Below are 57,671 nucleotides of genomic sequence, written 5' to 3' on the forward strand. Positions count from 1 at the left end.
GCGTTGGTGGCGTCGAGTGAGCCCACGGGTCGGGTTTTCCGCGGCTCGGCCGCCCTGGCCGCACACTCGACGCCGCAGCCGCACACTCGACGCCGCAGCCGCACACTCGACGCCACCAACGCACACTCGACGCCGCAACCACCCACTCGAAACCACCAGCGCAACGCTTAGCGCAGCTTCGACGCCGCTCGGGCAGACCGCGGCCGGTCACCGCGGAAACCCCGTACCACATGCGCACGCACGAGATCGGCAACGGCTTCCAGGGCATCGGCGTCGTCCAGATCGCGGACCGGCGACGGCGTGGTGAACAACGAGAACAGGATGCGGGCGAACCACTCGCCGGCCGCCTCGACGTCGAGGTCTTTGCGGACTTCGCCCGTCAGCTTGGCCGCAGCGAGGTAGGGCGCGAAGAAGTCGACGCTTTCGCGCAGCAGTACCGCGGCGTCCTTGGTCAACAACAAGGTGATCGCGTCCGCGTCCACATACGTCGCCGACACGATCTCCCGCCGCGCCCGGGTCACGAATACCGCTGCACAGCAGAGCTTTTCCTCCAACGAGCTCACCCGGCTCATGGCGCGGGCCATCTGGCGGTAGAACTGCTCGGACGCATGTTCGGCGCAGGCTTCGACGATCGCGGCCTTGTCCGGGAAGTACTCGTAGACAGTGCTGCGCGATACATTGGCCAACCTGGCGATATCGACGATGGTCGCCTTCTGCAGGCCGTGCTTGCGGAAACAGGCGTAGGCGGACTCGATGATGAGGTCGCGGGTGTCGGTCGTGGCCGGTTGGGTTGTCACCCGCTCACCCTGCCCGGCGCGAGAATCAGGCCGCTGGTCGGCACCCCGGTTCCCGACGTGACCAGGACATGTTCGACGCCGTCGACCTGATTGCAGGAGGTGCCGCGCACCTGACGAACCGCCTCGGTGATGCCGTTCATGCCGTGGATGTAGGCCTCTCCCAGCAGACCGCCGTTGGTGTTGATCGGCAGCGCCCCGCCCAGCGACAGGTTCTCCACGGTGGCGAAGTCCTTGGCCTCACCGCGCCCGCAGAAGCCGAGCTCCTCGAGCTGAACGAACACAAAAGGCGTGAAATGGTCGTAAAGGAAAGCGGTTTGGATGTCGGCGGGCTTGAGACCCGAATCCCGCCACAGCCGCCGGGCCACCACGCCCATCTCCGGCAGGCCGGTGATGTCGTCGCGGTAGTAGCTGGTCATCATTTCGCCCTCGGCGGCGGCGCCCTGGGCGGCCGCGGTGATCACCGCCGGCGCTTGCCGAAGGTCCCGCGCTCGCTGCGTGCTGGTCACCACCAGCGCCACGCCGCCGTCGCTTTCCTGGCAGCAGTCCAGCAGTCGCAGCACGGGTTCGACGATCCAGCGCGAATTCTGGTGGTCTGCCAACGTGATCGGACGCTGATAGAACCACGCGTCGGGGTTGCGCGCCGCATGGGCACGGTCGACGACGGCGATCGCGCCGAAGTGTTCGTTGGTGACGCCGTAGGCCGACATGTAGCGCTGGGCGTGCAGCGCGACCCATGCTGCCGGGGTGAGCAATCCGAACGGTGCGTAATGCGCCATGAACAGCGGAGTTTCGCTGCTGGTGCGCCCGCTGCCGCCGAACCGCAGGCCGGAACGCTCGTTGAACGCGCGGTAGCACACCACTACGTCGGCCACACCCGTGGCTATCGCCATTGCCGCGTGCGCCACCGTCCCGGCTGCCGCGCCGCCGCCGTGCGGCACCCGGCTGAAGAAGTTGAGGTCGCCGATTCCGACGTTGCGCGCGACGGCGATCTCGTCGCTGGCGTCCATGGTGAAGGTGACCATGCCGTCGACATCGCCGGGCGCCACACCGGCGTCGTCGAGTGCGGCGCTGACCGCCTCGCACGCCAATTGCAGCTCGCTGCGCCCGGACTCCTTGGAGAACTCGGTCTGGCCGATACCGGCGATGGCCGCGGCACCGGCCAGCGAGCCGGTCATGCACCTGCCTTGTCGAGCAGGCTGAGGATGGCGGTGCCGGACACGTGCTTGCCCAGGCTATTGGCGGCCTGGAAGGTCACTTCGACGAAGTTCTCGCCACCTGAGCCGGCCGACTTGCCCGTCACGCTGCCGGTGAAGCGCAGCGGGTCGTCCGGAAAGCACGGTACGCCAAGGCGAATCGAGAGCTTCGTGACCATCGCCTCGGGCCCGGCCCAGTCGGTGAGGAAACGGACGCACAACCCGTTGGTGGTCAGGATGTTCATGAACAGGTTGGGCGAACCCTGCTTGTTGGCGTAGTCACGGTCGTGGTGCACCGGCATGAAGTCCCGCGACGCGATCGCGCCGGCGACGATAACCGTTGCGGTGACCGGGATCTCGAGCGGAGTCAGCTCGTCGCCCAGGGCCACGTCGGCCCATCTCAGAGTAGTGATAGCGGTCACCGAGGTCCTCCCGTGGCTCGCGGGCCGGGCCGGAATTGGTGCAGCACCAGGTCGTTCTCGAAGCTCTGGTAGTACACCTCGACCGGCATCCCGATCGCGACATCGGCCGGATCGATCTGACACAGATTGGACACCAGCCGAACGCCTTCGGCCAGATCCACCAGCACGACGATGTAGGGGTAATCGAAGAACGGAAACCGCGGCTGGTGCGGCATCACGTAGCTGTAGACGGTGCCGCGGCCCGACGACTCGACAGCCGTCCAGTCCAGGGAGCGGCATCCGGGACACATGGGGCGCGGCGGGTGACGCAGCGCTGTGCATCCGTTGCAGCGCTGGATCAGTAGTTTGTGCTCACGCAGGCCGCGCCAAAAGAATTCGGTGTCCGGGCTGATTGCCGGTGCCGGCCGGGTCGCCATCAGCGCTTCGGCCGAAATCGCAGGACCCGGAATCGTTGGCGGCCCAATACCTCTGAATGCTGGTCGGCATAGGTCGTCACCCAGGTGAGGAAGAAGCCGGTGCCCAGCGCGGTCTCCTTTTCGTCGGAGACGTCCTCGTACACCGTCATCGCACTGATCACGTCGCCCAGGCGCGGATAGCGTTCGATCTCGAATTCCGAATTCACCGCCACCGTGCTGGTGTAGCCGGCCTCGTCGAGGAATGCCGTTGGATTGGAAGTGATTTCGGTCGGGGCTCCGCCCCGCTCCCGGATCCCTTCGAGCTTCGGCGCCGGCATTGTCCACGTCTGCAGCATGACCGGCGGTGACACGATGCCGCCGAACCTCGACGTGGCCGCGAACTCCGGATCCAGATACACCGGGTTCATGTCGTCGAGCGCATGCGCCCAGTGCCGAATCATCGGTTGATTGACCGGATCCGGCGCCACCAACGGCTTTCCGGTACCACCGGTGTGCTGCCCGACGAGAGCCCGCAACTTGGCTCGGAACTCGGCTGACGCCACGGCGCCCTCCCGTCGCAGATCGATCAGAGCGAATCCGACACATCCACACAAGATGTTCGCCAATTGTGTTTACTCGTGTACGACATTGCTTGTCAATATGCTTGAAATTGCCGGTAATTCGGGCTGGCACTCGTTGACTCCGAACTGCGACCGGTGTACACCAGGTGTTGATATGACCGATATGCGGTTTGGGGATGCGGATGGCTGAATCACCTCTTGTCGACACCTACCAGCTCTATATTGGCGGACGCTGGGTGGAACCGCACAACGGCCGCTACGACGACATCTCGCCGTCGACTGGCGCGCCGATCGCCACCGCGCCCGACGCCAGCGTCGGCCAGGTCGCCGAGGCGATCGAGGCCGCCCGTCGCGCGTTCGACGAAGGCCCCTGGCCGGCGATGAGCCACCAGCAACGCGCCGCCTGCCTGACTCAGCTCGGCGAGGCGCTGAAACAGCACGCCGACGAGTTCTTCGCGCTCTCCCAGGCCGAATGGGGTTGCACGGCCAACGAGCGCATGATGCAGATCGACAGCGCGTCGTTCATCGCGCAGCGCGCCGGCCAACTCGCTACCACGCTGCGCGAGGAGCCGATCGGATCGGTGGGCGCCGGTGCCACCGTGCTGTGTCACGAGCCGCTGGGTGTCGTCTCGATCCTGACGCCGTGGAACTTCCCGCACAGTCTCAACGTCATGAAGCTCAGCCGGGCCCTGGCGGCCGGCAACACCGTCGTGCTCAAACCGTCGCCGCTGACCCCGCTGGCCGGGTTGGCGCTGGCCAAGATGATCGACGAGCACACCGACATCCCGCCCGGGGTGGTCAACGTCGTCACGCCCGGCAGCATCGAGGCCAGCAAGCTGCTGGCCGTCGACCCGCGAATCGACATGGTCAGCTTCACCGGCAGTTCGGCGGTCGGGCGCGAGGTGATGGCCGCCGCGGCCGGCACCATGAAGCGGGTCCTGCTGGAGTGCGGTGGCAAGTCGGCAAGCATCGTGCTCGACGACGCCGCGCTGACCGACGAGCTGCTGCAGCGGATGCTGTTCGAGTCCTGCCTGTTGCATGCCGGCCAGGCGTGCATCCTGCAGAGCCGGCTGCTGCTGCCCGACGCGATGCACGACGACGTCGTCGACCGGCTGGTGGCGCTGGCGCGCCAGGTGAATGTCGGCGATCCCACCGATCCGGAGGTCCAGATGGGTCCGCTGATCAGCGAGCAACAACGCCAGCGAGTCGAGGGTCTGGTCTCCCTGGCGCTCGCCGACGGCGCCACCCTGGCCACCGGCGGCCGGCGCCCGCCGGCGCTAGCAGCGGGCTTCTATTACGAGCCGACGATCCTGACCGGCTCGACCCCGGACGCCACCATTGCGCAGGAGGAAGTCTTCGGGCCGGTGTTGACCGTCATGCGTTACCGCGACGACGATGAGGCGGTCGCGATCGCCAACAACTCCCAGTACGGCCTGTCCGGCGCGGTGTGGGGCACCGACGCCGAACGTGCCATCGGTGTCGCTCGCCGCATCCGCACCGGCCAGATCGCGGTGAACGGTTTCGGTCCCGGCGACGCGCCGTTCGGCGGTTTCAAGCAGAGCGGCCTGGGTCGCGAGGGCGGGGGAGTCGCCGGCCTGCACCAGTACATGGAGCCCAAGGCGATCGGGATGCCCGTCTGAGGGTGCGCAGCAAAACGCCCGCGCCGGACCCATTCCGGATTGTCACGAGCAAAGTCGCATGCGAAGCTCTCGGGATGGTCGTCGCAATTGCCCGTCCCAAGATCGAAGGAAACATCGCGGTCGGCGAAGATCGCCAGATCGGTTTCGCCGAGTTCGGCGCCCCGCAGGGACGTGCGGTTTTCTGGCTGCACGGCACCCCCGGTGCCCGCCGGCAGATCCCGACCGAGGCCCGGGTCTATGCCGAACACCACAACGTCCGGCTGATCGGCGTCGACCGACCCGGCATCGGCTCGTCGACCCCGCATCAGTACGAGACCATCTCCGCGTTCGCCGACGACATGCGGACCATCGCTGACACCCTCGGAATCGAGAAGATGGCCGTCGTCGGCCTGTCCGGCGGGGGTCCCTACACGCTGGCCTGCGCCGCCGGGCTGCCCGACAAGGTGGTGGCCGCCGGGGTGCTCGGTGGTGTGGCGCCGACGCACGGTCCCGACGCGATCACCGGCGGCGTGATGAACTTCGGCGTGCGGGTGGCGCCGTTGCTCAAGCTGGGCGGTAGCCCGCTGCGGCTTTCCGCCAGCCTGCTGATCCGGGCGGCCCGGCCGGTCGCGTCCCCGGCACTGGACGTGTACGCGCTGCTCTCGCCCCAGGCCGACCGGCATCTGCTGGCCCGTCCCGAGTTCAAGGCGATGTTTCTCGACGACCTGCTCAACGGCAGCCGCAAGCAACTGGCCGCGCCGTTCGCCGACGTCATCGTGTTCGCCCGGGACTGGGGATTCCGGCTCGAGGAGGTGACGGTCCCGGTCCGCTGGTGGCACGGCGACCACGACCACATCATCCCGTTCTCCCATGGGGAGCACGTCGTTTCGCGCCTGCCGAACGCCGAGCTGTTCCACCTTCCAGGGGAAAGCCACCTCGCCGGGCTCGGCCGCGGCGAGGAGATCTTGGCGACCATGATGAAGGTCTGGGACGAGGAGGGCTGACCCATGGCCACGACCAAACCCGTCAGCGCCCCGCCACTGGCGCTCTACCTCACCGATATCCCGCGTGCGGTGGCCGAGTACGGGCAATTGGTCAGTGTGCTCCCGCTGCGCCGGATGCTGCCGGCCGGCGACGGGCACCCGGTGCTGGTGCTGCCCGGCCTGTTGGCCGGGGACGGTTCCACCTGGACGCTGCGGCGGCTGCTGCGCCGCCTCGGGTATCGGGCCCACGGCTGGGGCCTCGGCCGCAACATCGGTCCCACGCCCGAAGCGGTACGCGGCATGGAACTGCGCCTCGAGGAGCTGCACGCCCGTTACGACGTTCCGCTCAGCCTGATCGGCTGGAGTCTGGGCGGCATCTTCGCGCGTGCGCTGGCCCGGCGTCATCCGGCGGCGGTGCGTCAAGTGATCACCCTCGGCAGCCCGTTTCGCATGGAGGATGAGGGCCAGACGCGCGCGACCCCTAGCTTCAAGCGCTACGCCCACCTGCACTCCGAACAGCACGCGCTGCCGTTGAAATCCGAAGCCGAACCCATGCCGGTCCCCACGACAGCGATCTACTCGCGCTTCGACGGCATGGTCGCCTGGCAGACCTGCATCAATCCGCCCGGGCCGCGCAGCGAGAACATCGCGGTACTGGCCAGCCACATCGGTTACGGCCACCATCCGGCGACGGTGTGGGCCATCGCCGACCGGCTGGCGCAACCGCGGGGCAGCTGGACCCCGTTCCGCGCGCCGGTGGTGCTGCGGCCGCTGTTTCCCGGATCGTCGAAGACCGCCGCCGCGGCCGTCGACGACGCTGGGTAGCCTGCTCAGGTGCTGCTGGCCTCACTGAACCCCGATGACCTGACCGCCACCGACATCGCCGACGCGGTCAGCATCGACGGCGTCACGCTCAGTCGCAGTGACCTGCTTGGCGCCGCAACGTCAGTGGCCGAGCGGGTCGCGGGCGCGGACCGGGTCGCGGTGCTAGCCACGCCGACCGCCGCCACGGTGCTGGCCGTCACCGGCTGTCTGCTCGCCGGTGTGCAAGTCGTTCCGGTACCGGCCGACGTCGGCGTGGCCGAACGTCGGCATATGCTGGCCGACTCCGGTGCGCAGGCCTGGCTGGGATCGGTACCCGACGAAACCGAAGGGCTACCGCACATTCCGGTTCGGTTACGCGCCCGGTCCTGGCACCGCTATCCCGAACCGTCACCCGACGACGTCGCGATGGTGATCTACACCTCGGGCACCACCGGCCTGCCCAAGGGCGTGCAGTTGAGCCGGCGCGCGATCGCCGCCGACCTCGACGCGCTGGCCGACGCCTGGCAGTGGACCGCCGATGACGTCCTGGTGCACGGGTTGCCGATGTATCACGTCCACGGCCTGGTCCTCGGTCTGCTCGGCTCGCTGCGCGTCGGAAATCGGTTCGTGCACACCGGAAAACCGACGCCGGCGGGGTACGCCGCGGCAGGCGGCACACTGTATTTCGGGGTGCCGACGGTGTGGTCGCGGGTGGCGGCCGACCAGGCCGCCGCCGAGGCGCTGAAGCCGGCGCGGCTGTTGGTGTCCGGCAGCGCGGCGCTGCCGGTGCCGGTTTTCGACAAGCTGGTCGCGGTCAGCGGGCACCGGCCCATCGAACGCTACGGCGCCTCGGAATCATTGATCACCGTGTCGACCCGGGCCGACGGCGAACGTCGTCCGGGTTGGGTGGGCCTGCCGCTGGCAGGCGTGCGGACCCGGTTGGTCGACGACAACGGTGACCCGGTACCACATGACGGCGAAACCGTTGGCAGGCTTCAGATTCAGGGCCCGACGATGTTCGAGGGCTACCTGAATCGGCCGGATGCCACTGCGGAAGCCTTCGACCCCGACGGGTGGTATCGCACCGGTGACGTCGCGGTCGTCGATGCCGGTGGCATGCACCGCATCGTGGGACGCGAGTCGGTCGACTTGATCAAGTCGGGCGGATTCCGCATCGGCGCAGGCGAAATCGAGACGGTGCTGCTGGGGCATCCGGATGTGGCGGAGGTCGCGGTCGTCGGGTTCCCCGACGCGGACCTGGGCCAGCGCATCGTTGCCTACATCGTCGGCTCGGCCAACCCGGATGACTTGATTCAGTTTGTCGCTCAGCAGCTTTCGGTCCACAAGCGCCCACGTGAGGTGCGAATCGTGGAGTCGCTGCCGCGCAATGCGCTCGGCAAGGTGCTCAAGAAGCAATTGCTGTCGGAAGGCTGAATCGGCTTCGAATTGGCCGCGAATTGGCCGCGAATTGGCTAAGCCGGCACGCCGTCGCTGTGACCTGCGGGCGAGGGGAGTTTGCCGATTTTGGTGCCCCGCCACCTCAAGGCTTCGAGTGCGACGGCGACCTCGACGGAGGTGTGGCTGAGCGGCCGCGGCAGCAGTCGTTGGGCGGACTCGATTCTGCGCAGCAGCGTGTTGCGGTGGGTGTAGAGGCGCTTTGCGGCGCGCGAGGCGTTGCACTGCTCCTTGATGAAGGTCAGCAGCGTCGTCTGCAGCTCCGTGCTTGCCGCTTCCAGGTCTCCCAGCGTGCTGGTGATGAATTCCCCCGCGGCTTGGGGGTTTTGGGTTACCAGGGCGACCATTTGCACGTCGGAGAAGAATGCCACTCGCTGACCTGACTGCAGTCGCGCCAGGGTGCGCTGCGCAGTCAACGCCTCGAGGTGGCTGCGCCGAAAGCCTTCGGTCCCGGTTGCGGTGGTCCCGATGGCGATACGCGCGCCCGGATTGTTGTCGACTGCCTGGTCGATTGCCTGTTCAATCGTGTCGACGTCGAGGTTGGTGGCATCGGCCAGCCACACCCAGCGACTGGCGGCACTGGCGACCACGGTTAGCTGCTGCGCCGATCCCACCGCATGACTGAACGCGTCCGCGGCTCGATCGAGATTTCCGTGGTCGCCGTCGAGTTCGTCGCTCCAGACGATAGCGGCAGTATGGGCCCGATTTAGCGGATAGCCCAATCGACCTTCGGCGCGATCCCGGCTCATCGGGGCGCCCTCGAGAATGAGTCCGATTACTTCGAGTCGCTCCGCATGGCTGCTACGGTTCAGTTCGTCGTGTTCTAGCTGGACCTGCGCGGCGATGCCGACAAGCGTTGCTTCGATGAAGTCGTTGACCGACTTAGCCGACACGTCGAGCAGCTCACGTAGCTCCTCGGGGTCGGAGGTGAGATCGAACGCGATGTGCATCCACAGCCGCCAGGCGATGTACTCCCCAATGCGGTAAACGTCTAGTGCCAATGCATCTAGCCCGCGTCGCACCAGATCTCGGGCCATGCGCAGCGGCTCTGCGCCCAGGTTTGCCGGCACCGGAGCGCCGGGGTCACGAATGTTGGCGGCTGCCCAATGCACCAGGTTGGCGCGGTTGGCTTTTTTGACCACCTTGGCCAGGACTGGATCATTGGCGATGGCAGGATTGGCCGCCACTGTGGCGCGGTCCAATTCTTCGATCCACTGCGGGCCGGGGTTGAGGGCGATCCGGGCTCCTTCGCGGATCAGCTCACGTATTCGCGGCGAGGGTTGTTGCCATGCCACGCGTCGATTCTAGGGGTGGCAGGTGCGCAGTGCACGTCATGTTTCCGGCTGTTGGGGTGGATTTAACCTCTTGTGCCCGTTGGAAGCTGGGATCATAGGTTGTGGGTTTCATCGCCTCTGACATCTCGTTGTGGTGTAGCGCACTGTTGGAGCGGTGGATTCGCGAAACAGAAGCAAGTCGCGCCCGGGCGTAACGCGCCTGCGGCCGTTGAGCACTGAATAACTTGCGTAGCCGTTGGCCGGCTGACCCGCAGATCATGAACGACAATTGAACTCAAGGTAACAAGATATTAAACAAGCTTTTCGCGGCTCCATCAGGGTTCAAACCAGGATGAACAAAATCTCCTGGCGCCGATTCACAGTCGGTACCGGCCCGGCGAAAATCCGAGCGGGTCGCAGGCATCTCGACAAGGCCCCAAATTCACTGCGGCGCAGTGCAATACGTGGATTCTTTGCCGGCTCCGTAGTGGCTTGACCAGAGGCGTCGATGTATCGGATTGGTGCGGCCCGGCTACCGGCTACCCGGTAGCCGGTAGCCACATCTATGCGGCCGACGCCCTGCGATAAATGTCGAGTGTGCATTTTGCACCGTCCGTACCGGCCAATTGAGACGATTTCACCTCCGGACGAGTGGGCGGGTGCGTTTTGCACCTTCGGCCGGGGTTTATTGGGGGAATGAACCTGTTGCTGCCCTTGCGTGTTCGTAACCATTGACGTCAGTTCGTCACCGCCAACGCCAACCCGTGGCGGAGGGCACGAGCCAATGGCGGCTCAAAAGACAAACCTGCATTGCTGGGCGAACGCTCGGTTCCTTTAGGAGGTAAGCGCATGTCTTTTCTGACAGCACAACCAGACGCGTTGGCGGCGGCAGCTGACAACCTCGGGTCCATTGGTGCGGCATTGAGCGCCGGCAATGCCGCTGCAGCCGCCCCGACGACGGGCGTGTTGCCCCCGGCTGCTGACGAGGTATCCGCGCTCGTCGCTGCTCAATTCGCTACGCATGCGGCGATGTTTCAATCGGTGAGCGCCAAGGCCGCCGCCATCCATGAGCAGTTTGTGGCCACTCTTGCGACCAGTGCCGGTTCCTATGCCGCCACGGAGGCCGCCAACGTCGTCGCGGCCCAGTAACGCTGGCCGACGGTATTCGAGCAGAAGGACAAAAAAATGGATTTCGGGGCTTTACCGCCGGAGGTCAACTCCGCCAAGATGTACACCGGCCCAGGTTCGGGCTCGATTCTGGCCGCCGCAGAGGTTTGGGACGGCGTGGCTGTTGACCTGTACAACGCCGCCTCCTCGTTTCAGTCGGTAATCTGGGGACTGCTGGTGGGCCAGTGGCAGGGTCAGTCGGCAATTTTGATGGCTGCGGCGGCCTCGCCGTATGTGGCGTGGATCGGTAGCACCGCAGCGCAGGCCGAGCTGACTGCCAACCAGGCCAGGGCGGCGGCGGCCGCCTACGAGACGGCATTCGCCATGACGGTGCCGCCGCCGGTGATCACTGAAAACCGCATCCAGCTGATGACCCTGATCGCCACCAACCTCTTCGGCCAGAACACCCCGGCAATCGCGGTCACCGAAGCTGAGTACGGCGAGATGTGGGCCCAAGATGCCGCCGCCATGTATGGCTACGCTAGTTCGGCCGCAGTGGCCGCCGAGACGTTGACGCCGTTCGAGGAGGCCCCGGAAATCACGGACGCAGGTGGGCTCGTCGAGCAGGCCGCCGCGGTCGAGGAGGCGACCGACACTGCCGCGGCAAACGAGCTCATGTCCAATGTTCCTCAGGCGCTGCAACAGCTCGCCGAGCCCACCCAGAGCGCTTCGCCTTTGGCAAAGGTGGGAGAACTCTGGAAGACTGTCTCGCCGCACCTGTCGCCGATCAGCAACATCATCTCGATGGTCAACAACCATGTGTCGATGACCAACTCGGGTGTTTCGATGACCAACACCATGAACTCATTGATGAAGGGGCTGATTCCGGAGGCGAAAAAGGCTGTCGAAGGCGCGGTTATGGCTGCCGGAGGCACGCTTCAGGGGCTCGGTCCGTTCGGGGGCGGGTTGGGCAGCGGGCCGGGTTCGTCTGGCCTGGGCGGTGCCGGGGTCACGGCGGGCCTTGGCCGGGCACTTTCAGTCGGCGGACTCTCCGTGCCGAAGGTCTGGGCCGACGCGAACCAAGCGGTCACTCCGGCGGCCCGAGCGCTGCCGCTGACCGCCGTCTCCAGCGCCGCCGAAAGTGGGCCCGGACAGATGCTGGGCGGGCTGCCGCTCGGGCAACTGGCCAACGCCGGTGGTGGCAATGGGGTCAGCAGCGTATTACGGGTAACCCCGAGGCCCTATGTCATGCCACGCACCCCAGCCGCCGGGTAGTGCTTAACGGCGTCACGCACACCCTACTCATCCCCAACGAAAGGCATCTCACGAAGTTAAAAGTCAAGCCGCGAGCTGGAGAGGAGGTGGGAACGCAACGTGTTAGTCGTAGAGCAGGCCGGTGTGCAGGCAGTGGTGAAGTTGACCGAGGAACTTGTTGAACAGGTGTCGTTGGGCTTGTTGGTTCCAGTCTCCGGCGGCTCGGCGGGCGTCGTAGTGGCGGCGTGCTCCTGGGGAGGCGCGCAGCGATCCCAGGGCCCAGATCGGGCCGACAGCGGCCAGGCGCCGGTTCTTGATATGTCTATGCAGTACAACGGCTTTCTTCCCGCTGGCGCGGGTGATGGGGGCGGATCCGGCGAAGGCCTGCAAACCGCGGGCCTCGGCGAAGCGGGAACGGTCATCGCCGATCTCGGCCAACACCCGGGCGCCGGCCAACATCCCCAGACCGGGAAAGCTGGTGATGATCTCGGCGTCCGGGTGTTGCTCAAAATGGCTGATCGCCGCCTCGGCGAGTTCGTCGGCAGCGGTGCAAGCCGCCTCGAACTGGCCCAGCAGCGCGGCGAGGTGGATGCCCATCGCGTTCTCCACGACCGGTGGTTGGTGCAGGTAGGTGTCGGCGAAAACCTGGCGCAGACGTGCGACGTCGCGGTCGAGGTAGCGCTTGCGGCCGGCCTTGATCAGCAGCCGGCGCAGCCGGGCAGGGGTCAGTGTGGCGGCCTGGGCGGGGGTTGGAGCGGCGGTCAGAATGGTGCGGGCGTCGCGGCGGGCCAGCCCGCCGTCGGCCAAGTCGGCGAACGCGACGAGAGCGGCCGGGTAGAAGTCTTTGAGCAGGTCGCGGATCTGATTGCCGATCTGCTGACGCGCCCATACTGCATCTTGTTGGGCCCGAGCGAGGACTCGGATGGCCTGGGCGGCCTCGGTATCGGCGGGCAGCGGTCGGTGCGCTCCGGGGTCGGTCCGCACGATATTGGCCAGCAGAACCGCGTCGGGAGCATCGGATTTGGCCCCCGACAGCGCATACCTGGCCCGGTAGCGAGAGGCCGCCAGCGGGTTGATCGAATAAATCGTCCGGCCGGTCTCGCGCAAGGCCGCCCCCCACAGACCGCGATCGGTCTCGATGCCGACCGGGATCGGTTCAGCGGCGCTGTCGCCGGCTTCGGCCAGCAATGTCAGCAACGCCGCGAACCCCGGCGCGTCGTTGCTGACGCGCCCGCGGGCCACGACATGTACCTCGTCGTCGATAACGGCGACATCGTGATGTTCAGTGGCCCACTCGATTCCACAAAACAGCGACAAGGTGTCATCACTCCTTCAATCAGTAGTCATGCCGTTACCGGTGGACTCACGCGGCGCCCTAATCGCAGGAATCGAAGGTCCGTCATCTCAGTAGCCGTCCGTGACTCCAGCACGCCGCAGGACTTCAGTCCGTCGAAGAGCTCAAGGCTTGGGAACAACCACGGGGAACTCACCCCTGCGGCGGGCTCAGGCAACGGCATCCCACCACCACCGGACAGGATCTGCCGCCAGGCGCGCCGTTCTTTCGTAAGACGTCGAACGCCGGGAAACACCAGGCATCGCCTGACGGCAGACCCCGCAGGAACAGACCCCGGTCAACGACCAGCAACCCATCCCTACGAAACGATTAGGAAACAGTCAAATGACCAGCCGTTTTATGACCGACCCGCACGCGATGCGCGCGATGGCGGGCCGCTTCGAGGTGCACGCTCAGACGGTTGAGGACGAGGCCCGGCGGATGTGGGCGTCCTCGCAGAACATCTCCGGCGCGGGCTGGAGCGGTCTGGCCGAGGCCACCTCGCTGGACACCATGGGCCAGATGAACCAGGCCTTCCGCAACATTGTGAACATGCTGCACGGAGTGCGTGACGGGCTGATCCGCGACGCCAACAACTACGAGCAGCAAGAGCAGGCCTCCCAGCAGATCCTCAGCAGCTAGCCCCGGCCCAATAGCTTCGATTCAGGAGGACAAGACCAATGACCATCAATTACCAGTTCGGCGATGTCGACGCCCACGGCGCTACCATTCGTGCCCAGGCGGCGTCGCTCGAGGCCGAGCACCAGGCCATCGTTCGCGATGTGCTGGCTGCCGGCGACTTCTGGGGCGGCGCCGGTTCGGTGGCCTGCCAGGAGTTCATCACCCAGTTGGGTCGCAACTTCCAGGTGATCTACGAGCAGGCCAACGCCCACGGTCAGAAGGTCCAGGCCGCCGGCAGCAACATGGCGCAGACCGACAGCGCCGTCGGCTCCAGCTGGGCCTAAAAACGAACTTCAGGCGCGGCAGCACACCAACTACCGGGTGTGCTGCCGTGTCCTGCAGTTGACCTGCAGTCGAACAACTGAAAACCCCTGAGGTTAGGCATGGATCAACAGAGCACGCGCACCGATATCACCGTCAACGTCGACGGCTTCTGGATGCTCCAGGCGCTACTGGATATCCGGCACGTTGCGCCCGAACTGCGGTGCCGGCCGTACGTATCCACCGACAACAACGACTGGCTGAATGAGCATCCCGGAATGGCGGTCATGCGCGAGCAGGGCATTGTCGTCGGAGACACGGTCAACGAACAGGTAGCAGCCCGAATGAGGGTGCTCGCCGCGCCCGACCTCGAGGTCGTCGCCCTGCTTTCCCGAGGCAAGTTGCTGTACGGGGTAGTCGATGACGAGAACCAGCCGCCCGGTTCGCGCGACATTCCGGACAACGAATTCCGGGTAGTGCTGGCCCGCCGAGGCCAACACTGGGTGTCCGCGGTGCGGGTGGGCAACGACATCACCGTCGACGACGTCTCGGTAACCGACAGCGCATCGATCGCCGCACTGGTGATAGACGGGCTGGAATCGATTCACCACGCCGACCCAGCTGCGATCAATGCGGTCAACGTGCCTTTGGAGGAGATGCTGGAGGCCACCAAGTCATGGCAGGAATCCGGCTTCAACGTCTTTTCCGGCGGGGACCTCCGGCGAATGGGTATCAGCGCCTCCACGGTGGCCGCGCTGGGCCAGGCATTATCCGATCCTGCAGCCGAGGTCGCGGTTTATGCGCGGCAGTACCGAGACGATGCCAAGGGTCCGAGCGCCTCGGTGCTGTCTCTTAAGGACGGATCTGGTGGGCGCATCGCGCTCTACCAGCAGGCGCGAACCGCGGGCTCCGGGGAGGCGTGGCTGGCTATCTGCCCGGCAACCCCGCAATTGGTGCAAGTCGGGGTGAAGACCGTGTTGGACACGCTGCCGTACGGCGAGTGGAAAACACACAGCAGGGTTTAACAACGCTGTTACCAATAACGAAGTGTTACAACGCTTTCAAACATAGAATGCGAGCCAGATGCGGACCGGGCATACTGCTCTGGTAGCGGCTGCAAAAATTGAAAAGCAAACGTCAACCACAACCATTTAGTCGCGAGGCGAGGCAAATGAATTCGGAGTTGGTCGATCCGCAACTCACCTGGGGTGACGCCTCGGTGAGTACACCGACGGTGCCCCGGGCGCGGCTGAAGTCATGGGCTACCACGTTCGCCACGGCAGGGGGTACAGGACGATGACCGCAGTAGCTGATGCGCCACAGACCGAAATCGAGGGCGTCTCGTCGCCCCGATCAGTCGTCGTCGGCATCATGGCCGGTGTCGGCGTCCAGATCGGCGTGCTGCTGGATGCCAACGCCCCGGTTTCGGTGATGACCGAACCGCTGTTGAAAGTGGTGAACAGTAGGCTCCGAGAGCTTGGCGAGCCTCCCCTCGAGGCCACCGGCCGCGGCCGGTGGGCGTTGTGTCTGGTCGATGGCTCGCCGTTGCGGGCCACGCAGTCGTTGACCGAACAAGAGGTCTATGACGGCGACCGGCTGTGGATCCGTTTCATCCCGGACACCGAGAAGCGGTCGCAAGTCATCGAGCACATCTCCACAGCGGTTGCGTCCAATCTCAGCAAGCGATTCGCCTCGATCGACCCGGTTGTCGCCGTCCAGGTCGGGGCTTCGATGGTGGCCATCGGCGTCGTCCTGGCATCAGGAGTACTCGGCTGGTGGAGGTGGCACCACAACACGTGGTTGACCACCATTTTCGCGTCAGTGGTCGCCGTACTGGTGTTGGCGGTGTCGCTGCTGCTGTTGATGCGCGCCAAGACTGACCCGGATCGCCGTGTTGCCGACATCATGCTGATGAGCGGTCTCGCTCCACTGGCAGTGGCCGCCGCGGCGGCGCCTCCCGGTCCGGTCGGGTCGCCGCAAGCGGTGCTGGGTTTCGGGGTGCTGTCAGTCGCCGCCACGTTGGCGCTGCGATTTACCGGTCGCCGGCTTGGGATCTACACCGCGATCGTCACCATCAGCGCGGTGGCGACGCTTGCGGGTCTGGCCCGGATGGTCGCGGCAGCCAGTGCGGTGACGTTGTTCAGTAGCACGGTGCTGGCCAGCGTCCTGCTCTATCACGCGGCTCCGGCGCTGTCACGGCGGCTGGCCGGGATCCGGCTGCCCGTGTTCCCGTCCGCCACCAGCAGGTGGGTCTTCGAGGCCCGTCCCGACCTGCCCACCACGGTGGTGAGGTCCGGTGGTGGTCCGGCGACCCTCGAAGGGCCGGCGTCGGTACGCGATGTGGTGCTGCAGGCCGAACGTGCCCGGTCATTCCTGAGCGGCCTACTGGTGGGGCTCGGCGTCCTGATGGTGGTATGTCTGACCGCGCTGTGCAATCCGCACACCGGGCAACGCTGGCTGCCGCTGTTGCTTGCCGGATTTGCCGCCGGGTTCCTGCTGTTGCGTGGACGCTCATACGTCGACCGCTGGCAGGCGACCACCCTGGCCGCCACCGGCGTGATCGTCGTCGCCGCGGTGGTTATCCGGTATGCGCTGGTGTTGGCCTCGCCGTTGTCCGTGTCGATCGCCGCGGCCATCCTGGTGCTGCTGCCGGCCGCGGGTCTGACAGCTGCGGCTGTGGTGCCCAACACCATCTATAGCCCGCTGTTCCGCAAGTTCGTGGAATGGATCGAATATCTGTGCTTGATGCCGATCTTCCCGCTGGCATTGTGGTTGATGAATGTCTATGCAGCGATCCGGTACCGGTAACGACAGGTTGCGGCGTGGTCGTGGCCCAGCCGCGGCCGTCGCCGCGATTCTGCTTGCCTCGGGTGCGCTAGCCGGTTTGCCGCCGGCGCATGCGATTTCCCCCCCGACGATCGACCCGGCGGCGTTGCCACCTGATGGTCCGCCCGGCCCCGTCGCCCCGATGAAGCAGAACTCCTACTGCACCGAAGTCGGAACGTTGCCCGGCACCGACTTCCGCTTGCCCCCCAAATACATGGAAATGCTGAACCTCACCGAGGCATGGCAGTTCGGCCGGGGCGAGGGGGTGAAAGTCGCCGTCATCGACACCGGCGTGACGCCGCACCCCAGGTTTCCGCACCTGATTCCCGGCGGCGACTACGTGATGGCCGGCGGTGACGGCTTGTCGGACTGCGATGCTCACGGGACCATCGTGGCGTCGATGATCGGCGCGGCTCCGGCCAATGGGGCGGCGCCGCCTCCGGCGGTTCCGCGCCGGCCCGTCACCATCCCGACCACGGAGAAGCCGCCACCGCCGCAGACCGTGACGCTGTCACCGGTCCCGCCGCAGACCCAGACGATCACCGTGGTTCCGGCTCCACCGTCGGAGGAGGGGGCCCCGGGTGCCGCCCCGGCGCCGGGGCCGGTGCCTCCGGCGGCTCCAGGTCAGGCTCCGGGTCAAGCTCCGGCAGGAACCCACGGTGGTGGAACCGTAACCATCCCGAGCTACTCCGGTGGCCGGCGGGTAGTTGGTGTCGACAACACGAGCCGTCCGCGTCCGCTCGACCCGCCGCCCGCACCAGCTCCGCCGCCCGATGCATTCAGTGGAATCGCCCCGGATGTCGAACTGATTTCCATCCGCCAATCAAGTCAGGCCTTCGGCCTGAAAGACCCGTACACCGGCGATGAAGATCCGCAGACGGCACAAAAGATCGACAATGTCCAGACCATGGCGCGAGCGATCGTGCATGCTGCCAATATGGGTGCTTCGGTGATCAACATCTCCGACGTGACCTGCATGAGCGCGCGCAATGTGATCGATCAACGGGTGTTGGGTGCGGCGGTCCATTACGCGGCAGTCGACAAGAACGCGGTCATCGTGGCCGCGGCCGGCGACAGCAGCAAGAAGGATTGCAAGCAGAACCCGGTTTTCGATCCGTTGCAGCCCAGCGATCCCCGTGACTGGAACGCGGTCACCACGGTGGTGACCCCGTCGTGGTTCAGCGACTACGTCCTGACGGTCGGCGCAGTCGACGCCAATGGTCAGCCGATGAGTCAAATGAGCATCGCGGGGCCATGGGTCTCGATTGCCGCACCGGGGACCGACGTCGTCGGCCTTTCGCCGAGAGACGACGGCTTGATCAACGCGATTGACGGCCCGGACAACACGTTGCTGGTTCCGGCCGGCACCAGTTTCTCCGCCGCGATCGTGTCCGGAGTAGTGGCCCTGGTCCGGGCGAAGTACCCCGAATTGTCGGCCTACCAGATCAAGAACCGATTGATTCACACCGCCAGGCCGCCCGCCCGCGGTGTGGACAACCAGGTCGGCTACGGTGTGGTGGACCCGGTGGCAGCCCTGACCTGGGATGTGCCAGAAGGGCCTGTCCAGCCGCCGAAGCAACTGTCAGCGCCACTGGCGCTGCCGAAACCACCCACCGAACGCAATATGGTTCCGGTTTGGGTGGCGGCCGGGGGATTGACCGGGGCGCTACTGATAGGCGGTGCGGTGTTCGGTACGGCGACATTGATGCGACGATCACGGAAGCAGCGATGAAGGCTCAGCATAGGTTCGGGTTAGCTTTGTCGTGGCCGCGGTTGACGACGGTGTTCCTGGCCGACGTGGTCATACTCGTGGTCGCCAGCCACTTCCCGGACTCATGGCAAGGCCAGTACCGCGTCGCATGGTGGGTCGGGGTGGGCCTTGCGGTGGTGCTGACACTGTTGTCGATCGTCACTTATCACGGGATCACCGTGACCTCGGGTATCGCCACCTGGGTGTGGGACTGGTCGGCCGATCCGGGTACGGCACTGGGCGCGGGATGTACGCCGGCGATCGATCACCAGCGCCACTTCGGACGTGACACCGTCGGAGTGCGTGAATATCAGGGCCAGTTGGTCACGGTGATCGAGGTCGACGGTGGTGAGGGCGACCAGCCTGGCCGACATCGTCATCGGACCTCGCAGTCGGCGGTGTTGCCGGTGAGCGCGGTTGCTGAAAACTTGCGACAATTCGACATCCAACTCGATGGCATCGACATCGTGTCGGTGGAAGTGCGCGGCGGCGCCGAGGCCGCCAAAGCGTCGGCTTCGTTGGACGAGTGGGGTCCTGAGGACTGGGGAATGGTGGGGGACAAACCCGCCGCCAACCGGCGCCGTACCTGGTTGGTGTTACGGATGGATCCGCAGCGCAACGTGGCCGCGGTCGCCTCCCGTGATTCGTTGGCCGCGACTTTGGTTGCGGCTACCGAGCGGCTGGTTCAGGATCTGGACGGTCAAACCTGTGCCGCGCGGCCGCTGACCGCTGATGAGTTGGCCGAGGTAGACAGCGCGGTGTTGGCAGATTTGGAGCCAACCTGGAGCCGGCCGGGTTGGCGTCGTCTCAAGCATTTCAACGGATTCGTCACCAGTTTCTGGGTGACGCCGTCAGATATCAGTTCCGATGCGCTGGACCACCTGTGGTTGCCTGACACCCCGGAAGTGGGCGCCACTGTGATCACGGTACGGCTGACGATGCGAGCCGGTCGGCCGCAGATGTCGGCGTGGGTTCGCTATCACAGCGATTCACGTCTGCCCAAGGAGCTCACGCCGGGGCTCAACCGCCTCACCGGGCGTCAGTTGGCGGCCGTGCGCGCGAGCCTGCCGGTGCCGGGGAAACGTTCCCGACTGGTCGTGCCCAGTCGCGAACTGCGTGACTACGACGAGCTTGAACTGCCTGTGGATCAAGTACAGGAGCACGCAACGAGCTCGCCCGCAGGGCAATGACTCGCCCGCAGTCAACCGCTGAAGATGCCCGCAACGCCCTGGTCGCCGGTCTGCTCGCCTCTGGAATCTCGGTCAATAGCCTGCAGCCCAGCCACAACCCACAAGTGGCAGCGCAAATGTTCACCACCGCCACCAAATTGGATCCGGGCATGTGCGATGCCTGGCTGGCCCGGATCCTCGCCGGCGACCAGAGCATCGAGGTGCTCGCCGGCGCCTGGGCGGCGGTCAGGACATTCGGTTGGGAGACCCGCCGTCTCGGCGTGACGGACCTACAGTTCCGTCCCGAGGTCTCCGACGGGTTGTTTCTGCGGCTGGCCGTCACCAGCGTTGATTCGCTGGCATGCGCATACGCTGCGGTCCTCGCCGAGAACAGGCGTTACCAGGAGGCGGCCGAACTACTCGACGCCACCGACCCCCGCCATCCTTTCGACACCGAGCTGGTCAGCTATGTGCGGGGCGTGCTCTACTTCCGCACCAAACGCTGGCCCGATGTGCTCAACCAGTTTCCCGAGGCAACGCCCTGGCGTCACCCGGAACTGAAGGCCGCCGGCGCGGCGATGGCCACCACCGCGTTGGCGTCACTGGGCGTGTTCGAGGAGGCGTTCCGGCGAGCGCAAGAAGCCATTGAAGGGGACCGGGTGCCCGGTGCGGCCAACATTGCGCTCTACACGCAGGGCATGTGCTTGCGGCATGTCGGCCGCGAGGAGGAAGCCGTTGAACTGTTGCGCCGGGTGTATTCGCGCGACCCCAAGTTCACCCCGGCCCGCGAGGCTCTGGACAATCCCAACTTCCGGCTGGTACTGACCGATCCGGAAACGATTGAGGCGCGCAAAGATCCGTGGGATCCGGATAGTGCGCCGACCCGCGCCCAAACTGAGGCTGCTCGCCATGCCGAGATGGCCGCGAAGTATTTGGCTGAAGGGGACGCCGAGCTGAATGCGATGCTCGGCATGGAAAAGGCCAAGAAAGAAATCAAACTCATCAAGGCGACGACCAAGGTGAACTTGGCGCGGGCCAAGATGGGGCTTCCCGTCCCGGTGACATCGCGTCACACCTTGTTATTGGGGCCGCCGGGTACTGGAAAGACTTCGGTGGCAAGGGCATTCACCAAGCAGCTCTGCGGGTTGACGGTATTGCGCAAGCCGCTGGTGGTGGAGACCAGTCGTACCAAGTTGTTGGGCCGGTACATGGCCGATGCGGAGAAGAACACCGAAGAAATGCTCGAGGGTGCGCTGGGTGGCGCGGTTTTCTTCGACGAGATGCACACTCTGCACGAGCGTGGCTATTCCCAGGGTGATCCCTACGGCAACGCGATCATCAACACCCTGCTGATTTACATGGAGAACCACCGCGACGAGCTCGTGGTCTTCGGCGCCGGTTATGCCAAGGCGATGGAGAAGATGCTCGAAGTGAATCAGGGTCTGCGACGGCGGTTTTCGACCGTAATCGAGTTCTTCAGCTATACCCCGCAAGAATTGATCGCGCTGACCCGGTTGATGGGCCAGGAGAACGAAGACGTCATCACCGACGCGGCAGCCCAGGTGTTACTGCCGTCGTACACCAAGTTCTACAACGACCAGACCTACTCCGAAGACGGTGATCTGATCCGGGGCATCGACATGCTCGGCAACGCCGGCTTCGTGCGCAATGTCGTCGAGAAAGCCCGTGATCACCGTAGTTTCCGCTTGGACGACGCAGATCTGGATGCTGTACTGAACAGCGATCTGACCGATTTCAGCGAGCACCAGATGCTCCGATTCAAGGAGCTGACCCGCGAGGACCTTGCCGAAGGCCTCAGCGCTGCAGTGGCGGAGAAGAAGACGACGAGTTAGCCGAGATGTAGCCGTCTGGTTGGCCGCCAACAGCTAACCTTACGACCCGGACACTAGCCCAGCGTGCCGCCATCGTAACCGGATTCCCGTGCGGGAAAGCTCGACCTGTCTGCTGAGTCACCCCGCCGTGGAACGACGACGGTGACCCACTGCCCGGGGTACCACTGCCGGACGGCGGTACCGGTGTGAGCTTGCGTTTCCGCACGGAAAAAGGATATTGACCCACGCCGCCGGTAAGCGGGTCGAGATTTTCCCGATGCTACCCCTATGGGTTAGGTCCAACTGGCTTCCGGGGCGGCTGTGGCCGGATACGCTGTGTGGTGCTAAAAGCTCGGACGACCGGGGTGGCGCTCCTGGCAAATTCGCGAGGGTGACTTCATCCGGGATATTGCTACCACTGTGGCACCCCGACGTGCCCCGATCGTGACAGGAGGTGGGCTGAACGGACCCGATCAATCGCGTGCCCCATGAAAGTTATGACCACTCACCCCGATCTGGTCACGGCGCTTTGTCCGCCGTCTGAATCGGCTGGCGCCGAGTACCCCGGCGCGCGCTACGTAACACGTACGTGCTCTCGGTAACACCCCGACACCACCCACAGCGGCGAGGCTCCGTAGCCGGGTTGGACTATCCCCCAAGAGGAGAAAGTCCGATGTATTTGCTTGGCACACCACCGGAATCGCTGCACACCACCGCCGGCGACGTAACCGCGGTGAGCGCAACACGATTCGCCGCCCACGAGCAACGAGCAGTCGTGGAGGCTGCCACTGATCACAAATCGCGCACGGCCGCCACGCCGAAGGACGTTGGTCGCCACACCACGACCGATGCCGCCCACGCGGCCACCGAAGCCCTAGTCGGTTAAGGGAGGTGAAGGCGATGGATTTCGGAGCGCTTCCACCGGAAGTCAATTCGCTGCGGATGTATTCGGGACCGGGATCGGCGCCCCTGCTGGCTGCTGTCGCGGCCTGGGATGGGCTGGCAGCGGAACTGCGTTCGACGGCAGCCTCATACGACGCAGTGATCTCGGAGCTGACCGGCGAAGGCTGGCTGGGGCCCGCATCGGCATCGATGGCGGCCGCAGTCACCCCATACATGGGGTGGATGAGCATCACGGGCATCCAGGCCGAGCAGACTGCCGCTCAGGCAGCAGCGGCGGCGGGTGCATTCGAGGCCGCTTTTGCGATGACGGTGCCGCCGGCTGTTGTCGCGGCCAACCGAGCTCGGTTGATGATGCTGGTCGCCACCAATATCTTCGGCCAGAACACACCCGCGATCGCGGCCACCGAGGCCGAGTACGGCGAAATGTGGGCGCAGGATGCGGCGGCGATGTATGGCTACGCTGCCGGCGCCGCGGCGGCCGCGACGCTGACACCGTTTACCGAGCCGGCGCAGACTACGAACCCAGTTGGGCCGGCCGGCCAGGCAGCGGCCGTCGCACAAGCGGCGGGCAGTGCGGCGGGCACACTGACACAGTCGGAGCTGCCGCAATTGATGTCGGCAGTGCCGTCTGCGCTCCAAGGACTCGCGTCGCCGGCGTCGGCCCTATCGGGCGCTGCAGCCGCCAATCCTGCGGCCGCCCTTCCGGTGCCAGGCGGCATACTCGCCGATATCTTGAATTTCCTGGACGGCAACGACGGCAACCCCTACGGAATCTTTCTCAACTCCTCGCTGGTCAACGGCTTCACTTCAGCCGGGTACGTAAGTCCGGACCTGATCACCCCGGCAATCACCGGGGCAATGGCCGACCTCAATTCGCTGCAGGCCGGCGGGCTGCCGGTCATCTCGCCACCCGACAGCGGCCATTTCAACTTCCCCGCATTGGCCTCGACGTCGGCCCCGGCGCCGGCGCCGACAAGTGTGAGCAGCGTTGTGACCGGGCTCAATCGCGCGGCGCTGGTCGGTCGATTGTCCGTGCCGGAGAGCTGGACGGCGGCCACCCAGGTGGTGAACCACGCCGGTGCCGCCGCCCCGGGTGGTGGTTGGACCAGCACGGCCAGTGTCCCCGACGCCGCAGCCGGCACACCTGGCGTGCCCGGGATGCCCGCCCCAGGTGTTTACGGACACAGCTTCGGCAGCGGCCCCCGGTACGGGTTCAGGCCGACGATTATGTCCCGGCCCCCCGCCGCGGGCTGACGACGAGGCCGATGTTCGCGGTGAAGTTCGCAGGCAAGGACGCCCAGGTGCCGGCCGGTCCACAAGGCTCCGGTGCCGGTGTCCCGCAACGAGACCCGGATCCTGGCCGGGGCAGTTGGTCCGGCTCGTCATCATCGGCGTTGTCGCCAGGATATCGCCAGCGCAGCCCTGAGTGTTCCGGGATGCCTTGTCGCACAGGCGGTTTGCGACCAGACATCGGTACGGCCGGCTTGACCGGTCACCGCAATATGCGTGAGTTGCCATACCGCCACCTGATACGACGAATAGTTGCCGGCTGTCTAACCAGCAGGGTATTGCCGTTATCGGCGGGTTGGGTTGACTCCCATCGCCACAAGTGTCACCATTGCCCTTGCATGCACCTCGCTAGGTGAGGCGTCTGCACGGATACAGGCCACTGACCTCGAACGTCGAAAGACGCCCAGGGTCAGGACAGCTCTTCCCGGCTTAAGGGTTGAGCCCAAGTGGCTTCCGGCTTTGGCTAGCTGGATACGCCGTGTGGTGCCAAAGCTCTGACGAGAGGGGTGCCGTGCCCAGTTGTTCTGCTGGGCTCTCACCCGTGTGCAGTTTGCCTGGCATCCCCGTGTGCCCTGGCCCTGAGGAGGTGAGAGCGAGATGAGTCCCGGCGATAGTCCGTATCCGAGTCCGACGAGCATTTCGTTCCGATCCGACCCCGGCGCCTTTTTCGCCTGCTGAACGGGTTCGCCTGATTCTCTACGTTGCCCGGCTCCGCATTTCGGAGACGTGGCGATAGAGCGTGCGAAAAGCACCATTGATCCGGGTTGGGTCCTTCGTCCTGGAGTAGTTCGATGTCGTTTGCGATCGCCCGTGCAGCTGTGCCGTCTAGGGCCCCCGGCGCCGTGCCACCCGAACACCGCACCCGCATCCGGCAACTGCCCATTGCCACTTCGGAGGACAACGCCTGCAAGCGACGAATCACACTCGAGCACAACACGATTCAATGCCCGAGTCCGGATCTGGGGGTGGCCGCACAGATGACGGCAGTCCACCGATCAGGTACCGCGACTTCGGGTTCCGGCGCCGGTTCAGTTGCGGCCACCGGCGCCGACAGCACTACCACAGCCGATGAGAAAAGAGGCCAGCGATGACCGTCGCTCTGGACTTTGCGATGCTGCCACCCGAAATCAATTCCGCTCGCATGTATTCGGGGCCCGGCTCGGGCCCGATGATTGCCGCGGCATCAGCCTGGAAGAGCTTGGCCGCGGAATTACGCGCCACCGCGCTGTCTTATCATTCGGTGCTCGCGGCGCTCACAGGGGAAGAATGGTACGGACCGGCATCGGCATCGATGGCAGCCGCCGCCGCCCCCTACGTGGCGTGGATGAACACCACCGCGGTCCAGGCAGAACAGACCGCGGTACAAGCCGAGGCAGCCGCGGGAGCCTACGAAGCCGCTTTCGCCGCGACTGTCCCTCCGCCGGTGATCGCGGCCAACCGTGCTCAACTGATGGCCTTGATCGCCACAAATATCCTGGGCCAGAACACCCCCGCCATTGCAGCGACCGAGGCACAGTACACCGAAATGTGGGCCCAAGATGCCATGGCGATGTACGGCTACGCCGGATCCTCGGCTGCCGCCACTCAGCTGAGCCCGTTCGTGGAGCCTCAGCAGGCGACCAACCCCAGCGGGCTGGCGGCCCAGGCGGCTGCGGTCACCGAGGCGTCCGGCAACTCGGCCGGCAATCAGTCGAGCACGCTGTCCGGGCTGATTTCCATGGTTCCTAGTGCTTTGCAGGGACTTTCGGGACCAAACAGCACATCATGGCTACAGGTGATCTGGGACCTGCTCACCGGATCTGGACCTGCTTGGTGGCAGACCCTGTGGAACGTCTGGGGGCCCAACGCGAATGTCTGGAATACCATCACGTCGACTGGGCTCTTCGTCCCAGGTAGCACGTTTGCCCCCTTCATGGCTAGCGTGCTGGCCGGCGCAGTAGCTGCGGATGCGGCTCAGGATGCGAGTGCGGCCGCCGCTGGAGTCGGCAGTGGGCTGGCGGCGGGCCCGGTTGCGTCCGCTGGCAGCCTCGGAAGCGCCGTTTCGGCCGGTTTGGGCAACGCGGGCATTGTCGGCAAGCTGTCGGTACCGCCGGCGTGGACCGCGGCCGCGCCACTGCACAGCCCGCTGGGTTCGGCCTTGGGAGGCACGCCGATGGTCGCACCTCCGCCGGCGGTGGCGGCCGGAATGCCCGGTATGCCGTTCGGCAATATGGCCGGTCAGCCCTTCGGACGTGCTGTACCCCAGTACGGCTTCCGCCCCACCTTTGTCGCGCGACCTCCCGCCGCGGGCTAGTCATCGGTGCATCGGCGCGCACCCGATGCAGGGGTTTGCCCCTCAGGGCGACGCGACCTTCAACCTTTCAGGGATTCTCCAGCAACCACCCAGCGGAGTGACAGCGAAATTTCCAGTACGTTCCCGAGGTCACCGGTAACGTCCTCTATTTCAGCAAACAGGAGCACGTCATGGCGATCAGAGGTCAGGTCGGTGGACGTCCACGTCACCGACCTGACACCTGGCACACCATGGGGCCCAGGAAGGTGGTCGGTCTACCGAGCCGCGGCGGTGGTGCGCGATGGACTCCAGTCAGTCGCCGCCGGGTGACATGACATTCAGTTGCTGACGAACTAGCAATCGATTTCTTGCCAGCAGGATCAAGTCCAGGAGGTCGCGAGGCGGCGTTTACCCCAAGAATGCCGCGTAATGATCCAATTATTTGCGGTCTTTGATTTCCGGGGCGATACGATTGGGTAGAAATCATAATTTGGTGATTCAGGTGGCATGTCGATGCTCCTCGGCAATAGTGGCCAATCGTTTTGACCGACATACGTACAATATCGCCGGATTCCCTCTGTTCACGGTTTTGCCGGTGTTGCGCATGGAGTGATCTAACCGTTTAATTCATTGTTCTTCGGGCCAATAGCCGCGGGCGCTCACTGGGTGATCTGGACGGCTGAAGTGATAGCTAAGCTGAGAGTTTTCCAGCGATCAACGATGCGGTGACAGTTACTTTTAACGTCATGATTACACGCCGGGAACGTAATGCAAATAATTATTGTGCAGGGTGACGGTGATGGCCGGATTAGGGGCCGCCACAATCGCGCTGGTGGCGCACCTTGACCAGCAGAAGATTCACACCGGGACAGCCCAGATCGGCGTCAATCACGGGGAATCAAACGTGCAGTGGTCGACGGGGATGAATAATGAGTTCGGTAAGAGCTGACCTAACTCGCGTACGGAACTACACGGCCGTGATTACTATGGCGGGCAGCGAAGAACCGGAGGCAGCAAATGATAGATTTTGGGGCGCTTCCGCCGGAGATCAACTCGGGGCGGATGTACGTCGGGGCGGGTGCTGGTCCGATGTTGGCCGCGGCCGCGGCCTGGGAGGAGTTGGCCGCCGAGTTGCAGTCCGTGGCCGCCTCGTATCGGTCGATTGTCGAGAGTCTGACCGTGGGACCGTGGACGGGCCCGTCGTCCATCGCGATGGCAGCCGCGGTCGCGCCGTACCTGGCCTGGATCCACTCGACGGGGGTTCAAGCAGAGCAAGCCGCCGCCCAGGCGACGGTGGCCGCCGCCGCCTATGAGACGGCGTTCGCGGCGACGGTGCCGCCGCCGGTGATCGCCGCCAACCGAGCGCTGCTGATGACGTTGATCGCCACCAACATTTTCGGGCAGAACACTCCGGCGATCGCGGCCACCGAGGCCGAATACCTGGAAATGTGGGCCCAAGACGCCGCCGCGATGTATGCCTACGCCAGCTCCTCCGCCACGGCCGCTCAGCTGACGCCGTTTACCGAGCCGCCACCGACCACAAACCCGTCGGCAGCGGCGGTCCAATCCGCCGCGGTGGCACCGGCAACCGGCACTGCTGCGGCCTCAGACATCACGACCCAGCTGTCCCAGCTGATCGCCTCGGTGCCAAATGCGTTGCAAAGCCTCGCCTCGACCACGTCGTTGCCGACGGCGGCGCCGGCGTTGCCGGGATCCATATTCCCGCTGCCGGCGTTGCCGCCATGGCTGGTAACCGATATCGATAACTGGAACATCATCATGGCGGCCCTCAACGGGCCATATTCGCTGCAGGGCCTCGCTGCCATTCCGGGCGGCCCGTTCCTGTCCTTCGGACAGGTCTATGCCTACGCCCAGAATGGCCAGGGTTTGCAGGCCTTTTTCGCCCCCGCCAAGCCCATCACCGGGGCCCTGGCGCCGATCGCTGATTCGCTGGGCGCAAACCTGACCTCCAGCAGCGCAGGTAGTGGTGGACCGGTCAGCGGGGCGATGGGGCGGGCGGCCCTGGTGGGCAGCATGTCGGTGCCGCAGGGGTGGACGCAAGCTGCCCCCGCGATGCGACTGGTCTCCTCGCTGCTGCCCACCAACTTGGCCGCCGCCCCGGCCGCGGCATTTTCCGGCGAGGCAGGGGTATTCGGCCAGATGGCCCTGTCGAGCCTGGCCGGCCGCGCCCTGGCTGCTACCACGTTTGGCTCCGCAGGCACTGGTACGGCAAGTTCATTGGGCGGCGTTGTCGCCGGCGCAGACCCCGCCACCGCCACCATCATCGTGATCCCGGCGCTCGACGAATGACGGCGGTGACGGTGATGATCGGCGCAACGACGGGCCATAGCCCAGCTAGGGCCACTCAAAGCACCCGGCCAGGTAAGGGGTAGAGACGTGTTCTACGCAGCACTTCCACCGGAGATCAATTCGGGGCGGATGTACACCGGTCCCGGGTCGGGCCCGATGCGTGCGGCCGCGGCGGCCTGGGACGCGCTGGCCGCCGAATTACAATCCACCGCTGCAGCGTGCTCATCGGTCATCGACAGCCTGACCAGCGGGCCGTGGGCAGGTCCGTCGGCGCTGGCCATGGCGGCCGCGGCCGCGCCGTATGTGACCTGGCTGCAAGGCACCGCCGCCCAGGCCGCGCACGCGGCCGCCCAGGCCGCCACGGCGGCCAGCGTCTACGAAACAGCGTTCGCCGCACATGTGCCGCCGGTGGAGATCGCGGCCAACCGCAGCCAACTGGCGTCGCTGGTGGCGACCAACATCTTCGGCCAAAACACCCCGGCGATCGCTGCGACCGAGGCGCAATACGGCCAGATGTGGGTCCAAGACGCCGTCGCGATGGACAGCTACGCCGGCTCCTCGGCGACTGCCGGCCAGCTGACGCCGTTCACCGAGCCGCCCCAAGTCGCCAACGCGGCCGGACTGGCCGGCCAAGCCGCTGCGGCGGCCCAAGCCGCCGGAACCTCGGCCGGCACTGCCGCGCAGTCGGTGCTGGCCTCGGCCGATCCGATTTCGTGGTTGCTGCAACTGGGTGCCGACCTCAGCACCGCCTACACAAAGGCGATGAACGACCTGGTGAACGGCATCTTCGGACCAACCGCAGCCGCGGATTATGTCCGCCTGTTTCTCGCCATCAGGGGTCCGCTGGGTTTTACCACGGGATTCAACGATATCGGTTTGCTGGTGAACTTCCCCGTATCGCAGTTCCTCAAGTTCGGCCCGCATTCGGCTGCCGGTGGGCTCGGCGAGTTCCCGAAAGAGGGGCTGGGCGCCGGGCTTGGACTGGCGCCACACTGGGGCCGGGGCTGGCTGACCGGCGCGACATCGGGCGATGTGACGGCGCATTGGGGGCGCGGCACGCTCGTCGGGTCCTTAAGCGTTCCCCCCAGCTGGGCGACGGCCACCCCCGCTATCAGGACCGTGGCGGCCGCATTATCGGCCGCCGGTCCGGAGGCCGTGCCGGCTGCCGCCCTCGGCGAGGGAGGGCTACTCAGCTCGACGGCGCTAGCGGGCATGCTCGGAAGCGCCCTCGGCGCCGGCGCTCCCAGCGCCGTCAGCGGCACCGGCGTCCGCGGCCGTATCGCCCCGTTCAAAGGCCTCAAGGACGCCACTTCGCCGGACAAACTCAAGCGTCTGGTCGCGCAGATATCGGAGAAGCCCGAAAGCGTCCAGCATCACAGCGTCGACCCTGAAGGCCTTGACAGCCTGCTCGAGCAACTGGCGAAGAAACCGGGCATCCACGCCGTGCACCTGTCCAAGGGCGACAAACCCAAAGTGGTGCCCTCGGATTCACAGTTGGGCTGACACGTGGCTGGAGCTATACAGGTGATCAACCGTGATGCCAGGGCCTAGCAGAGGCGTAGTCAAAAACGTTACCGGACAGGGCAGTTCGGGAGTCGAAGTCAGGACCGGGCAACCGCAAGACTGCCGGGGACGGAGGAATGGAAATCATGAAGAAGCTGCTAGCGCTACTAACCCTGGCGGCCATGGTCGGCCTCACGGCGCCTGCCCATGCCGATCCGCAGGAGCCCAGCGGCGCCGACGACGCGGGCTTCCTGGCCGCGCTGCAACAAGCCGGCATCACTTATACCAGTCCGGCGGCAGTCATCGGATCCGCCCAGGCGGTATGCGGGTGCCTGGACAACGGCGAAGCGGGACTGGAAGTGGTCCACGAAGTCAAGGTCCGCAATCCCGGATTCGATATGGAAGCCGCATCGCAATTCGCGGTGATTTCAGCGAAATACTACTGCCCGCATCATTTGAGCCACGTCTGATACGGGGCTGAGCGAGGAGCCCCGGTGGGGGCCCGGCCGCCACGGCCCATGCCGCTCCGGCCAACTATGCATGCGCCTTACGCGGCCTTGCCCGGGATTCAAATTGCTTGAGGTCCAGCATATTTCGCGTGTTGGTCAGCGCCGCAATGCAACCGGTTCGCCGGCTCGCCACCCATCGTTAACCACCATATGCTTAGCTGCCGTCGCCTCGCGCCGGGACAGAAGGGAACGCAGTGCCGTGCAGAACCTGAGCATCGCCGAATTCACGCTCCGGCTCGCCGTCGGCGTTGGCTGTGGGGCCCTGATCGGCCTCGAGCGGCAGTGGCGGGCGCGCATGGCCGGACTGCGTACCAATGCTCTGGTGGCCACCGGAGCGACCCTTTTCGTGTTGTATGCGGCCGCCACCGAGGACAGCAGTCCGACCCGGGTCGCGTCGTATGTGGTGTCGGGCATCGGGTTTCTGGGTGGTGGGGTGATTCTGCGGGAGGGCTTCAACGTGCGCGGCCTCAACACCGCTGCCACCCTGTGGTGCTCAGCTGCAGTCGGTGTGCTCGCCGCCTCTGGACATTTGGTGTTCGCGTTGATCGCCACCGCCACCGTCGTCACCATCCATCTCTTCGGCCGCCCGCTGGGGCGGCTGATCGACCACGACAACACCGTCGAAGAAGACGAAGGCCTGCGGCCCTACCAGCTGCAGGTGCTCTGCCGCCCCAAGTCCGCGAAATATGTGCGCGCTCAGATCGTGCAACACACGGCTCGAAACGACATCACGCTGCGCGGAATCCACACCGGCACAGCCACCGACGACAACATCGCGTTGACCGCTCACCTGCTGATGGACGGCCACACCCCGGCCAAGCTGGAGCGGTTGGTGGCCGAACTATCCTTGCAACCGGGCATATTCGCAGTGCACTGGTATGCCGGCGAACAAACCAATCCGATGTTGCCGATGTCGCCGTCGGACTGATTCGACGTCCAAGCGGGGACTGCTCACGGCCGGGCCTGCAATTCTGGCGCGGCGGCGGCCAGCAGGTCGGCGCGGTTTCGGGTCAGCGGCGGGTAGATCCGCCGGGTGTTGATCGTCTGTTTGGTCGCCTTGGCCTCGGCGCCACACGACACCACTTCGCGATCCCACCCTTCGGTGTACACGGCGCCCGCTGGTCCCAAGTCGAGAACCGTGACATACCAAGGGATTCGAAACGTCAACAACGGCTCGCCGAACAGGTCGCTGATCACGTTGTAGCCGGCGTAGCGGCCCATCGGCCGTCCGTGCTGACACGACATCACCGACACGTGCTCGTCATCGACCTCGGCAACGGCTACATCACCGGCAGCAAAGACGGCCGGTACGCCCACCACCCGCAGGTAGTCGTCGACCGTGACACGACCCAGTCGATCGCGGATCGCCGGTAGTTGCCCGGCAAGCGAATTGGCCCGCATGCCGGCGCACCACACGACGGTGGCCGCGGCGATATGCTCACCCGACGACAGCGATACGCCGGATGCACTGATCTTCGCCACGCTGACCGCGGTCCTGGTCTCGACGCCGTTGTCTGCCAGGGCTTGCTCGATCACCGGCCGCGCTGAGCCGCCCATATCGGAGCCGACGAACGGGTTATGGTCAACCAGCACCACCCGGGGGGCCACCGAACTTCCGACGAATAACGCCCTCAGCCGGCTCGGCATCTCACAGGCTGTCTCGATACCGGTCAGTCCCGCACCGACTACCACCACGGTCGCGGCCGCGGCCGTCGCCGGGCCATCGGCGAGCTTTTTGATCTGGTGCTGCAGCCGGATTGCGTCGTCGTAGGTATCGACATCGAATCCGAACTCGCGCAGACCCGGTACCTCGGGCTTGACCAGCCGACTACCCGCCGCGAGCACTAATCGGTCGTAGCGGTATGTCTGGCCACTCGACGTGGTGACCTTGCGTGCGCCGGCATCGATTCCGGTCACGTTCGCGGTGACATGGGCAACGCCAGCCGGATCGAGCACGTCGGCGAGTGGGATCCGGCAGGCACTCAGGTCGGCTTCGTAGTTGCGCACCCTGATGTCGTGGAACGGTTTGTCGCTTAACACCGTGATGTCCACCGTCCCCGGCGGGACGGCGAGCTGATCGAGTCGTCGGGCAGCGCCCAATGCCGCCCACAGTCCCGCGAACCCAGAGCCGATCACCACTACGCGGGTCAACCGGTCCGCGCCTGAGGCATCCGGGCTGACATCGCAGTGGCTCAGCGGCCGGTCGAGAGCATCCACCCGGGTAACCTCCGTCGATCAGAATCGAGCGCTTGACCGTTTCGGCCGGTCTCGCTGCGGGTATTCGGCCAGTTGATGCGCGCACAGCCCACAGCGCGAATCCCATCACACCGGAGGTCCTGTCGCATGGCCGAAATGCTTGTCGAGACGCCACAAGAAGTGGTCAAGTTTCTCAAAGCCCAGCACGATCTGATCAACGACATGTTCGACGACGTGCTGCACGCGTCGGACCACAAAGCCCGCGAGACCGCCTTTCACGATTTGCGCCAGCTCTTGGCGGTGCACGAGACCGCCGAAGAGATGATCATTCATCCCCGGGTCCGTCGTGAGGTGGCTGCCGGTGACGACATCGCGGATGAGCGACTACGAGAAGAGCACGAGGCCAAGAAGCTGCTGTCGAGCATTGAAAAGTTGGACATCGCATCGCAGGAGTTCATCGACGAGCTCACCAAGCTGCGGCAGGCGGTGGTCGAACATGCCGAACGTGAGGAGAACGAAGAGTTCACCACATTGCAGCGGGAACTCGACGCCGGCGAGCGTCAGCGCATGACAAAGGCGGTCCAAGTGGCCGAGGCCCTCGCACCGACGAGGCCACACCCCGGCGTGGAGTCGGCGAAGCTGAATTTTGCCGTTGGACCGTTCGCGTCGCTGCTCGACCGCGCCCGGGATGCGATCTCGAAGGCGATCGGCTAGCTCGAGCCGAATCCATTTCCGGCCGCGGGCGCAGCGATCCTTGGGCCACCGACTGGATTATCAGTAGTCTGTCTCACGTGAGTGCTTTGACGGGCTTCTGGTCCGTGCTACCCGCGGAGTTGCGGGATCCGGCGTTGTTCGCCATTCCTTTTTTTCTCTTTCTTTTGGCCCTCGAATGGACGGCCGCCCGCAAACTGGAACGAATCGAGGCGGGCGCCACTGAAAGGCCCAGGCCGGTCACCGGCGCTTACCTCACCCGTGATTCCTTGGCAAGCATCTCGATGGGCCTGGTTTCGATTGCCACCACCGCAGGGTGGAAGGGCCTGGCGTTGCTGGGCTACGCGGCAATCTATGCCTATGTTGCCCCGTGGCACCTTTCGGCGGGCCAGTGGTACACCTGGGTGATTGCCATCGTCGGTGTCGACGTGCTTTATTACACTTATCACCGGATCGCCCACCGGGTCCGGTTGATCTGGGCCACCCATCAAGCCCACCACTCGAGCGAATACTTCAACTTTGCCACCGCGCTCCGCCAGAAGTGGAACAACAGCGGCGAGATCCTGATGTGGGTGCCGTTGCCGCTCGTGGGCGTACCGCCCTGGATGGTGTTCTTCGCCTTCTCGGTGAGCCTGATCTACCAGTTCTGGGTGCACACCGAACGGATCGACAAGCTGCCGCGGTGGTTCGAGTTCATTTTCAACACGCCGTCGCATCACCGAGTACACCATGGGATGGACCAGATCTACCTGGACAGGAACTACGGCGGCATCCTGATCATCTGGGATCGGCTGTTCGGCAGTTTCCAGGCCGAGGTTTTCCGCCCCCATTATGGCCTGACCAAGCAGGTAAACACGTTCAATATCTGGAAACTGCAGACCTACGAATACCTGGCGATTGCGCGCGACTGCCGATCAGCGACGCGGCTGCGTGATCGGCTCGGCTACGTCTTCGGCCCTCCGGGCTGGCAGCCGCGCATGGCGGCCACCGCGGCCGATGGTGCCGTGGCTGTCGCCTCGTCGCGGTAGCGGCGCTCCGCCGGTCAAGGTAACGCGGGCGGCGGCGATAACGAAAAATATTCCGTCGGGTACGCCGTAATTTCAGATTCCGGTCGGCATGCCGGCCCTGAAAGGATGGAGTCCATGGTGCGCCGCCTGGCACTGCGCGCATTCGCGGTATCGGCTACTGTCGCGGCGCTGGCGTGCGGGCTGCCTCCGACCGCCTATGCGGAGCCGCCGCTGGTGTTCCCGGGCATGGAAATCCACCAGGATATCCACATCTGCACTTTGGCGTATGTGGACACCAAACTGCACATGGCTTTCAGCGCAGGTCACTGCCGGGGTGAGGGAGCAGTCAGCGACCGCGACAACAACGTCATCGGGCACTTGCGGGCGTTTCGTGACAACACCCCGAGCGGTTCCACGGTGGCCACCGACCAGTCGATCGACGACTACGAGGCGATTGCACTGGTCGACGGCGTCAGGGTGAGCGACGTCCTGCCGGGCGGACGGCAGTTGACGTCGCGGCCCGGCGTGGTCGCCCAACCGGGCCAAGCGGTTTGCCATTTCGGCATCAGCACCGGGGAAACCTGCGGAACCGTCGACAGTGTCAACAACGGGTGGTTCACCATGACCGGGGGTGTCGCCAGCCAGAAGGGCGATTCCGGTGGACCGGTGTATTTGATCGGCAACGGGCCCGGACAGCTCATCGGAATCTTCAACAGCGTTTGGGGGCAATATCCCGCCGCCGTCTCCTGGCAAGCGGCCTCTGATCAGCTCCGTCAGGATCTCGGCGTCCCCGCCGCCAACTAGCCGTCGGCCTTGCCCAGGGCAAACACCGGGATCATCGGTGCCGCCGCGCGCAACTCGTCATCGCCGGATTGTGGGGTCAAGCCTCCGACGTACCCTTTGACCTGCCAATACCATCTGGCCAGGTAGCGGCTGAGGATTTTCGGTTTGGCCTCGTCGGCCAGTTCGCTGACCGTGGCGTTCTTGCTACGCCAACACGGACCCATATCGATGACACCTGCCGCTCTGACATTGCGCGCCCATTGGGTGTCACCGCGGGGGGACACCACATACTCCACATCGTCGACGGTCAGCAGGTTGACCACCACGGGGCGTAGTTTGCCCGTCTTGCGGCCCCGGACGCGCAGCACCCGGGTGCCGGCGATGCCGATCCCGAGTTCGGCCAGCCAACGGACAGCGGTGTTCGCGGCACGGGCGGTCCGGGTGGGCGTTTGGTAGCGGGTGGTCATGGCGCTCCTTTTGAGCCTCTCGAGCCTTGTGAAACCTTCCGAGAGCACTGCTCTCGATACTGGAAACGCTGCCATAACTCCGAAACAAAAGCAAGAGCGGTGATCTCGGTTATGTCAGAATTGCGGCGTGGGCAAACGTCAGGAGGCCAGGGAGCAGATCGAGTCCAAGATCGTCGAGCTCGGCCGCCGCCACCTAGTGGATCACGGCGCAGCCGGGCTATCGCTACGTGCGATTGCCCGCGAGCTGGGCATGGTGTCCTCCGCGGTATATCGGTACGTTTCCAGCCGCGACGAGCTCCTGACGTTGCTGCTTGTCGACGCATACTCCGATCTGGCCGACACCGTGGACCGCGCTCGCGCCGCGGCCGGCCTCGACTCATGGAGCGACGACGTTATCGCCATCGCCCATGCGGTCCGCTGTTGGGCCGTTGCGCACCCGGCGCAGTGGGCGCTGCTGTACGGCAGCCCCGTCCCCGGCTATCACGCGCCACCAGAACGCACTGTCGGTGTCGGTACCCGCGTGGTCCGAGCGTTCTTCGACGCAATTGCGGGGGCAATTGCCACCGGCGATATCGTTTTGACGAATAACGTTGCTTCCCAGCCGATGTCATCGGATTTCGAGCGGCTTCGCCGGGAGTTCGACTTTCCCGGCGATGACCGTGTCGTCGCCAAGTGCTTCTTGCTGTGGGCCGCCGTGGTGGGTGCGATCGGCCTGGAGGTGTTCGGACAGTATGGCGCCGACACGCTGACTGAGCCGGGCCAGGTCTTCGACAGTCAGGTGCGGCTACTGGTCGACGTCTTGGCTCAGCATTGAGGATGCGGTAGTCACCAAGAATTAGAACGTGTTCATCCGCCGCATTCGAGCCAGCTGCCGGCGGTGACGGCAAAGTTCCTGCTGGCCCTTTCTGGTGCCACCGGGCTGAGCTATTCTGCGAGACGATGAACTTTCCCGTTCCGTCGCCGAGGCAGATCGCATGGGTGACCACGGACCTGGATGCCACGGAAACAGCGCTCACCGGCCTATTGGGTGTGCGGAAGTGGGTACGGATACCCGACGTGCACTTTGCTCCCGATACTTGCAGCTACTACGACAAGCCCGCCGACTTCGTCGCGAGCATCTCACTGAGCTACCTGGGCGACATGCAGTTAGAGCTCCTCTCCCCGGTCCGCGGGGAGAATATCTATAGTGATTTTCTGCGTGACTCTGGTCCCGGTCTGCACCACATTTGCATGGAAGTCGAGAGCCCGGAGCGGCTGGAGGCCGCCCTGGTTGAGGCGACCGAGAACGGCGCCACTGTGTCCAGCGGGGCGTGATGCCCGGCGGGATCCAGTTTGCCTACCTGGCGGCGCCGCAGGCCGGGGTGCCGTTTGTGGAGATCGCGTATTTCTCGCCGGAGATCAGGGCGTTCTACGACTACATCAAACGGGAGCAACGGTGAGCACCGACCTACCAGGGACTGTCAACGCGGGCTCGGTGGCGTCATGGTCGGACGACGTCGATATGGTGGTGATCGGCTTCGGCATTGCCGGCGGCTGTGCGGCGGTGACGGCGGCTGCGGCGGGCGCCCGCGTGCTGGTGCTCGAGCGGGCCGCCGCGGCGGGCGGCACCACGTCGCTGGCAGGCGGGCATTTCTACCTGGGCGGCGGGACCGCGGTCCAGCGGACGACCGGTCATCCTGATTCGCCGGACGAGATGTATAAGTACCTGGTTGCGGTGTCGCGGCGGCCCGATCGCGCCAAGATCCGGGCGTACTGCGACGGCAGTGTGGAGCATTTCAATTGGCTGGAAGACCTGGGCTTTCAGTTCGAGCGCAGCTACTTTCCGGGCAAGGCGGTGATCCAGCCCAACACCGAGGGGCTGATGTTCACCGGCAACGAGAAGGTCTGGCCCTTCTTCGAGAAGGCGGTGCCGGCGCCGCGTGGCCATAAGGTGCCCGTGCCCGGCGACACCGGCGGCGCCAGTATGGTGATCGACCTGCTGCTCAAGCGAGCGGCGAGTTTGGGCGTGCAAATCCGCTACGAGACCGGGGCCACCGAGCTCATCGTGGACGGCTCGGGGGCAGTGACCGGAGTGATGTGGAAGCGATTCTCCGAAACGGGTGCGATCAAAGCCAAGTCGGTGATCATCGCCGCCGGGGGATTCGTGATGAATCCCGACATGGTCGCCAAGTACACCCCGAAACTGGCCGAGAAACCCTTCGTGCTGGGCAACACTTATGACGACGGCCTGGGCATCCGGATGGGCGTTTCGGCCGGCGGCGCCACCGAGCACATGGATCAGATTTTCATCACGGCTCCGCCGTACCCGCCGTCCATCCTGCTCACCGGAGTGATCGTCAACAAGCTCGGACGGCGGTTCGTCGCCGAGGATTCCTACCACTCGCGGACTGCGGGTTTCATCATGGAACAACCGGACAGCGCGGCGTATCTGATCGTCGACGAGGCGCATCTGGAACGTCCCACGATGCCGCTGGTCCCGTTGATCGACGGCTGGGAAACGGTCGCCGAGATGGAAGCTGCGCTGGGCATTCCGCGAGGCAATCTCACGGCGACCCTGGACCGCTACAACACCTATGCCGCGCGCGGCGAAGATCCCGACTTTCACAAACAGCCGGAATTCCTTGCGCCACAAGACAAAGGGCCGTGGGGAGCTTTCGATATGTCACTGGGTAAGGCGATGTATGCCGGCTTCACCCTCGGTGGGCTGGCCACGTCGGTGGACGGCGAGGTGCTGCGCGAAGACGGCTCGGTGATACCCGGGCTGTATGCGGCCGGAGCGTGTGCATCCAACATCGCCCAGGATGGCAAGGGCTATGCCAGTGGTACGCAGCTGGGCGAGGGCTCGTACTTCGGCCGCCGCGCCGGAGCGCACGCGGCCCGGCGGGCCGGGGGCGCGCAGGTGCGTTGAGTGTGGGCGCCGGAGCGCACGCGGCCCGGCGGGCCGGGGGCGCGACTCACCGAGATTGCGGCTACGGTCGTGGCGCACGTCGAATCCACAACCGTCACGGCAATATCGGCGCGGGATTCAACGACTAGACCCGCACCGGCTCCTTCGTCACTGGGCTCAGCCGCCATGGCCCGCCGCCCAGTAATTCAAGCTGTTGGTCGTGCAGGCGCTCAAGCGCGGGCCGGTGGCTGACACTGACGATGATGCAATCCGGCAGTTCGCGGCGCAGCAGTTCGTAGAGCGCGAATTCCAGACCCGCGTCGAGCGCCGACGTGCTCTCGTCGAGAAATGCGGCTTTGGGTTTGGTGAGCAGGATGCGGGCGAAGGCAACGCGCTGTTGCTCGCCGGGGGACAGCACCTTGGCCCAGTCGCGTTCTTCTTCGAGACGGTCGCAGAGCGGCGCGAGGGCCACCTTGGTGAGCGTGTCGCGCACGATGTCGTCGGGGATGACGAATGGGGGATTCGGGTAGCACACCACGTCCCGCAGAGTGCCCAGCGGCACATACGGCAATTGCGACAAGAACATCGTTTCGTTGTCGCCGTCCGGACGGCGCAGGGTCCCCGAGGCATACGGCCACAGTTCGGCCAGGCTGCGCAGCAGCGAGGTCTTGCCGGACCCGGAACGGCCGGTGATCACCAGCGAATCGCCGCGGTCCAGCCGCACATCGAGCGGATCGATCAGCCGATCTCCAGCGGGGGTGCGAACTTCGATCTCGTTGAGCTCAACGGACTCGTCGTCACTTGGCCGGGTCAGCACCGCAGGCAGCGCGCGGCCCTTCTCGTTGGCGTCAACCAGGCCGTATAACCGGATGATCGCCGCGCGGAACGAGGCGAACGCGTCGTAGTTGTTGCGGAAGAACGACAACGAGTCGTGGATATTGCCGAACGCGGTGGCCGTCTGACTCACGTCGCCGAATTCGATTTGCCCGGCGAACAATCGCGGCGCCTGGATCACCCACGGCAACGGAACAATCGTCTGACTCACCGACAGGTTCCATCCGTTGAAAGCGATGCTGCGGCGAACGTATCGGCGGTAGTTGTCGATCACCGGCCGGAACCGCTGCTGCAATTGCGCGCCCTCGACCCGCTCACCGCGGTAGAAGCCCACAGCTTCGGCGGCGTCTCGCAGTCGCACCAACGCGTACCGGAAAGCGGCATTGAGCTTTTCGTTACGGAAACTGAGCCAGATCAGTGGACGCCCGATGACGAAGGATATGACCGTGGCAACGAGGACATAGCCAAGGACGGTCCAAAACATTGCCCGCGGGAAGGAGACACCCCATAGATTCAGGGTTCCGGAGAGGTTCCACAGGATCGCGGTGAAGGAAATCACCGAGATAATCGATTGCACTGCACCGAAAAGCAGCGTGCTACCCGTGCCGTTTGACGGCGCGTTGGGCGTGCCACCCACTCCGGCTGTGAAAATGTCGATGTCCTGCTGGATACGCTGGTCGGGGTTGTCGATCGTCTCGTCGATGAACAGATCCCGGTAGTAGGCCCTGCCGTCGAGCCAATCCCTGGTGAGGTGGTCGGTCAGCCACACCCTCCAGGCGATGATGAAGCGCTGCGTCAGATAGATGTCGGCCATCACCCGGACCACGTGTATCACGGCCATGACGCTGAAAACCCCGATCGACATCCAAAACCCGTGCACGCCTGAGCGTTTCACCACCTCATCGCCGGCGGCGGCACCTTGGAATGCTTTCTGCAGGGCGGTGTACATGTCGTTGCCCTGGTAGCTGAACAGCACATTCAGGCGCACGGCCAGGACCACCGATAGCAACAGCACGCCCAGCATCAGCCACACCCCAATGCTCCTGGGTCCGACGAAGTACTCACGGGTGATCCGCCAGTACTGTCGCCCCCAGGGCGTCAGGAACCTGAGCAGAACCAGCACGACCAGGACACAGACGGCGCTGATCGCCCAGGCTTTGCCGATCCAGTACAGCGAATCCACAAATGCCCCCGACCAGTCGATCGAGGGAGTAAACGGCTTCGGGCCCAAGGTCGATGCTCCTCACGGACGAGGTGTTCAGACGGCTGCTGAACAGAAATCCTTCGGCGAAGGTACCGGAAGGATGCAGATAGGCTTTCGAAATATGACGGATATGAGCGCCGGCGCCGCCCCGGCCCAGACAATGCATGCGGGACGGCTGATAGCGCGACGGCTCAAAGCCAGCGGTATCGACACGGTTTTCACACTGTCGGGCGGACACCTGTTTTCGGTCTACGACGGCTGCCGCGAAGAGGGCATCCGGCTGATCGACACCCGTCATGAGCAAAGTGCCGCCTTCGCCGCCGAGGGCTGGTCCAAGGTGACCAGGGTGCCCGGGGTGGCCGCACTTACCGCGGGTCCGGGCGTCACCAACGGGATGAGCGCGATGGCTGCCGCCCAACAGAACCAGTCGCCGCTCGTGGTGCTCGGCGGTCGGGCGCCGGCATTGCGGTGGGGGATGGGCTCTTTGCAGGAGATCGACCACGTACCGTTTGTCGCGCCGCTGGCCCGCTTTGCCGCCACCGCACAGTCAGCCGACGACGCCGGCCGGCTGGTCGACGACGCCCTCCAGGCCGCGGTCGGCGCCCCGGCGGGGGTGGCTTTCGTAGATTTTCCGATGGACCACGTGTTCTCCATGTCCGACGATGACGGCCGCCCCGGCGCACTAACGGACTTACCCACGGCCGAAAGCCCCGATGGTGAAGCCCTGGACCGAGCGTTCGGCCTGCTCTCGGCGGCACAACGTCCGGTCATCATGGCGGGCACCAACGTCTGGTGGGGCCACGCGGAGACGGAGCTACTGCGTCTTGCCGAGAAACGCCGGATTCCGGTGCTAATGAACGGGATGGCCCGTGGCGTTGTGCCGGCTGACCACCCGCAGGCTTTTTCCCGGGCACGATCGAAAGCGTTGGGGCAGGCCGATGTTGCCCTGATCGTCGGTGTGCCCATGGATTTCCGTCTGGGATTCGGCGGAGTTTTCGGGTCGCAGACCCAGCTCGTCGTCGCCGACCGCGCCGAACCGGAGCGCGGTCATCCGCGTGCCGTGGCGGCCGGCCTGTACGGGGATTTGCGGGCGATCCTGGCGGCGCTGACCGGACCCGGCGGCACCGACCACCGGGACTGGATCGAGGAGCTGCGGACCACCGAGACCGCGGCGCGCGACGCGGAAAAAGTCGAGCTTGCCGAGGAACGGATCCCACTGCATCCGATGCGGGTGTACGCCGAGTTGGCTCCGCTACTGGATCGCGACGCCATCGTGGTGATCGACGCCGGTGACTTCGGGTCCTACGCCGGGCGGGTGATCGACAGCTATCAGCCGGGTTGCTGGCTCGACAGCGGTCCCTTCGGATGTCTGGGTTCGGGGCCCGGTTACGCCTTGGCCGCGAAATTGGCCCGACCGGAGCGTCAAGTGGTGTTACTGCAGGGTGACGGCGCGTTCGGGTTCAGCGGCATGGAGTGGGACACCCTGGTTCGGCACAATGTGCCGGTCGTGTCGATCGTCGGCAATAACGGCATCTGGGGATTGGAGAAGCACCCGATGGAGGCGCTGTACGGCTACTCGGTGGTGGCCGAGCTACGCCCGGGAACCCGCTACGACGAGGTGGCGCGGGCCCTGGGTGCGCACGGAGAGCTGGTGTCGACGCCCGCCGAGCTGCGCCCGGCGCTGCAGCTGGCCTTCGCCAGTGGTCTGCCGTCGGTCGTCAACGTGCTGACCGACCCGACCGTCGCGTACCCGCGGCGGTCGAACTTGGCCTGATGCGCAAAGATCCGGCCTGTCGAGGCTGGGCGCGTTGCCGGTAACCACGTCCGCTCGCGTCTGCCGCGGGGTCACGTACCGTTGACGTGTGCCCAAGACCACACGCGCTGAACCAGGCCGCCTGAGCAGCCGATTTTGGCGACTTCTCGGCGCCAGTACGGAAAAGAATCGAAACCGGTCCCTGACCCAGGTGATCGCTTCGGCCGACTACGACGAAGAAGCCGCCGACCTCACCGACGAAAAGCTGCGCCGCGCGGCCGGACTGCTCAACCTCGACGATCTCGCGGACGCCGCCGACATCCCCCAATTTCTGGCCATCGCCCGGGAAGCAGCCGAGCGGGCGACCGGTCTACGTCCGTTCGACGTGCAATTGCTGGGTGCGCTGCGCATGCTCGCCGGTGACGTGATCGAAATGGCGACCGGTGAGGGCAAGACGCTTGCCGGCGCGATCGCGGCGGCCGGCTATGCACTGGCCGGCCGGCATGTCCACGTCGTGACCATCAACGACTACCTGGCCCGCCGCGACGCGGAGTGGATGGGCCCGCTGTTGGAGGCGTTGGGCCTGACGGTCGGGTGGATCACCGCCGAGTCGACCAGCGAGGACCGCAAAGCGGCTTACGGCCGTGATGTCACCTATGCCTCGGTCAACGAGATCGGTTTTGATGTGCTGCGCGATCAGCTGGTCACCGACGTGGAAGACCTGGTATCGCCCAATCCGGACGTGGCCCTCATCGATGAGGCCGACTCCGTGCTGGTCGACGAGGCGCTGGTGCCCCTGGTGCTGGCCGGCACGACCCACCGGGAGACACCGCGGCTGGAAATCATCCGCCTGATTGCCGAGTTGGTACCCGGCACCGACTATGAGACCGATTCCGACAGCCGTAACGTGCACCTGACCGACACCGGCGCTCGCAAAGTCGAGAAGGCGCTCGGTGGCATCGACTTGTACTCCGAGGAACATGTGGGCACCACGCTGACCGAGGTCAACGTCGCCCTGCACGCGCATGTCCTGTTGCAGCGCGATGTGCACTACATCGTCCGGGACGGCGCGGTACATCTGATCAATTCCTCGCGCGGGCGCATCGCACAACTGCAGCGCTGGCCGGACGGGCTGCAGGCCGCCGTCGAAGCCAAGGAGGGCATCGAGACCACCGAAACCGGCGAGGTGCTCGACACCATCACGGTGCAGGCGCTGATCAACCGCTACGCCACGGTATGCGGTATGACCGGTACCGCGTTGGCCGCCGGTGAACAGCTGCGCCAGTTCTACAAGCTCGGTGTGTCGCCGATACCACCCAACACCCCGAACATCCGAGAAGACGAGGCCGACCGGGTCTACATCACAGCGGCGGCAAAGAACGACGCGATCATCGCGCATATCGGCGAAGTACACGACACCGGGCAGCCGGTGCTGGTGGGCACGCATGACGTTGCCGAGTCCGAGGAGCTTCACGAAAGGCTGCTGCGGCGCGGCGTTCCCGCGGTAGTGCTCAACGCGAAAAACGACGCGGAGGAGGCGCAGGTGATCGCCGAGGCCGGCAAATTCGGTGCGGTCACCGTGTCGACGCAGATGGCCGGACGCGGCACCGACATTCGGCTGGGCGGCTCCGACGAAGCCGACCATGACCGCGTCGCCGAACTGGGTGGCCTGCACGTAGTCGGCACCGGTCGCCATCACACCCAGCGGTTGGACAACCAGTTGCGCGGGCGGGCCGGACGCCAGGGCGACCCAGGGTCGTCGGTGTTCTTCTCGAGCTGGGAAGACGACGTCGTCGCGGCCAACCTCGACACCAACAAATTGCCGATGGACACCGACGAGGACGGCCGAATCGTCAGTCCGAAGAGCGGGAGTTTGCTCGACCATGCCCAGCGCGTCGCCGAGGGCCGGTTGCTGGATGTGCATGCGAACACCTGGCGCTACAACCAGTTGATCGCCCAACAACGCGCCATCATCGTCGAACGACGAAACACCTTGCTGCGCACCGCGACCGCGCGTGAGGAACTGGCCGAACTGGCGCCCGAGAGGTACCAGCAGCTGGCTCAGGCGATGTCCGAGGACGGGTCCGACGAGCGCCTCGAGAAGATCTGCCGGCTGATCATGCTGTACCACCTGGACCGCGGCTGGGCCGATCACCTGGCGTATCTGGCCGATATCCGGGAGAGTATCCACCTGCGAGCGCTGGGTCGGCAGAACCCGCTCGACGAGTTCCACCGGTTGGCGGTGGATGCGTTCGCGTCGCTGGCCGCAGATGCGATCGAGGCCGCACAGCAGACCTTCGAAACGGCCAACGTTCTCGAAGAAGAGCCCGGGCTGGATCTGTCCAAGCTGGCGCGGCCGACGTCGACGTGGACCTACATGGTCAACGACAACCCACTGTCCGACGACACGCTGTCCACACTGAGCCTGCCCGGCGTGTTCCGCTGAGCCTGTCGGGCTTGAGCCGCGAATGTAACGTCAGTGCGAAAATCGGTGCCGGAAATCGACACAGCGTTACGCTCCGCGGCCGGGGGTACCTGCTCACCGGTCCGCCGTGCGGACCGGATCGTCACCGGGCCCGGCCTAACCGCCCGGCTCCTCACCGGTCCGCCGTGCGGACCGGATCGTCACCGGGCTAAGGTCACGGCTCATGGAGCCGGTACTCACCCACAATCGGGTGCTGACGGTACCTAACGTGCTGAGCGCCATCCGCCTGGCGCTGATTCCGGTGTTCGTCTACGTCATGCTCATTGCCCACATCCATGGCTGGGCTGTGGCGATCTTGGTGTTCAGCGGTGCGTCCGATTGGGCGGACGGCAAGATCGCCCGGCTGCTCAACCAGTCGTCGCGGCTGGGCGTGCTGCTGGACCCGGCAGTCGACCGGCTTTACATGGTGACCGTACCCATCGTGTTGGCGCTGAGCGGGACCGTGCCGTGGTGGTTTGTGCTCACGCTACTGGCGCGCGACGCCGCGCTGGCTGCGACGCTGCCACTGCTGTGGAGCCGCGGCCTGTCGGCCCTGCCGGTCACCTACATTGGCAAGGCGGCGACTTTTGCCCTGATGGCCGGCTTTCCGATACTGCTCTTAGGACAGTGGGACGCGTTATGGAGCCGCGTCCTCGGCGCCTGCGGCTGGGCGTTTCTGATCTGGGGTATGTATGCCTACCTGTGGGCGTTTGTGCTGTACGTGGTGCAGATGACGATGGTGGTTCGGCGGATGCCCAAGGTCAAGCACCGGACGCATCAGCCGGTCGCGCGAAAAGCGGGCGGCCATGGCCGAGGTTGACCGAGCGCTCGGCGGTTATGATCCCAACGCCGGCTACAGCGCTCATGCGGCGACGCGGCCCAAGCGCATCCCGATACCGTCACTGCTTCGCGCGCTGCTGTCCGAACATCTCGACCCCGGCTACGCCGCGGCAGCCGCCAAACGGGATGGCTCCGTCGCACCCAAAGACGGTCGTGCCCGCGCTTTCGGCTGGCTGTGGCAAGCATTGGCCGCGACACTGGTCGCCGCGGTATTCGCGGCCGCGGTGGCGCAGGCCCGCTCCGTGGCACCCGGGGTGCGCGCGGCCCAGCAACTGCTTGTCGCAAATGTGCGGTCAACCCAGGCCGCTGCTTTTAGGTTGGCGCAGCAGCGCAGCGTGCTCTCGGCGAAGGTCGACGACGTGCAACGGCTGGCGCTGGCCGACGACGCTGAGGGGCAGCGACTGCTCACCCGTCTGGATGCCCTCGGCCTGGCTGCGGCCAGCACACCGGTTATCGGTCCGGGGTTGACGGTGACCGTGACCGATCCGGGAGCGGGGCCGAATCTCTCCGATGCCTCCAAACAGCGGGTCAGCGGCAGCCAGCAAATCATCCTCGACCGCGACCTGCAGCTGGTGGTCAACTCGTTGTGGGCCAGTGGCGCGGAGGCAATCTCGGTCGACGGCGCCCGGATCGGGCCGAATGTCACCATCCGCCAGGCCGGTGGAGCGATCCTCGTTGACAACAATCCCACCAGCAGCCCCTACACCATCCTCGCGGTTGGACCACCGCATGCGATGCAAGATGTCTTCGACCGCAGTCCCGGTCTGCACCGGCTCCGGCTGCTGGAGGTCTCCTACGGCGTCGGCGTGAGCGTCAACGCCTCCGACGGTCTGGCGCTGCCGGCGGGCGCTGTCCGGGACGTCAAGTTCGCCAAACAGATTGGGCCCTAGTGAGAAGAACTTTGGTGAAAGTGGTTGCCGCGGGACCGACGTGGACGGGACTGCGACGGGCATGATCGGTATCGCGGCCCTTGCCCTTGGCATCGTGCTGGGATTGGTTTTCCACCCCAGCGTGCCCGAGGTGATCCAGCCGTACCTGCCGATCGCAGTGGTCGCCGCGCTCGACGCGGTGTTCGGCGGGTTGCGCGCCTACCTCGAGCGGATCTTCGATCCGAAGGTCTTCGTGGTGTCGTTCGTGTTCAACGTCCTGGTGGCCGCATTGATCGTCTATGTGGGTGATCAATTGGGCGTTGGCACGCAATTGTCCACGGCGATCATCGTCGTACTGGGAATCCGCATCTTCGGCAATACCGCCGCGCTGCGCCGGCGGCTGTTCGGAGCCTGACGAAGATGAGGTCAGCGTGAGCCAGGGCCCTCCCGACAGCACCGGCGACCAAAGCCGCTGCGCACCAACCCAGCACGACCACTCCAAAGCCGAGCGCAACGCCCACGAAGCGGCCCGGCGCGGCCGTCACGAACTGCCCGCCGACCGTCCTCGCCCCGAGATCGGGCCGGTGCGCCGGACGGGACTGTCCGCGATGCTGCGGGGTAGCCGTTCCCGAATGCTGTTCGGCGCGTTGGCAATCTTGCTGTGCCTGGTGCTCGGGGTCGCGATCGTCACTCAGGTCCGCCAGACCGAGTCCGGTGATTCGCTGGACACGGCTCGCCCCGCGGATCTGTTGGTGCTGCTCGATTCTTTGCGGCAGCGTGAGGCTACGCTCAACACCGAGGTGGCCGACCTGCAGAACACCCTCAACGCATTGCAGGCCTCCGGCAACAACGACCAAGCCGCCATCGAAAGCGCGCAGGCCAGACTGGCGGCGCTGTCGATCCTGGTGGGCGCGGTGGGCGCCACCGGACCCGGGGTCACGGTGCACATCGAAGATCCCGGTCCCGGAGTGGCCCCGGACGCAATGCTCGACGTGATCAACGAGTTGCGTGCTGCTGGAGCGGAGGCGATCCAGATCAGCGACGCACACGAGTCGGTGCGGGTCGGAGTCGACACCTGGGTGGTCGGTTCCCCGGGCGCGCTGACCATCGACACCAAAGCGTTGTCCCCGCCCTATTCGGTTCTGGCGATTGGCGATCCACCGACGCTGGCCGCGGCGATGAACATCCCCGGTGGTGCGGTGGACAGCATCAAACGCGTCGGCGGACGGATGTCGGTGCAACAGGCAGACCGGGTGGATGTGACCGCCTTGCGACAACCGAAACCGCACCAATACGCTCAGCCCGTCAAATAACCCCCCGACCAGAACAGGATTACCGTGAGCGATATCCCGTCCGATCTGCACTACACCGCCGAGCACGAGTGGGTGCGCCGCACCACCGACGCCACCGTGCGGATCGGGATCACCGATTTCGCGCAGTCCGCGCTGGGCGACGTCGTCTTCGTTCAATTGCCGGCGGTGGGCGATGAGGTGACCGCGGGGGAATCCTTCGGCGAGGTGGAATCGACGAAATCGGTGTCGGACCTGTACGCGCCGGTATCCGGCAAGGTCGCTGCGATCAACAGCGATCTGGAAGGCACACCCCAACTGGTGAACTCGGACCCGTACGGCGACGGCTGGCTGCTGGACCTTCAGGTCGAAAGCCCCGCCGCCGTGGACGCAGCCTTGGCGGCCCTGCTCGACGCCGAGGCCTACCGCGGCACCATAACCGAATGACGGTTGCTAAGGTCCGTGCCGGCGGGTGCGCCCACGGCGCGGACCGTGCGATGGGCCTCAGCGAAGGCTTCGGCGAAGGCTTCGGCGAAGGCTAGGAGAAGGCGCGGTGTCGGGCTTACGATCCTGCAGTGGTGAGCACGTCGCCGCCCCAAGGCCGACGCAGGCGGGGTACGGTCGAGACATCAGCGTCAGACGCCGTTGGCAGGCACGTGAAGCAGTACGAGAAGCAGTACCAGAAGCGGTAAAGGTAATACAGGCGGTAAACGCGAGGGAGGCACCGGCCGATCGGTCCGGTCGAACAACGCCACAGCGGCCAGTGAGGAGCAGCGGGTGACGGACATGGACGCAGAACGAGAGCAGGACCAGACATCTGACGAAGTCACCGTGGAGACCACCTCAGTCTTCCGCGCCGACTTCCTCAGCGAACTGGACGCTCCCGCACAGGCGGGAACCGAGAGCGCCGTATCTGGAGTGGAAGGCCTTCCGGCGGGCTCGGCGTTGCTGGTCGTCAAGCGTGGACCCAATGCAGGGTCGCGCTTTCTGCTCGATCAGCCCATCACATCCGCCGGTCGGCATCCCGACAGCGACATCTTTCTCGACGATGTCACGGTGAGTCGTCGCCATGCCGAATTCCGGTTGGAAGGCAACGAGTTCAGCGTCGTCGACGTCGGCAGCCTGAACGGCACGTATGTCAACCGTGAGCCGGTGGACTCGGCTGTGCTGGCAAACGGCGACGAGGTTCAGATCGGCAAATTCCGCCTGGTTTTCTTGACCGGACCCAAGCAAGGTGACGACGACGGGGGCGCCGGAAGCCGGTGAGCGCACCGGATAGCCCCGCCCTGGCCGGGATGTCGATCGGCGCAGTCTTGGAGCTGCTGCGACCGGATTTTCCCGATGTCACGATCTCCAAGATTCGGTTTTTGGAGGCCGAGGGGCTGGTGACGCCGCAGCGCGCCGCATCGGGTTACCGGAGGTTCACCGCGTACGACTGTGCGCGGCTGCGCTTTATCCTCACGGCTCAGCGGGATCATTACCTGCCGCTGAAGGTGATTAGGGCGCAGTTGGACGCTCAGCCCGACGGTGAGCTGCCACCCTTCGGATCCCCTTATGGCATACCGCGATTGGTCCCGGTAAGCGGCGACGGCACCGCCAGTAGGGGGTCTGACGCGGCGGCGGTGTCGCCGACCCGCATTCGACTCAGCCGCGAAGACCTCCTGCACCGCTCCGGGGTCGACGACGACCTGCTGACCGCTCTCCTGAAAGCCGGAGTGATCAAAACCGGACCGGGCGGCTTCTTCGATGAGCACACGGTCGTCATCCTGCAATGTGCGCGCGCACTCGCCGACTACGGTGTGGAGCCCAGGCACCTGCGCGCATTTCGCTCCGCGGCCGATCGTCAGTCCGACCTGATCGCCCAGATCGCCGGCCCGTTGGTCAAGGCGGACAAGGCCGGAGCCCGTGACCGCGCCGACGACTTGGCCCGAGAGGTCGCAGCGCTCGCGATTACTTTGCACACCTCGTTGATCAAGTCCGCGGTACGCGACGTTCTGCATCGCTGAGGATTAGACTTTCCTCGACAGCGTGTATTCGACGACGCGGCAAGGAGCGTACTCACCGCGTCGCCGCGCTGAACGGAAACGGCGGCATGGCGGAGGGCAGACACAGATGGGTGAAGTTCGCGTTGTCGGCATTCGCGTCGAGCAACCGCAAAACCAGCCGGTGCTGTTACTGCGCGAGGCCGACGGTGACCGCTATCTGCCGATCTGGATCGGTCAGTCGGAGGCGGCCGCCATTGCGCTCGAGCAGCAAGGCGTCGAGCCTCCCCGACCGCTGACGCATGACCTGATCCGGGATGTCATTGCTGCACTTGGGCATTCGCTCAAGGAGGTGCGCATCGTCGACCTGCACGAAGGCACGTTTTACGCGGATCTGATCTTCGACCGCGATATCAAGGTGTCGGCTCGTCCCTCCGACTCGGTGGCGATCGCGCTGCGCGTCGGAGTTCCGATCTACGTCGAGGAGGCCGTGCTGGCCCAGGCCGGGTTGCTGATCCCCGACGAGAGCGACGAAGAAGCCGGTAGCGCGGTCCGCGAGGACGAGGTTGAGAAGTTCAAGGAATTCCTCGACAGCGTGTCACCCGACGATTTCAAGGCCACCTAGCTTGTCGACAACGCGCGCACCCGTGGGCGTGGCCGGCCACTCACCGGCGCACAGGCGACACCCACACCCGCGGCGGAGACCGTCGGGCAATGCAACCTGACCCGGCGGCATACACAGCCGTGAGCACCTCGTGGTCGAGTCGGCTACATCACGGATGCGTCTCATCTCACGTGATGCGAACTCGACACGCCTGCCGGATGGCGCCCTGAGGGTCAGACAACAGCGATACTTTGATGACGACTTGATGATCAACTGGCGCACCGAAACAGTCCAACAGCGTATGCTCACAAGCACTCGGACCTGAGCACACATGGTTGCCGAGGCAGCCAATGACGCAGCTAGTGACAAGAGCGCGATCGGCGAGAGGAAGCACCGTGAGCGAACGGCCACGTCAAGAACAGCTCGATCTTGCAGACCACGCGACTACCGCGACCCACGGTGCTCACGGTGCTCATGGCGGCGCGACCGAACCCGTTCAGCCGGGGCTGTTTCCCGACGATTCGGTGCCCGATGAGCTGGTCGGCTACCGCGGACCGAGTGCCTGTCAAATCGCCGGCATCACCTACCGCCAACTCGACTATTGGGCACGCACGTCGCTGGTTGTCCCCTCGATCCGCAGTGCGGCAGGATCGGGAAGCCAGCGGCTCTACTCGTTTAAGGACATTCTGGTTCTCAAGATCGTCAAGCGGTTGCTCGATACCGGCATCTCGCTGCACAACATCCGGGTTGCCGTCGACCACCTGCGCCAGCGTGGTGTCCAGGACCTGGCCAACATCACCTTGTTCTCCGACGGCACGACGGTGTATGAATGCACCTCCGCAGAGGAAGTCGTCGACCTTCTCCAGGGCGGCCAGGGTGTGTTCGGTATCGCCGTTTCGGGCGCGATGCGGGAGCTGACCGGCGTCATCGCCGAATTTCACGGTGAGCGCGCCGACGGCGGTGAATCCATCGCCGCCCCGGAAGACGAGCTGGCTTCGCGCCGCAAGCAGCGCGATCGCAAGATCGGCTAACACGGGCCGGGTATGCGCCGTCGCGGCGGTGATCGGCGAGCCGAGTAAACTGGTTTCCGCATCGCTCTCGCGCGGGAGAGTTCCGTGGCCGCCAGCTACGGACGCCGAAGGAGCAACACCTCTCCGTCAACCTCTCAGGCACCCGGACCGCGCCGGACAACGATGCCTCTGGAAAGCGGTGACGACCCACGCGGGTCCTCACCCGCCGATGGGGAAAGGTGCCCGCAGCCCTGGCACCGAATCTCTCAGGCGCCTGGTGCACGGGTGAAGACAGAGGGAGAGGGCCGCTAGTCCCTTGCCCTTCAGGAGTTCACCGTGCCCGACCATTCAACGTTCGCAGACCGCCATATCGGGCTGGACCACGACGCCGTCGCAACGATGCTGGCGGTCATCGGTGTCGACACGCTCGACGACGTAGCATCCAAAGCGGTTCCCGCCGGCATCCTCGATGCCCTCACCGACGGCGGTGCCGCACCGGGCCTGGACCGGCTGCCGCCGCCCGCCAGCGAGGCGGAGGCGTTGGCCGAGCTGCGGGCACTGGCCGACGCCAATACCGTCGCGGTATCGATGATCGGGCAGGGCTACTACGACACGTTCACCCCGCCCGTGCTGCTACGCAACATCATGGAGAACCCGGCCTGGTATACGGCCTACACGCCCTACCAACCCGAGATCAGTCAGGGGCGCCTGGAAGCGCTGCTCAATTTCCAGACGATGATCACCGACCTCACCGGCCTCGAGATCGCCAACGCGTCGATGCTCGACGAGGGCACCGCTGCCGCCGAAGCCATGACGCTGATGCACCGCGCCACCCGCAGCCGGTCGAACCGGCTGGCCGTCGACGTCGATGTGTTCAGTCAGACCGCCGCCGTACTCGCCACCCGCGCCAAGCCGTTGGGCATCGAGATCGTCACCGCCGATCTGCGTAATGGTCTTCCAGAGGGGGAGTTGTTCGGCGTTATCGCCCAGCTGCCCGGGGCCAGCGGCCGGATCACCGACTGGACCGCTCTGGTGCAGCAGGCCCACGACCGTGGCGCGCTGGTGGCCATCGGCGCCGACCTGTTGGCGCTGACGCTGATCACCCCGCCCGGTGAGATCGGCGCCGACGTCGCGTTCGGAACCACCCAACGTTTCGGGGTGCCAATGGGGTTCGGCGGTCCGCATGCGGGATATCTGTCCGTGCACGCCAAGCATGCCCGGCAGTTGCCCGGACGCCTGGTGGGGGTGTCCGTCGACGATGACGGTAATCCGGCCTATCGGCTGGCGCTGCAAACCCGCGAGCAGCATATCCGCCGCGACAAGGCGACTAGCAATATCTGCACCGCGCAGGTGCTGCTGGCGGTGATGGCCGCGATGTACGCCAGCTACCACGGCGCCGCGGGGCTGACCGCGATCGCGCGGCGGGTGCATGCTCATGCCGCAACCATCGCCGCTGCCCTCGGCGATGCGCTGGTGCACGACCGGTTTTTCGACACCGTGCTGGCGCGAGTGCCCGGGCGCGCCGACCAGGTGCTGGCCGCGGCCAAGGCCAACGGCATCAACGTGTGGCGGGTCGACGCCGACCAGGTGTCGGTGGCCTGCGACGAAACCACCACCGACGAGCATGTGGCTGCGGTGCTGCAGGCCTTCGGGGTGGAGCCTGCCGAGCCGATGTGCGCGGGGATCGCCAACCGCACCTCGGCGTTCCTGACGCACTCGGCGTTCATGCAATACCACACCGAAACCGCGATGATGCGCTACCTGCGCACGCTGGCGGACAAGGATATCGCCTTGGACCGCAGCATGATTCCGCTCGGCTCCTGCACGATGAAGCTCAATGCCGCCGCGGAGATGGAGTCGATCACCTGGCCGGAGTTCGGGCGCCAGCATCCCTTTGCGCCGGCGTCGGACACGCCCGGGTTGCGCCGGCTGATCGGCGACCTGGAGCGTTGGCTGGTGGCGATCACCGGCTACGACGCCGTCTCGCTGCAGCCCAACGCGGGTTCGCAGGGGGAGTACGCCGGTTTGCTGGCGATCCATGACTACCACGCCAGCCGCGGTGAGTCGCACCGTGACATCTGCCTGATCCCGTCCAGCGCGCACGGCACCAACGCCGCCTCGGCCGCGCTGGCCGGAATGAAGGTGGTGGTTGTGGGCTGTCATGACAACGGTGACGTCGACCTCGACGATCTGCGCGCCAAGGTCAGCGACCATGCGGACCGGTTGTCGGCGTTGATGATCACCTACCCGTCCACGCACGGCGTCTACGAGCACGACATCGCCGAGATCTGCGCGGCGGTGCACGACGCCGGCGGCCAGGTGTATGTCGACGGGGCGAATCTCAACGCGCTGGTCGGCCTGGCCCGGCCGGGCAAGTTCGGTGGTGACGTCAGCCATCTGAACCTGCACAAGACGTTCTGCATTCCGCACGGCGGCGGCGGCCCGGGAGTCGGGCCGGTCGCGGTGCGCTCGCATCTGGCCCCGTTCCTGCCGGGCCACCCGTTCGCACCTGAATTGCCACCGGGACACCCGGTATCGTCGGCGCCCTACGGCTCGGCGTCGATCCTGCCGATCACCTGGGCCTACATCCGAATGATGGGCGCGGACGGTCTGCGGGCGGCATCGCTGAACGCGATCGCGTCGGCCAACTACATCGCTCGGCGCCTCGACGAGTATTTCCCGGTGCTCTACACCGGCGAGAACGGCATGGTCGCTCACGAGTGCATCCTGGACCTGCGCGCCATCACCAAGACAACCGGAGTCACGGTCGACGACGTCGCAAAGCGGTTGGCGGACTACGGTTTCCACGCGCCGACAATGAGCTTCCCGGTGGCCGGAACGCTGATGGTGGAACCGACCGAGAGTGAGAGCCTGGCCGAGGTCGACGCATTCTGCGAAGCCATGATCAGCATCCGTGCCGAGATCGACCGAGTCGGGGCCGGCCAGTGGCCGGTGGACGACAATCCATTGCGGGGTGCGCCGCATACCGCCGAGTGCCTGCTGGTGGCCGACTGGGACCACCCGTACACCCGCGAGGAGGCCGCCTATCCACTGGGCGCCGGGTTCCGGCCCAAGGTCTGGCCGCCGGTGCGCCGCATCGACGGTGCCTACGGCGACCGCAACCTGGTCTGCTCGTGCCCTCCGGTGGAGGCGTTTGCCTAACTCGAGTTGAGGTCTCAGCCGAAGCGCTCGATGATCGCGGCGGCGATCTCCTGCGGCGCGTCTTCTTGAATGAAGTGCTTAGCATTGGGCAACTCGACAAGGACATGATCGGGGAATGTGGCGCGCATCCGCGGCAGGCATGGGCCGGGCCGGAATGCGAAATCTTTCATACCCCAAACGAATAGCGCGGGTTTGCCGCCGAGTTTGACCGGCACGTCGCGGGCCAGCCGCGCCAGCAACGGGTGGGCGGCCAGGATTTCCTTGGGCATCCTCGCCACCCCCGGCCGGTCCGCGGGGCTGGCCTGCACGGCCCGGTAGTGCTCCATCACCGCAGGGCTGGGGCGGTGCTCGGTCCCGGCCGGAATCAACCGCTCCACAAAGAAATTGCGCTGCACGATCGCATACTGCAACGGCGGGCTGGACATCACCCTGCTGAACACCTTCATCGTCAGCGTGTCCGCCGGCCAGAACCAGGTGTTGCCCAACACGACTCCGCGGACCCGCTCGGCGCGGTCCACCGATACCGCCATACCGATGGGACCACCCCAGTCCTGACCCATGGTGAGGTAACCGTCGAGACCAAGGTGGTCGACGAATTCACCGACCACCCGCGCGTGGTCGTCGATCCGGTAGCCGAACGCCGCGGGGCGCTCCGACAGGCCGAATCCGAGATAATCCGGTGCGATACAACGGAACCGGTCCCGCAGGGCCACGATGATATTGCGGTACAGGAAGCTCCAGGTCGGGTTCCCGTGGCACAGCAGGATTGGTGGCCCCTCTCCCTCGTCGACGTAGTGCACCCGCCCGTGCGAGCTGTCGAACCAGCGCGACTGGAACGGATACAACTGGGGATCGGGGGTGAAAACCGGGTTGAAATACGGGCTCATTACGCTCCTTTTGTCGCTCACGATGGTATGTCGGAGGAGTGACATCACCGAGTGTTCGAGCCTGGCGTGACGGCGGTCGCTGGCTGCACACCGCCACAGGCAAGGTGTTCGTCCGATCAGGGCCGGGCAACGCGCCTACCGTGTTGCTGTTGCACGGCTATCCGTCCAGTTCCTTCGACTTTCGGGGGGTCATTGCGCACCTGGCTGGTCAGGCGTGGGTGACCATGGATTTTCTCGGTTTCGGTCTGTCCGACAAGCCTCGCCCGCACCGCTACAGCCTGCTGGAGCAGGCCGATCTGGTGCAGGCCGTGGTTGGCCGAACCACCACCGGCCCGGTGGTGGTGCTGGCGCACGACATGGGCACGTCGGTGACCACCGAACTGCTCGCCCGGGACCTGGACGGGCGCCTGCCGTTCGATCTGCGCCGCGCAGTGCTGAGCAACGGCAGCGTGATCCTGGAACGGGCCAGCCTGCGGCCGATCCAGAAGGTGCTGCGCGGCCCGCTGGGGCCGGTTGCGGCCCGCCTGGTCACCCGCGGCGCCTTCCAACGCAGTTTTGGCAGGTTGTTTTCCGCCGGGCACCCGCTGTCGGAAGAGGAAGCCGAGGCCCAGTGGGAGCTACTGTCCTACCACGACGGCCATCGGATACCTCACCTGCTGATCAGCTATCTCGAAGAGCGGGTGCGGTATGCGCAGCGTTGGCACGGCGCCGTACGCGACTGGCCCAAGCCGCTGGGGTTTGTCTGGGGGCTCGCCGATCCGGTGGCGACGACCAACGTGCTCAACGGATTACGGGACCTGCGCCCGCACGCCGCCGCCGTCGAACTGCCCGGCTTGGGCCACTATCCGCAGCTGGAGGATCCCCGGGCATATGCCGGGGCGGCGCTGTCGTTGCTGGTGGACTCAGCCTAGAAAGATGCTGAGTGCGGTCGCGAGGTCGGGGCCGGCCGACGTCGCCAGGTTCTGGTAGCTGCCACCACTGAGCTGCGCGACGGCTTCCCAGGTTGACCGGTCCGGGTCGGCGCCGAAATCGATGATGTTGACGGCGATGGGTTTGGCCGGGTCGGCGCTGGTGCGAATGAAGTCCTGCAGTCCCGGCCCGTCGAGGGTTTGGTCGGTGTGCGGCCCCCCAGTGATCACCAGGATCGAATTGGCTTGTCCGGCACGGAAGTTGGCCTGCACCTCTTGGTAGATCATCCGCAGCGTGGTGAACGACACCGCGCCGCCGCCCGACGAGTACTGCTTGTCCAGCGCGGCGGCCAGTGCCGCCGAGCGGGGCTGGCCGTTGACGGGGCCGGCCAGCGGTCCGGTCGGCACCTCGCTGCGACCCTCGTGGCCGTCGAACGTCCACAAGCCGATCACCGCGCTGGGCGGTAGCGTCTTCAGTCGGCTTTGAAGCGCCGCGACGACGTTGGCCAGACGCGTCTTGCCGCCATCGTCGGTGGGCATCGACTGGTCAAGCATGATGGTCGCCGCTACACCGATCGACGGTGTGGCCATGGTGTCGGCCAGGGTGGCGCGCATCCCGTCGTCACCGATCGACAGCGGGGCGGGCAGCGCCGTGAAACTGGTGACCGGGCTGCTCGGCGGCTTGACGCCGTTGACCCGGAAGCCGGCTTTGGCCAGCTTCGCCAGTTGCTCGGGCTTATGCACGTAGCGGGCGAAGGCGCTGGCCGCCGTGGTCTGCTCCTGCGACAGCCAGGAGCCGTTGAGCAGTACCGCCGGGTAGTCGGCGACCGCAACCGGCCCGGGCGGCAGCCAGGAGCTCAAAATCTTCTTCGCGTCCGACAGTGACTGAGCACGCTGGAACAACTGCTGCTCGGTGGTGACCACTGCGTGCACCGGCGCCGCCGCTGCGTCGCCGGATTTGACCAGCGTGTTCATCGCCTCGGTCAAGGACTCGTCGGCCAGCTTGGGCTGGGCGGCCATCAACGTGCGCACTGCGCCGCTTCCGGCGGTCGGCGGTGCTCCCGGCGGTGCCGATGCGACCGCGATCGCCTCGCCGGCCAGGAATGCGGCATCCCCGTTGCCGGCGACGGGCATAGCCAGACGCAGCGAACCCCAGGACGGCAGGTTCAACGCGGCCATCGAGTTCGGATTGGCCTGCAGCTGCGGTAGTGCTGCCCAGTTCTGGCTTGACAGCGGCTGCTGTAGCTCGGGGCGGATCGCGAGCAGCACTGGCGAGGTCGCCAGTGAACGG

The 57,671-nt window shown here is 65.4% G+C and carries 51 protein-coding genes, 1 pseudogene and 3 riboswitches (1 of these 55 running past the window's edge); of the genes and pseudogenes, 40 read left to right on the forward strand and 12 right to left on the reverse strand.

The window, feature by feature from the left end; translation table 11 throughout:
• Window positions 1-167: 167 nt before the first annotated feature.
• Genes BST40_RS06655 through BST40_RS06675 form a run of 5 tightly spaced genes read right to left on the reverse strand, consistent with a single transcriptional unit; the run spans window position 168 to window position 3,370 of the window.
• Window positions 168-797 (reverse strand): TetR/AcrR family transcriptional regulator, encoded by a 630-nt coding sequence (locus BST40_RS06655; protein WP_075549590.1) that lies wholly within the window; start codon window positions 795-797, stop codon window positions 168-170.
• On the reverse strand, window positions 794-1,972 hold the full coding sequence (locus BST40_RS06660; protein ID WP_075549591.1) for a lipid-transfer protein: 1,179 nt from the start codon (window positions 1,970-1,972) through the stop codon (window positions 794-796). The genes BST40_RS06655 and BST40_RS06660 overlap by 4 nt, the downstream gene beginning before the upstream one ends.
• The gene (locus tag BST40_RS06665; protein WP_075549592.1) at window positions 1,969-2,412 is read right to left on the reverse strand and encodes a MaoC family dehydratase; all 444 of its coding nucleotides are present in this window, start codon (window positions 2,410-2,412) and stop codon (window positions 1,969-1,971) included. Before BST40_RS06665 ends, BST40_RS06660 begins: the two co-directional genes overlap by 4 nt.
• Window positions 2,409-2,828, reverse strand: coding sequence for a Zn-ribbon domain-containing OB-fold protein (locus BST40_RS06670; protein ID WP_075549593.1), 420 nt, complete (start codon window positions 2,826-2,828; stop codon window positions 2,409-2,411). Before BST40_RS06670 ends, BST40_RS06665 begins: the two co-directional genes overlap by 4 nt.
• Window positions 2,828-3,370 (reverse strand): FAS1-like dehydratase domain-containing protein, encoded by a 543-nt coding sequence (locus BST40_RS06675; RefSeq protein ID WP_075549602.1) that lies wholly within the window; start codon window positions 3,368-3,370, stop codon window positions 2,828-2,830. Before BST40_RS06675 ends, BST40_RS06670 begins: the two co-directional genes overlap by 1 nt.
• Before the next feature lie 200 nt (window positions 3,371-3,570).
• Here BST40_RS06675 and BST40_RS06680 point away from each other — a divergent pair, with 200 nt between their 5' ends.
• From BST40_RS06680 to BST40_RS06695, 4 genes are all read left to right on the forward strand, one after another.
• A complete protein-coding gene (locus BST40_RS06680) occupies window positions 3,571-5,028 on the forward strand; it encodes an aldehyde dehydrogenase family protein (RefSeq protein WP_075549603.1) in 1,458 nt (485 codons plus the stop codon).
• A 74-nt stretch (window positions 5,029-5,102) separates the two neighbouring features.
• Window positions 5,103-6,011 (forward strand): alpha/beta fold hydrolase, encoded by a 909-nt coding sequence (locus BST40_RS06685; RefSeq protein ID WP_075549594.1) that lies wholly within the window; start codon window positions 5,103-5,105, stop codon window positions 6,009-6,011.
• Window positions 6,012-6,014: 3 nt separating this feature from the next.
• Entirely contained in the window at window positions 6,015-6,815 is an 801-nt protein-coding gene (locus tag BST40_RS06690) for an esterase/lipase family protein (protein ID WP_075549595.1), read from the forward strand.
• A gap of 9 nt (window positions 6,816-6,824) precedes the next feature.
• Window positions 6,825-8,228, forward strand: a complete 1,404-nt coding sequence (locus tag BST40_RS06695; protein WP_083134892.1) for an acyl-CoA synthetase — start codon at window positions 6,825-6,827, stop codon at window positions 8,226-8,228.
• A 38-nt stretch (window positions 8,229-8,266) separates the two neighbouring features.
• Here BST40_RS06695 and BST40_RS06700 read toward each other — a convergent pair whose 3' ends face one another.
• Window positions 8,267-9,544 carry an Rv1453 family transcriptional regulator gene (locus BST40_RS06700; RefSeq protein WP_075549597.1) on the reverse strand — a complete coding sequence of 426 codons (1,278 nt, stop codon included), beginning with the start codon at window positions 9,542-9,544 and terminating at the stop codon, window positions 8,267-8,269.
• 828 nt (window positions 9,545-10,372) lie between these two features.
• Here BST40_RS06700 and BST40_RS06705 point away from each other — a divergent pair.
• Both BST40_RS06705 and BST40_RS06710 read left to right on the forward strand, forming a co-directional pair.
• Window positions 10,373-10,672, forward strand: a complete 300-nt coding sequence (locus tag BST40_RS06705) for a PE family protein (RefSeq protein ID WP_075549598.1) — start codon at window positions 10,373-10,375, stop codon at window positions 10,670-10,672.
• Window positions 10,673-10,708: 36 nt separating this feature from the next.
• Complete coding sequence (locus BST40_RS06710; RefSeq protein WP_075549599.1) at window positions 10,709-11,905, forward strand: PPE family protein; 1,197 nt, start codon at window positions 10,709-10,711, stop codon at window positions 11,903-11,905.
• 102 nt (window positions 11,906-12,007) lie between these two features.
• On the opposite strand, the gene BST40_RS06715 is transcribed toward BST40_RS06710, so the two are convergent.
• The gene (locus tag BST40_RS06715) at window positions 12,008-13,195 is read right to left on the reverse strand and encodes an IS110 family RNA-guided transposase (protein WP_083153849.1); all 1,188 of its coding nucleotides are present in this window, start codon (window positions 13,193-13,195) and stop codon (window positions 12,008-12,010) included.
• A gap of 367 nt (window positions 13,196-13,562) precedes the next feature.
• Here BST40_RS06715 and esxW point away from each other — a divergent pair, with 367 nt between their 5' ends.
• The 15 genes from esxW (at window position 13,563) to BST40_RS06795 (ending at window position 31,451) form a co-directional block, all read left to right on the forward strand.
• Window positions 13,563-13,859: a type VII secretion system protein EsxW gene (gene esxW, locus BST40_RS06725; RefSeq protein WP_036403122.1), complete on the forward strand. Its 297-nt coding sequence runs from the start codon at window positions 13,563-13,565 to the stop codon at window positions 13,857-13,859.
• 38 nt (window positions 13,860-13,897) lie between these two features.
• Window positions 13,898-14,182 carry a WXG100 family type VII secretion target gene (locus BST40_RS06730; RefSeq protein ID WP_023363993.1) on the forward strand — a complete coding sequence of 95 codons (285 nt, stop codon included), beginning with the start codon at window positions 13,898-13,900 and terminating at the stop codon, window positions 14,180-14,182.
• Window positions 14,183-14,281: 99 nt separating this feature from the next.
• Complete coding sequence (locus BST40_RS06735; protein WP_023363995.1) at window positions 14,282-15,184, forward strand: ESX secretion-associated protein EspG; 903 nt, start codon at window positions 14,282-14,284, stop codon at window positions 15,182-15,184.
• A 271-nt stretch (window positions 15,185-15,455) separates the two neighbouring features.
• Window positions 15,456-16,967 carry a type VII secretion integral membrane protein EccD gene (gene eccD, locus BST40_RS06740; protein WP_075546629.1) on the forward strand — a complete coding sequence of 504 codons (1,512 nt, stop codon included), beginning with the start codon at window positions 15,456-15,458 and terminating at the stop codon, window positions 16,965-16,967.
• On the forward strand, window positions 16,945-18,717 hold the full coding sequence (gene mycP / locus BST40_RS06745; RefSeq protein ID WP_075546628.1) for a type VII secretion-associated serine protease mycosin: 1,773 nt from the start codon (window positions 16,945-16,947) through the stop codon (window positions 18,715-18,717). The genes eccD and mycP overlap by 23 nt, the downstream gene beginning before the upstream one ends.
• Window positions 18,714-19,925 (forward strand): type VII secretion protein EccE, encoded by a 1,212-nt coding sequence (eccE, locus tag BST40_RS06750; protein WP_075546627.1) that lies wholly within the window; start codon window positions 18,714-18,716, stop codon window positions 19,923-19,925. The genes mycP and eccE overlap by 4 nt, the downstream gene beginning before the upstream one ends.
• Window positions 19,922-21,757, forward strand: a complete 1,836-nt coding sequence (gene eccA, locus BST40_RS06755) for a type VII secretion AAA-ATPase EccA (protein ID WP_075546626.1) — start codon at window positions 19,922-19,924, stop codon at window positions 21,755-21,757. The genes eccE and eccA overlap by 4 nt, the downstream gene beginning before the upstream one ends.
• A gap of 652 nt (window positions 21,758-22,409) precedes the next feature.
• Complete coding sequence (locus BST40_RS06760) at window positions 22,410-22,622, forward strand: hypothetical protein (protein WP_083153835.1); 213 nt, start codon at window positions 22,410-22,412, stop codon at window positions 22,620-22,622.
• A 14-nt stretch (window positions 22,623-22,636) separates the two neighbouring features.
• Window positions 22,637-23,893, forward strand: a complete 1,257-nt coding sequence (locus tag BST40_RS06765) for a PPE family protein (RefSeq protein WP_075546624.1) — start codon at window positions 22,637-22,639, stop codon at window positions 23,891-23,893.
• Window positions 23,894-24,266: 373 nt separating this feature from the next.
• A riboswitch (M-box (ykoK) riboswitch) is annotated at window positions 24,267-24,442 on the forward strand.
• A 574-nt stretch (window positions 24,443-25,016) separates the two neighbouring features.
• The gene (locus BST40_RS06775; protein WP_075546623.1) at window positions 25,017-26,222 is read left to right on the forward strand and encodes a PPE family protein; all 1,206 of its coding nucleotides are present in this window, start codon (window positions 25,017-25,019) and stop codon (window positions 26,220-26,222) included.
• A gap of 769 nt (window positions 26,223-26,991) precedes the next feature.
• Window positions 26,992-27,150, forward strand: coding sequence for a hypothetical protein (locus tag BST40_RS30015; protein ID WP_158006328.1), 159 nt, complete (start codon window positions 26,992-26,994; stop codon window positions 27,148-27,150).
• Window positions 27,151-27,218: 68 nt separating this feature from the next.
• Window positions 27,219-28,511, forward strand: a complete 1,293-nt coding sequence (locus BST40_RS06780; RefSeq protein WP_083153836.1) for a PPE family protein — start codon at window positions 27,219-27,221, stop codon at window positions 28,509-28,511.
• An 87-nt stretch (window positions 28,512-28,598) separates the two neighbouring features.
• Complete coding sequence (locus tag BST40_RS06785) at window positions 28,599-30,014, forward strand: PPE family protein (RefSeq protein ID WP_075546621.1); 1,416 nt, start codon at window positions 28,599-28,601, stop codon at window positions 30,012-30,014.
• Window positions 30,015-30,160: 146 nt separating this feature from the next.
• Entirely contained in the window at window positions 30,161-30,484 is a 324-nt protein-coding gene (locus tag BST40_RS06790; RefSeq protein WP_075546638.1) for a DUF732 domain-containing protein, read from the forward strand.
• Window positions 30,485-30,722: 238 nt separating this feature from the next.
• Window positions 30,723-31,451, forward strand: a complete 729-nt coding sequence (locus BST40_RS06795) for an MgtC/SapB family protein (RefSeq protein ID WP_036403108.1) — start codon at window positions 30,723-30,725, stop codon at window positions 31,449-31,451.
• A gap of 23 nt (window positions 31,452-31,474) precedes the next feature.
• Here BST40_RS06795 and BST40_RS06800 read toward each other — a convergent pair whose 3' ends face one another.
• Window positions 31,475-32,674, reverse strand: coding sequence for an NAD(P)/FAD-dependent oxidoreductase (locus tag BST40_RS06800; RefSeq protein ID WP_075546637.1), 1,200 nt, complete (start codon window positions 32,672-32,674; stop codon window positions 31,475-31,477).
• A 192-nt stretch (window positions 32,675-32,866) separates the two neighbouring features.
• Here BST40_RS06800 and BST40_RS06805 point away from each other — a divergent pair, with 192 nt between their 5' ends.
• The 3 genes from BST40_RS06805 (at window position 32,867) to BST40_RS06815 (ending at window position 35,241) form a co-directional block, all read left to right on the forward strand.
• The gene (locus BST40_RS06805) at window positions 32,867-33,433 is read left to right on the forward strand and encodes a hemerythrin domain-containing protein (RefSeq protein ID WP_075546620.1); all 567 of its coding nucleotides are present in this window, start codon (window positions 32,867-32,869) and stop codon (window positions 33,431-33,433) included.
• Window positions 33,434-33,510: 77 nt separating this feature from the next.
• Window positions 33,511-34,458: a sterol desaturase family protein gene (locus BST40_RS06810; protein WP_075546619.1), complete on the forward strand. Its 948-nt coding sequence runs from the start codon at window positions 33,511-33,513 to the stop codon at window positions 34,456-34,458.
• A gap of 114 nt (window positions 34,459-34,572) precedes the next feature.
• On the forward strand, window positions 34,573-35,241 hold the full coding sequence (locus BST40_RS06815; RefSeq protein WP_075546636.1) for an Rv1815 family serine proteinase: 669 nt from the start codon (window positions 34,573-34,575) through the stop codon (window positions 35,239-35,241).
• Here BST40_RS06815 and BST40_RS06820 read toward each other — a convergent pair.
• Complete coding sequence (locus BST40_RS06820; protein WP_075546618.1) at window positions 35,238-35,687, reverse strand: nitroreductase/quinone reductase family protein; 450 nt, start codon at window positions 35,685-35,687, stop codon at window positions 35,238-35,240. The two genes, BST40_RS06815 and BST40_RS06820, sit on opposite strands and share 4 nt — an antisense overlap.
• Window positions 35,688-35,814: 127 nt before the next feature.
• Here BST40_RS06820 and BST40_RS06825 point away from each other — a divergent pair, with 127 nt between their 5' ends.
• The 3 genes and pseudogenes from BST40_RS06825 to BST40_RS06835 all read left to right on the forward strand — a co-directional run bounded on the left by BST40_RS06825 (window position 35,815) and on the right by BST40_RS06835 (window position 38,595).
• Window positions 35,815-36,501 (forward strand): TetR/AcrR family transcriptional regulator, encoded by a 687-nt coding sequence (locus BST40_RS06825; protein ID WP_075546617.1) that lies wholly within the window; start codon window positions 35,815-35,817, stop codon window positions 36,499-36,501.
• 125 nt (window positions 36,502-36,626) lie between these two features.
• A pseudogene (locus BST40_RS06830) lies at window positions 36,627-37,126 on the forward strand (VOC family protein).
• Entirely contained in the window at window positions 37,123-38,595 is a 1,473-nt protein-coding gene (locus BST40_RS06835; protein ID WP_075546616.1) for an FAD-binding protein, read from the forward strand. The pseudogene BST40_RS06830 and the gene BST40_RS06835 overlap by 4 nt, the downstream one beginning before the upstream one ends.
• Before the next feature lie 124 nt (window positions 38,596-38,719).
• Here BST40_RS06835 and bacA read toward each other — a convergent pair whose 3' ends face one another.
• Window positions 38,720-40,639, reverse strand: a complete 1,920-nt coding sequence (gene bacA, locus BST40_RS06840; protein ID WP_075546615.1) for a vitamin B12 ABC transporter pemease/ATP-binding protein BacA — start codon at window positions 40,637-40,639, stop codon at window positions 38,720-38,722.
• 103 nt (window positions 40,640-40,742) lie between these two features.
• Here bacA and BST40_RS06845 point away from each other — a divergent pair, with 103 nt between their 5' ends.
• The 12 genes from BST40_RS06845 (at window position 40,743) to gcvP (ending at window position 54,585) form a co-directional block, all read left to right on the forward strand.
• Window positions 40,743-42,386: an acetolactate synthase gene (locus BST40_RS06845; protein ID WP_083153838.1), complete on the forward strand. Its 1,644-nt coding sequence runs from the start codon at window positions 40,743-40,745 to the stop codon at window positions 42,384-42,386.
• Window positions 42,387-42,474: 88 nt separating this feature from the next.
• Window positions 42,475-44,811, forward strand: coding sequence for an accessory Sec system translocase SecA2 (gene secA2 / locus BST40_RS06850; protein WP_083153840.1), 2,337 nt, complete (start codon window positions 42,475-42,477; stop codon window positions 44,809-44,811).
• A gap of 202 nt (window positions 44,812-45,013) precedes the next feature.
• On the forward strand, window positions 45,014-45,649 hold the full coding sequence (locus BST40_RS06855; RefSeq protein WP_075546612.1) for a CDP-alcohol phosphatidyltransferase family protein: 636 nt from the start codon (window positions 45,014-45,016) through the stop codon (window positions 45,647-45,649).
• Window positions 45,636-46,559, forward strand: coding sequence for a DUF881 domain-containing protein (locus tag BST40_RS06860; protein WP_075546611.1), 924 nt, complete (start codon window positions 45,636-45,638; stop codon window positions 46,557-46,559). The genes BST40_RS06855 and BST40_RS06860 overlap by 14 nt, the downstream gene beginning before the upstream one ends.
• Window positions 46,560-46,620: 61 nt before the next feature.
• Window positions 46,621-46,953 carry a small basic family protein gene (locus BST40_RS06865; RefSeq protein ID WP_023364046.1) on the forward strand — a complete coding sequence of 111 codons (333 nt, stop codon included), beginning with the start codon at window positions 46,621-46,623 and terminating at the stop codon, window positions 46,951-46,953.
• Between the two features lie 16 nt (window positions 46,954-46,969).
• The gene (locus tag BST40_RS06870) at window positions 46,970-47,851 is read left to right on the forward strand and encodes a DUF881 domain-containing protein (RefSeq protein ID WP_075546610.1); all 882 of its coding nucleotides are present in this window, start codon (window positions 46,970-46,972) and stop codon (window positions 47,849-47,851) included.
• A 24-nt stretch (window positions 47,852-47,875) separates the two neighbouring features.
• Window positions 47,876-48,274, forward strand: coding sequence for a glycine cleavage system protein GcvH (gcvH, locus tag BST40_RS06875; protein WP_075546609.1), 399 nt, complete (start codon window positions 47,876-47,878; stop codon window positions 48,272-48,274).
• Between the two features lie 339 nt (window positions 48,275-48,613).
• Window positions 48,614-49,093, forward strand: a complete 480-nt coding sequence (garA, locus tag BST40_RS06880) for a glycogen accumulation regulator GarA (RefSeq protein WP_371687230.1) — start codon at window positions 48,614-48,616, stop codon at window positions 49,091-49,093.
• Window positions 49,090-49,833, forward strand: a complete 744-nt coding sequence (gene ftsR / locus BST40_RS06885; protein ID WP_075546607.1) for a transcriptional regulator FtsR — start codon at window positions 49,090-49,092, stop codon at window positions 49,831-49,833. Before garA ends, ftsR begins: the two co-directional genes overlap by 4 nt.
• A 106-nt stretch (window positions 49,834-49,939) precedes the next feature.
• A complete protein-coding gene (locus tag BST40_RS06890) occupies window positions 49,940-50,434 on the forward strand; it encodes a bifunctional nuclease family protein (RefSeq protein ID WP_075511557.1) in 495 nt (164 codons plus the stop codon).
• Window positions 50,435-50,808: 374 nt separating this feature from the next.
• Window positions 50,809-51,444, forward strand: coding sequence for a MerR family transcriptional regulator (locus tag BST40_RS06895; RefSeq protein WP_075546606.1), 636 nt, complete (start codon window positions 50,809-50,811; stop codon window positions 51,442-51,444).
• A gap of 62 nt (window positions 51,445-51,506) precedes the next feature.
• A riboswitch (glycine riboswitch) is annotated at window positions 51,507-51,604 on the forward strand.
• A riboswitch (glycine riboswitch) is annotated at window positions 51,605-51,728 on the forward strand.
• A gap of 31 nt (window positions 51,729-51,759) precedes the next feature.
• Entirely contained in the window at window positions 51,760-54,585 is a 2,826-nt protein-coding gene (gene gcvP / locus BST40_RS06900; protein WP_075546605.1) for an aminomethyl-transferring glycine dehydrogenase, read from the forward strand.
• 14 nt (window positions 54,586-54,599) lie between these two features.
• Here the strand turns inward: gcvP and BST40_RS06905 are convergent, their stop codons facing one another.
• Complete coding sequence (locus tag BST40_RS06905; RefSeq protein WP_075546604.1) at window positions 54,600-55,472, reverse strand: haloalkane dehalogenase; 873 nt, start codon at window positions 55,470-55,472, stop codon at window positions 54,600-54,602.
• Window positions 55,473-55,510: 38 nt separating this feature from the next.
• Between BST40_RS06905 and BST40_RS06910 the strand changes: the two genes are divergently transcribed.
• A complete protein-coding gene (locus tag BST40_RS06910; protein ID WP_082275355.1) occupies window positions 55,511-56,383 on the forward strand; it encodes an alpha/beta fold hydrolase in 873 nt (290 codons plus the stop codon).
• Here BST40_RS06910 and BST40_RS06915 read toward each other — a convergent pair.
• Window positions 56,375-57,671, reverse strand: partial view of a substrate-binding domain-containing protein gene (locus tag BST40_RS06915; RefSeq protein ID WP_075546603.1) — the 3' portion only. The gene runs 821 nt beyond the window's last position; the window shows 1,297 of its 2,118 coding nt (coding positions 822-2,118); the start codon falls outside the window, past its right edge; its stop codon occupies window positions 56,375-56,377. The two genes, BST40_RS06910 and BST40_RS06915, sit on opposite strands and share 9 nt — an antisense overlap.

The organism is Mycobacterium persicum, assembly GCF_002086675.1.
Lineage (GTDB): Bacteria > Actinomycetota > Actinomycetes > Mycobacteriales > Mycobacteriaceae > Mycobacterium > Mycobacterium persicum.

Excerpts from the sequence above, each read along its gene's own strand:
- garA (WP_371687230.1), top strand. The coding sequence starts at position 48,614 with ATGGACGCAGAACGAGAGCAGGACCAGACATCTGACGAAGTCACCGTG.
- BST40_RS06890 (WP_075511557.1), top strand. The coding sequence starts at position 49,940 with ATGGGTGAAGTTCGCGTTGTCGGCATTCGCGTCGAGCAACCGCAAAAC.
- esxW (WP_036403122.1), top strand. The coding sequence starts at position 13,563 with ATGACCAGCCGTTTTATGACCGACCCGCACGCGATGCGCGCGATGGCG.
- BST40_RS06845 (WP_083153838.1), top strand. The coding sequence starts at position 40,743 with ATGAGCGCCGGCGCCGCCCCGGCCCAGACAATGCATGCGGGACGGCTG.
- BST40_RS06660 (WP_075549591.1), bottom strand. The coding sequence starts at position 1,972 with ATGACCGGCTCGCTGGCCGGTGCCGCGGCCATCGCCGGTATCGGCCAG.
- BST40_RS06705 (WP_075549598.1), top strand. The coding sequence starts at position 10,373 with ATGTCTTTTCTGACAGCACAACCAGACGCGTTGGCGGCGGCAGCTGAC.
- BST40_RS06710 (WP_075549599.1), top strand. The coding sequence starts at position 10,709 with ATGGATTTCGGGGCTTTACCGCCGGAGGTCAACTCCGCCAAGATGTAC.
- BST40_RS06855 (WP_075546612.1), top strand. The coding sequence starts at position 45,014 with ATGGAGCCGGTACTCACCCACAATCGGGTGCTGACGGTACCTAACGTG.
- BST40_RS06680 (WP_075549603.1), top strand. The coding sequence starts at position 3,571 with ATGGCTGAATCACCTCTTGTCGACACCTACCAGCTCTATATTGGCGGA.
- BST40_RS06775 (WP_075546623.1), top strand. The coding sequence starts at position 25,017 with ATGACCGTCGCTCTGGACTTTGCGATGCTGCCACCCGAAATCAATTCC.
- BST40_RS06685 (WP_075549594.1), top strand. The coding sequence starts at position 5,103 with ATGGTCGTCGCAATTGCCCGTCCCAAGATCGAAGGAAACATCGCGGTC.
- BST40_RS06735 (WP_023363995.1), top strand. The coding sequence starts at position 14,282 with ATGGATCAACAGAGCACGCGCACCGATATCACCGTCAACGTCGACGGC.
- BST40_RS06860 (WP_075546611.1), top strand. The coding sequence starts at position 45,636 with ATGGCCGAGGTTGACCGAGCGCTCGGCGGTTATGATCCCAACGCCGGC.
- BST40_RS06805 (WP_075546620.1), top strand. The coding sequence starts at position 32,867 with ATGGCCGAAATGCTTGTCGAGACGCCACAAGAAGTGGTCAAGTTTCTC.
- BST40_RS06820 (WP_075546618.1), bottom strand. The coding sequence starts at position 35,687 with ATGACCACCCGCTACCAAACGCCCACCCGGACCGCCCGTGCCGCGAAC.
- BST40_RS06815 (WP_075546636.1), top strand. The coding sequence starts at position 34,573 with ATGGTGCGCCGCCTGGCACTGCGCGCATTCGCGGTATCGGCTACTGTC.
- BST40_RS06730 (WP_023363993.1), top strand. The coding sequence starts at position 13,898 with ATGACCATCAATTACCAGTTCGGCGATGTCGACGCCCACGGCGCTACC.
- BST40_RS06670 (WP_075549593.1), bottom strand. The coding sequence starts at position 2,828 with ATGGCGACCCGGCCGGCACCGGCAATCAGCCCGGACACCGAATTCTTT.
- eccD (WP_075546629.1), top strand. The coding sequence starts at position 15,456 with ATGACCGCAGTAGCTGATGCGCCACAGACCGAAATCGAGGGCGTCTCG.
- BST40_RS06765 (WP_075546624.1), top strand. The coding sequence starts at position 22,637 with ATGGATTTCGGAGCGCTTCCACCGGAAGTCAATTCGCTGCGGATGTAT.
- BST40_RS06780 (WP_083153836.1), top strand. The coding sequence starts at position 27,219 with ATGATAGATTTTGGGGCGCTTCCGCCGGAGATCAACTCGGGGCGGATG.
- eccA (WP_075546626.1), top strand. The coding sequence starts at position 19,922 with ATGACTCGCCCGCAGTCAACCGCTGAAGATGCCCGCAACGCCCTGGTC.
- BST40_RS06760 (WP_083153835.1), top strand. The coding sequence starts at position 22,410 with ATGTATTTGCTTGGCACACCACCGGAATCGCTGCACACCACCGCCGGC.
- BST40_RS06865 (WP_023364046.1), top strand. The coding sequence starts at position 46,621 with ATGATCGGTATCGCGGCCCTTGCCCTTGGCATCGTGCTGGGATTGGTT.
- BST40_RS06905 (WP_075546604.1), bottom strand. The coding sequence starts at position 55,472 with ATGAGCCCGTATTTCAACCCGGTTTTCACCCCCGATCCCCAGTTGTAT.
- BST40_RS06690 (WP_075549595.1), top strand. The coding sequence starts at position 6,015 with ATGGCCACGACCAAACCCGTCAGCGCCCCGCCACTGGCGCTCTACCTC.
- eccE (WP_075546627.1), top strand. The coding sequence starts at position 18,714 with ATGAAGGCTCAGCATAGGTTCGGGTTAGCTTTGTCGTGGCCGCGGTTG.
- mycP (WP_075546628.1), top strand. The coding sequence starts at position 16,945 with ATGCAGCGATCCGGTACCGGTAACGACAGGTTGCGGCGTGGTCGTGGC.
- BST40_RS06790 (WP_075546638.1), top strand. The coding sequence starts at position 30,161 with ATGAAGAAGCTGCTAGCGCTACTAACCCTGGCGGCCATGGTCGGCCTC.